The organism is Ruegeria sp. HKCCA5763 (genome assembly GCF_013034545.1).
Taxonomy (GTDB): domain Bacteria; phylum Pseudomonadota; class Alphaproteobacteria; order Rhodobacterales; family Rhodobacteraceae; genus Ruegeria.
In genome coordinates this window covers 114,316-171,986 of the sequence record NZ_WQGF01000004.1, presented here as the reverse complement: position 1 = coordinate 171,986, position 57,671 = coordinate 114,316, and the positions used below count along the sequence as shown (strand labels likewise).

Annotated in this window: 51 protein-coding genes (2 of these 51 only partly in view); 13 read left to right on the top strand and 38 right to left on the bottom strand. The window is 55.8% G+C overall.

What is annotated here, in order from left to right; all coding sequences use genetic code 11:
• Nucleotides 1-245, bottom strand: partial view of a haloacid dehalogenase type II gene (locus GOV89_RS09280; RefSeq protein WP_171176505.1) — the 5' end (the start) only. The gene continues 478 nt to the left of window position 1, outside the view; only the first 245 of its 723 coding nucleotides appear in the window; it begins with the start codon at nt 243-245; its stop codon lies off the left edge, out of view.
• 14 nt (nt 246-259) lie between these two features.
• On the opposite strand from GOV89_RS09280, the gene GOV89_RS09275 reads away from it, so the two are divergent.
• The gene (locus GOV89_RS09275; protein ID WP_348540083.1) at nt 260-1,573 is read left to right on the top strand and encodes an FAD-binding oxidoreductase; all 1,314 of its coding nucleotides are present in this window, start codon (nt 260-262) and stop codon (nt 1,571-1,573) included.
• A gap of 410 nt (nt 1,574-1,983) precedes the next feature.
• Here GOV89_RS09275 and GOV89_RS09270 read toward each other — a convergent pair whose 3' ends face one another.
• The 4 genes from GOV89_RS09270 to GOV89_RS09255 form a co-directional block, all read right to left on the bottom strand.
• Entirely contained in the window at nt 1,984-2,364 is a 381-nt protein-coding gene (locus GOV89_RS09270) for a carboxymuconolactone decarboxylase family protein (protein WP_171176503.1), read from the bottom strand.
• 261 nt (nt 2,365-2,625) lie between these two features.
• Nucleotides 2,626-4,080 (bottom strand): aldehyde dehydrogenase family protein, encoded by a 1,455-nt coding sequence (locus GOV89_RS09265; RefSeq protein ID WP_171176501.1) that lies wholly within the window; start codon nt 4,078-4,080, stop codon nt 2,626-2,628.
• Between the two features lie 68 nt (nt 4,081-4,148).
• Nucleotides 4,149-5,237, bottom strand: coding sequence for an SRPBCC family protein (locus GOV89_RS09260; RefSeq protein WP_171176499.1), 1,089 nt, complete (start codon nt 5,235-5,237; stop codon nt 4,149-4,151).
• Nucleotides 5,234-6,121 carry a MurR/RpiR family transcriptional regulator gene (locus tag GOV89_RS09255; RefSeq protein WP_171236318.1) on the bottom strand — a complete coding sequence of 296 codons (888 nt, stop codon included), beginning with the start codon at nt 6,119-6,121 and terminating at the stop codon, nt 5,234-5,236. The genes GOV89_RS09260 and GOV89_RS09255 overlap by 4 nt, the downstream gene beginning before the upstream one ends.
• A gap of 106 nt (nt 6,122-6,227) precedes the next feature.
• On the opposite strand from GOV89_RS09255, the gene GOV89_RS09250 reads away from it, so the two are divergent.
• The 6 genes from GOV89_RS09250 (at nt 6,228) to GOV89_RS09225 (ending at nt 14,665) form a co-directional block, all read left to right on the top strand.
• On the top strand, nt 6,228-8,705 hold the full coding sequence (locus GOV89_RS09250) for an FAD-dependent oxidoreductase (RefSeq protein WP_171238012.1): 2,478 nt from the start codon (nt 6,228-6,230) through the stop codon (nt 8,703-8,705).
• A 172-nt stretch (nt 8,706-8,877) separates the two neighbouring features.
• The gene (locus GOV89_RS09245) at nt 8,878-9,981 is read left to right on the top strand and encodes a mandelate racemase/muconate lactonizing enzyme family protein (protein ID WP_171238011.1); all 1,104 of its coding nucleotides are present in this window, start codon (nt 8,878-8,880) and stop codon (nt 9,979-9,981) included.
• Nucleotides 9,982-10,011: 30 nt separating this feature from the next.
• Complete coding sequence (locus GOV89_RS09240) at nt 10,012-11,373, top strand: aminotransferase class III-fold pyridoxal phosphate-dependent enzyme (protein WP_171176493.1); 1,362 nt, start codon at nt 10,012-10,014, stop codon at nt 11,371-11,373.
• 24 nt (nt 11,374-11,397) lie between these two features.
• Nucleotides 11,398-12,612 (top strand): NAD(P)/FAD-dependent oxidoreductase, encoded by a 1,215-nt coding sequence (locus tag GOV89_RS09235; RefSeq protein WP_171238010.1) that lies wholly within the window; start codon nt 11,398-11,400, stop codon nt 12,610-12,612.
• Nucleotides 12,613-12,630: 18 nt separating this feature from the next.
• Nucleotides 12,631-13,665 carry a GlxA family transcriptional regulator gene (locus GOV89_RS09230; protein ID WP_171176489.1) on the top strand — a complete coding sequence of 345 codons (1,035 nt, stop codon included), beginning with the start codon at nt 12,631-12,633 and terminating at the stop codon, nt 13,663-13,665.
• Between the two features lie 166 nt (nt 13,666-13,831).
• The gene (locus GOV89_RS09225) at nt 13,832-14,665 is read left to right on the top strand and encodes a MaoC family dehydratase N-terminal domain-containing protein (RefSeq protein WP_171238009.1); all 834 of its coding nucleotides are present in this window, start codon (nt 13,832-13,834) and stop codon (nt 14,663-14,665) included.
• 373 nt (nt 14,666-15,038) lie between these two features.
• On the opposite strand, the gene GOV89_RS09220 is transcribed toward GOV89_RS09225, so the two are convergent.
• The 7 genes from GOV89_RS09220 to GOV89_RS09190 all read right to left on the bottom strand — a co-directional run bounded on the left by GOV89_RS09220 (nt 15,039) and on the right by GOV89_RS09190 (nt 22,247).
• Entirely contained in the window at nt 15,039-15,941 is a 903-nt protein-coding gene (locus GOV89_RS09220; protein ID WP_171238008.1) for a LysR family transcriptional regulator, read from the bottom strand.
• Between the two features lie 251 nt (nt 15,942-16,192).
• Nucleotides 16,193-16,990, bottom strand: coding sequence for a pyrroline-5-carboxylate reductase (locus tag GOV89_RS09215; RefSeq protein ID WP_171176483.1), 798 nt, complete (start codon nt 16,988-16,990; stop codon nt 16,193-16,195).
• Nucleotides 16,991-17,140: 150 nt separating this feature from the next.
• Nucleotides 17,141-18,157, bottom strand: coding sequence for a proline racemase family protein (locus GOV89_RS09210; protein WP_171176481.1), 1,017 nt, complete (start codon nt 18,155-18,157; stop codon nt 17,141-17,143).
• 477 nt (nt 18,158-18,634) lie between these two features.
• Nucleotides 18,635-19,108 carry a hypothetical protein gene (locus GOV89_RS09205; protein ID WP_171176479.1) on the bottom strand — a complete coding sequence of 158 codons (474 nt, stop codon included), beginning with the start codon at nt 19,106-19,108 and terminating at the stop codon, nt 18,635-18,637.
• A gap of 194 nt (nt 19,109-19,302) precedes the next feature.
• Nucleotides 19,303-20,085, bottom strand: coding sequence for an ATP-binding cassette domain-containing protein (locus tag GOV89_RS09200; RefSeq protein WP_171176477.1), 783 nt, complete (start codon nt 20,083-20,085; stop codon nt 19,303-19,305).
• The gene (locus GOV89_RS09195) at nt 20,085-21,155 is read right to left on the bottom strand and encodes an ABC transporter permease (RefSeq protein WP_171176475.1); all 1,071 of its coding nucleotides are present in this window, start codon (nt 21,153-21,155) and stop codon (nt 20,085-20,087) included. Before GOV89_RS09195 ends, GOV89_RS09200 begins: the two co-directional genes overlap by 1 nt.
• A gap of 117 nt (nt 21,156-21,272) precedes the next feature.
• Nucleotides 21,273-22,247: a sugar ABC transporter substrate-binding protein gene (locus GOV89_RS09190; protein ID WP_245223183.1), complete on the bottom strand. Its 975-nt coding sequence runs from the start codon at nt 22,245-22,247 to the stop codon at nt 21,273-21,275.
• Nucleotides 22,248-22,478: 231 nt separating this feature from the next.
• Between GOV89_RS09190 and GOV89_RS09185 the strand changes: the two genes are divergently transcribed.
• Both GOV89_RS09185 and GOV89_RS09180 read left to right on the top strand, forming a co-directional pair.
• Nucleotides 22,479-23,678, top strand: a complete 1,200-nt coding sequence (locus GOV89_RS09185) for an ROK family transcriptional regulator (RefSeq protein ID WP_171177281.1) — start codon at nt 22,479-22,481, stop codon at nt 23,676-23,678.
• A 96-nt stretch (nt 23,679-23,774) separates the two neighbouring features.
• A complete protein-coding gene (locus GOV89_RS09180) occupies nt 23,775-24,059 on the top strand; it encodes a hypothetical protein (protein ID WP_171176471.1) in 285 nt (94 codons plus the stop codon).
• Here GOV89_RS09180 and GOV89_RS09175 read toward each other — a convergent pair whose 3' ends face one another.
• The 4 genes from GOV89_RS09175 to GOV89_RS09160 form a co-directional block, all read right to left on the bottom strand.
• A complete protein-coding gene (locus GOV89_RS09175) occupies nt 24,060-24,839 on the bottom strand; it encodes an IclR family transcriptional regulator (protein WP_171176469.1) in 780 nt (259 codons plus the stop codon).
• Between the two features lie 11 nt (nt 24,840-24,850).
• Entirely contained in the window at nt 24,851-26,209 is a 1,359-nt protein-coding gene (locus GOV89_RS09170; protein WP_171176467.1) for a TRAP transporter large permease, read from the bottom strand.
• Nucleotides 26,209-26,874, bottom strand: coding sequence for a TRAP transporter small permease (locus GOV89_RS09165; RefSeq protein WP_171238007.1), 666 nt, complete (start codon nt 26,872-26,874; stop codon nt 26,209-26,211). The genes GOV89_RS09170 and GOV89_RS09165 overlap by 1 nt, the downstream gene beginning before the upstream one ends.
• A gap of 66 nt (nt 26,875-26,940) precedes the next feature.
• The gene (locus tag GOV89_RS09160; RefSeq protein WP_171176463.1) at nt 26,941-28,179 is read right to left on the bottom strand and encodes a TRAP transporter substrate-binding protein; all 1,239 of its coding nucleotides are present in this window, start codon (nt 28,177-28,179) and stop codon (nt 26,941-26,943) included.
• A gap of 109 nt (nt 28,180-28,288) precedes the next feature.
• On the opposite strand from GOV89_RS09160, the gene GOV89_RS09155 reads away from it, so the two are divergent.
• Nucleotides 28,289-29,884, top strand: coding sequence for a GMC family oxidoreductase (locus GOV89_RS09155; RefSeq protein ID WP_171176461.1), 1,596 nt, complete (start codon nt 28,289-28,291; stop codon nt 29,882-29,884).
• 91 nt (nt 29,885-29,975) lie between these two features.
• Here the strand turns inward: GOV89_RS09155 and GOV89_RS09150 are convergent, their stop codons facing one another.
• From GOV89_RS09150 to GOV89_RS09100, 11 genes are all read right to left on the bottom strand, one after another.
• The gene (locus GOV89_RS09150; RefSeq protein ID WP_171176459.1) at nt 29,976-31,445 is read right to left on the bottom strand and encodes a M81 family metallopeptidase; all 1,470 of its coding nucleotides are present in this window, start codon (nt 31,443-31,445) and stop codon (nt 29,976-29,978) included.
• Between the two features lie 16 nt (nt 31,446-31,461).
• Complete coding sequence (locus GOV89_RS09145) at nt 31,462-32,316, bottom strand: alpha/beta fold hydrolase (protein WP_171238006.1); 855 nt, start codon at nt 32,314-32,316, stop codon at nt 31,462-31,464.
• Nucleotides 32,317-32,385: 69 nt separating this feature from the next.
• A complete protein-coding gene (locus tag GOV89_RS09140; RefSeq protein ID WP_171238005.1) occupies nt 32,386-34,404 on the bottom strand; it encodes a CocE/NonD family hydrolase in 2,019 nt (672 codons plus the stop codon).
• The gene (locus GOV89_RS09135) at nt 34,401-35,402 is read right to left on the bottom strand and encodes an ABC transporter ATP-binding protein (RefSeq protein ID WP_171176453.1); all 1,002 of its coding nucleotides are present in this window, start codon (nt 35,400-35,402) and stop codon (nt 34,401-34,403) included. Before GOV89_RS09135 ends, GOV89_RS09140 begins: the two co-directional genes overlap by 4 nt.
• On the bottom strand, nt 35,399-36,385 hold the full coding sequence (locus GOV89_RS09130; RefSeq protein WP_171176452.1) for an ABC transporter ATP-binding protein: 987 nt from the start codon (nt 36,383-36,385) through the stop codon (nt 35,399-35,401). Before GOV89_RS09130 ends, GOV89_RS09135 begins: the two co-directional genes overlap by 4 nt.
• Nucleotides 36,385-37,263, bottom strand: a complete 879-nt coding sequence (locus tag GOV89_RS09125) for an ABC transporter permease (RefSeq protein WP_348540080.1) — start codon at nt 37,261-37,263, stop codon at nt 36,385-36,387. The genes GOV89_RS09130 and GOV89_RS09125 overlap by 1 nt, the downstream gene beginning before the upstream one ends.
• The gene (locus GOV89_RS09120; RefSeq protein ID WP_171176448.1) at nt 37,244-38,188 is read right to left on the bottom strand and encodes an ABC transporter permease; all 945 of its coding nucleotides are present in this window, start codon (nt 38,186-38,188) and stop codon (nt 37,244-37,246) included. Before GOV89_RS09120 ends, GOV89_RS09125 begins: the two co-directional genes overlap by 20 nt.
• A 54-nt stretch (nt 38,189-38,242) precedes the next feature.
• Nucleotides 38,243-39,802, bottom strand: coding sequence for an ABC transporter substrate-binding protein (locus tag GOV89_RS09115; RefSeq protein ID WP_171176446.1), 1,560 nt, complete (start codon nt 39,800-39,802; stop codon nt 38,243-38,245).
• 90 nt (nt 39,803-39,892) lie between these two features.
• Nucleotides 39,893-40,585 carry an XRE family transcriptional regulator gene (locus GOV89_RS09110; RefSeq protein WP_170572598.1) on the bottom strand — a complete coding sequence of 231 codons (693 nt, stop codon included), beginning with the start codon at nt 40,583-40,585 and terminating at the stop codon, nt 39,893-39,895.
• Nucleotides 40,586-40,713: 128 nt separating this feature from the next.
• Nucleotides 40,714-42,753: an NADH:flavin oxidoreductase gene (locus GOV89_RS09105; RefSeq protein WP_171176444.1), complete on the bottom strand. Its 2,040-nt coding sequence runs from the start codon at nt 42,751-42,753 to the stop codon at nt 40,714-40,716.
• Complete coding sequence (locus tag GOV89_RS09100) at nt 42,750-43,412, bottom strand: helix-turn-helix domain-containing protein (protein ID WP_171176442.1); 663 nt, start codon at nt 43,410-43,412, stop codon at nt 42,750-42,752. The genes GOV89_RS09105 and GOV89_RS09100 overlap by 4 nt, the downstream gene beginning before the upstream one ends.
• 165 nt (nt 43,413-43,577) lie before the next feature.
• Here GOV89_RS09100 and GOV89_RS09095 point away from each other — a divergent pair, with 165 nt between their 5' ends.
• Nucleotides 43,578-45,584, top strand: coding sequence for a CocE/NonD family hydrolase (locus tag GOV89_RS09095; RefSeq protein ID WP_171176440.1), 2,007 nt, complete (start codon nt 43,578-43,580; stop codon nt 45,582-45,584).
• Between the two features lie 54 nt (nt 45,585-45,638).
• Here the strand turns inward: GOV89_RS09095 and GOV89_RS09090 are convergent, their stop codons facing one another.
• The 6 genes from GOV89_RS09090 to GOV89_RS09065 form a co-directional block, all read right to left on the bottom strand.
• Nucleotides 45,639-46,334, bottom strand: coding sequence for an ABC transporter ATP-binding protein (locus GOV89_RS09090; RefSeq protein WP_171176438.1), 696 nt, complete (start codon nt 46,332-46,334; stop codon nt 45,639-45,641).
• A complete protein-coding gene (locus GOV89_RS09085) occupies nt 46,327-47,058 on the bottom strand; it encodes an ABC transporter ATP-binding protein (RefSeq protein ID WP_171176436.1) in 732 nt (243 codons plus the stop codon). The genes GOV89_RS09090 and GOV89_RS09085 overlap by 8 nt, the downstream gene beginning before the upstream one ends.
• The gene (locus tag GOV89_RS09080) at nt 47,046-47,987 is read right to left on the bottom strand and encodes a branched-chain amino acid ABC transporter permease (protein WP_171176434.1); all 942 of its coding nucleotides are present in this window, start codon (nt 47,985-47,987) and stop codon (nt 47,046-47,048) included. The genes GOV89_RS09085 and GOV89_RS09080 overlap by 13 nt, the downstream gene beginning before the upstream one ends.
• Nucleotides 47,987-48,913: a branched-chain amino acid ABC transporter permease gene (locus GOV89_RS09075; protein WP_171176432.1), complete on the bottom strand. Its 927-nt coding sequence runs from the start codon at nt 48,911-48,913 to the stop codon at nt 47,987-47,989. Before GOV89_RS09075 ends, GOV89_RS09080 begins: the two co-directional genes overlap by 1 nt.
• 30 nt (nt 48,914-48,943) lie before the next feature.
• Nucleotides 48,944-50,236: an ABC transporter substrate-binding protein gene (locus GOV89_RS09070; protein WP_171238004.1), complete on the bottom strand. Its 1,293-nt coding sequence runs from the start codon at nt 50,234-50,236 to the stop codon at nt 48,944-48,946.
• A gap of 87 nt (nt 50,237-50,323) precedes the next feature.
• Nucleotides 50,324-51,697 carry a hypothetical protein gene (locus GOV89_RS09065; RefSeq protein ID WP_171238003.1) on the bottom strand — a complete coding sequence of 458 codons (1,374 nt, stop codon included), beginning with the start codon at nt 51,695-51,697 and terminating at the stop codon, nt 50,324-50,326.
• 54 nt (nt 51,698-51,751) lie between these two features.
• Here GOV89_RS09065 and GOV89_RS09060 point away from each other — a divergent pair, with 54 nt between their 5' ends.
• Together GOV89_RS09060 and GOV89_RS09055 are read left to right on the top strand one after the other, a co-directional pair.
• Nucleotides 51,752-52,519 carry a copper chaperone PCu(A)C gene (locus GOV89_RS09060; protein WP_171238002.1) on the top strand — a complete coding sequence of 256 codons (768 nt, stop codon included), beginning with the start codon at nt 51,752-51,754 and terminating at the stop codon, nt 52,517-52,519.
• A gap of 219 nt (nt 52,520-52,738) precedes the next feature.
• Nucleotides 52,739-53,905 carry an amidohydrolase family protein gene (locus tag GOV89_RS09055; protein ID WP_171176424.1) on the top strand — a complete coding sequence of 389 codons (1,167 nt, stop codon included), beginning with the start codon at nt 52,739-52,741 and terminating at the stop codon, nt 53,903-53,905.
• Between the two features lie 13 nt (nt 53,906-53,918).
• Here GOV89_RS09055 and GOV89_RS09050 read toward each other — a convergent pair whose 3' ends face one another.
• The 5 genes in view from GOV89_RS09050 to GOV89_RS09030 are tightly spaced (at most 8 nt apart) and all read right to left on the bottom strand, a layout consistent with a single transcriptional unit that may run on beyond the window.
• Nucleotides 53,919-54,344, bottom strand: a complete 426-nt coding sequence (locus tag GOV89_RS09050) for a MarR family winged helix-turn-helix transcriptional regulator (RefSeq protein WP_171176414.1) — start codon at nt 54,342-54,344, stop codon at nt 53,919-53,921.
• An 8-nt stretch (nt 54,345-54,352) separates the two neighbouring features.
• Complete coding sequence (locus tag GOV89_RS09045; protein WP_171176412.1) at nt 54,353-54,937, bottom strand: amino acid synthesis family protein; 585 nt, start codon at nt 54,935-54,937, stop codon at nt 54,353-54,355.
• Nucleotides 54,934-55,515 carry an amino acid synthesis family protein gene (locus GOV89_RS09040; RefSeq protein ID WP_171176409.1) on the bottom strand — a complete coding sequence of 194 codons (582 nt, stop codon included), beginning with the start codon at nt 55,513-55,515 and terminating at the stop codon, nt 54,934-54,936. Before GOV89_RS09040 ends, GOV89_RS09045 begins: the two co-directional genes overlap by 4 nt.
• Complete coding sequence (locus GOV89_RS09035; protein ID WP_171176407.1) at nt 55,502-56,365, bottom strand: UPF0280 family protein; 864 nt, start codon at nt 56,363-56,365, stop codon at nt 55,502-55,504. Before GOV89_RS09035 ends, GOV89_RS09040 begins: the two co-directional genes overlap by 14 nt.
• Nucleotides 56,362-57,671, bottom strand: partial view of a 6-hydroxynicotinate reductase gene (locus GOV89_RS09030; protein WP_171176405.1) — the 3' portion only. 175 nt of this gene lie beyond the right edge of the window; the window shows 1,310 of its 1,485 coding nt (coding positions 176-1,485); its start codon lies beyond the right edge, outside the window — the gene reads right to left on this strand; its stop codon occupies nt 56,362-56,364. Before GOV89_RS09030 ends, GOV89_RS09035 begins: the two co-directional genes overlap by 4 nt.

Here is a 57,671-nt window from a genome sequence, read left to right as displayed (position 1 = left end):
TCAACGCCCCACTCTTCGGCCAAACGGCGATAAACGGTTGGCAGCAATTCGTGATACTTCTTCGCGGGTGTATAGCGCTGCGAAGTGCTCTCGTAGAATGCATGAGCCTCAAGGATTTCGTCGCGCGTCAGGTTACGGCTCACAAGATCAGTAAGTGTTTTCAAACCGTCGATCATGCCGCCTTCCCAATCGAGAAGCGTTCCATACACATCGAATGTCAGGGCTTTGTAATCGCTAAGTTTCATCGGTTTATCCTTCCATATCCGATACTGCATCCAGAGTCGCGCGAAGCCGGTCAACCAAAGGTCTACTTCGCTCTCGGTTAGGGGGCAACACAAGCTACTGCGGAGGCGCGACGCCTAGTGCACAAGGCGATCAGTTGATCATCAGTATGCAAAGGATGAACGCAATTCGCGAGGTTGATGCCAATAACCTCTCGATGACAGTCGAAGCAGGATGTCTGCTTTCGGAAATACAATCGGCGGCGGCCTCTGAAAACTTATTCTTTCCGCTTTCACTCGGATCGCAAGAGTCCTGCCAAATCGGTGGAAATATCTCAACCAACGCTGGCGGTGTTTCAGCTGTACGCTATGGTATTACAAGAGATCTGGTCCTCGGGTTGGAAGCCGTTCTTCCTAATGGTGAGATCCTGAACAACCTGTCGCCACTACGCAAAGACAATCGTGGGTACGCGCTACATCACATGTTGATTGGGGCTGAGGGTTCACTGGGAATAATCACCGCGGCATCCCTGCGTTTGCTTCGTGCACCCTTGTCACAAGCGACCGCATTTTTGGCTGTACGCGACATCGGGGATCTGATGCCCTTGCTGGCGATGGCCCAAAGTGCCACAGGTGAGGCCGTCACGTCCTTCGAGTACATATCGAACTCGTCTCTACAACTTCTGCTGAACAAAGTGCCGGAACTACGGCGTCCGACAGAGGAGCCAGCGGAGCACTATGTACTGATCGAAGCTGCGACATCCTCAACTATTTTGTCCCTTGATCCCGCAATGGAAGCGTTTTTCGAAGCAGGGATGGAACAAGGTTTGATCCTTGACGGGGCAATTGCGTCCAGCGAACAGCAGCGCAAAGATTTTTGGAATCTCAGAGAACATATACCTGAGGGCGAGGTGCTCAATGGTAGCTCTGTCAAACACGATGTGTCTGTAAGAGTCTCGCATGTCGGGCGCTTCATTGAACTTGGGTCAGCATTGGTAAACCAGTATGGGCAAGGTGCTCGTCTCTCCATCTACGGACATGTTGGAGACGGAAACATACACTTTAATCTCTTGGCGCCAGAAGGTGCAGACAATGCAGCATTTCTTGAAATGCTCCAGACTGAGATATCTCCTCGGATTTATGACCTTGTCGCAAAAATGGATGGCTCATTTAGCGCAGAATACGGGTTGGGGCAGGACAAAATTCAACTCAACGAAGCTTTTGGGGACCCTGTTAAGCGTGCGCTCATGTCGACACTTAAAGAGGCGATTGACCCCAATAACATAATGAACCCAGGTAAAGTGGTTCGACCTGGCAAACTCGGTTCAGAGGCCGAGGCCTCAAGCGTGTAGAGGTCGAAAATAAGCTGCAAACAAAACCCTCGTGTTGAATCGTGAGCCGCACTCATAAATCAAGTTGGCCGAGAGAATCCTCGGCCGCTTGGTTGCGATGCGGAATTGTTGCTGATGCTGAAAAGCGTTGGTTGCCTGGCACCAGCCAAGTCGACAGGGTGGAAATACCTCAAGTTGTCGTTTTACAAAGCCACCGGTTCATCAAACGCCAGATTAGGCCGATCTTGGGTTTCAAGCCTTCTGATTCCGCGGCATCCGCTCTGGCCGGAATTGAACGGACTAATATGATCCGCTAGCATCAATTCAAGCAAGTGCTCGCGTCGTTTCAACAATTTGCGCAACGATTTATATCCGCAAACCGTTGAACCTATGTTCCAAGGATTCCTGCTGATTTCGCCCAATTGCGCGGATTATAGCATACCGCGTTCTTCCAGCACTTTACGTGCAACCCGAAAACATTCCAACGATTGCGGAACGCCGCAATATATGCCGATCACGTGAATGATCGAGCGGATTTCTTCTTTGGTTACGCCGTTGTTCAAAGCGCCATTGCAGTGAATTTCCCATTCATGCATTTTGCCCAGAGCGCCTATCATGGTGAGGTTCAGCATCGAACGAGTCTTGTGATCGATTGTGTCGTCACCCCAGCCAAAGCCCCAGCACCAAGCGGTCATGGCTTCCTGAAACGGGCGAGTAAAGTCGTCGGCGGCTGCCAGGTTCTTTTCGACATACTCGGCGCCCAGCGTCGATTTGCGCTGTTTCAAGCCGTGTTCGAATAGGTTGTCGTCCACGTTATTCTCCTTTGATGAAAAGGGCGGTCCTCCAGTTTGACCGACCCGATTGAGTTTTGTTGTTCCGACAGCGTCGTTGAGACATTGTTATCTTCGCAAATCGGAAAGTTCAGGTAACAAATGCGCCGACCAGCCGCTTGGTGGTATTAATTAGGTCCTTTGTGAAGCCACGACAGAACCCGACTTTTTTTGTGAGTTCGGTCACGCATGGCTTAATCGGCACTTGGTTTGCTCCTCATCGTCGATGGTTTTTTCCGCTGATCAACTCCGCAACCGGATGGCCACGTTTTTGGTCTGGACATAATTCCAAAGCGCTTCGCGTCCTTTTTCGCGCCCGTACCCGGATTTTCCATAGCCGCCGAATGGCGTTTCCACCCCGCCTGCATACCATTCGTTGACAAAGACCTGACCAGCACGGATCTGCCGTGCGGCCCGCGTTGCCCGGTCGATATCGCGTGTGAAAACACCGCCGACCAGCCCATAGGGTGTTCCGTTTGCAATCTCGATAGCCTGAGCATCATCACGGAATTTCAGAACCGAAAGGACCGGTGCAAAAGCTTCTTCATTCGCGATGTTCATCTCAGGTGTGACGTTGGTCAGAAGGGTTGGTTCCAGAAATGCGCCGGGGATATTCATTTTACGACCGCCGGTGGCTACCGTGGCCCCCGCCGCGATCGCATCAGACACCATACCAGCCGCACGATCACGCTGTGCCTCGCTGACCATCGGACCCATATTCGGGCCAAATTCACCACGTTCGATACCCGGACCGACGGAAAGGTTGCGTGCGACATTCGAAATGCGTTCGACCAGCTCGTCATGGCGACTTTCGTGTACGATCACGCGGCTCATGGCTGAACACACCTGACCCGCGTTGAAGTAGATCCCCCAGCGCACATCGCTTTCAAAGGCGTCCAGATCAGCGTCATCATGCACGATGGCTGCGGATTTTCCCCCAAGCTCCAATACACAGGGAACCACATTGCGCGCGGCTGCGCTGGCGATTGCGATACCGGTCGGTACAGAGCCTGTGAAGACGATTTGATTGACATGCGGATGCGCCGACAGCGCCGCACCAGCCTCGTGACCCAAACCGCACAGGATGTTTACGGCGCCTTTAGGCAAGCCAACAGCTTCGGCCGCGTGGGCGAACCAAGCATTGGTCAAAGGTGTCAATTCAGGCGTCTTGATCACTACGGTGTTGCCAGTCGCCAGCGCGGCCGAAAGGGAACGCGCGGTCATTTCAACCGGGTAGTTCCAAGGAATGATTTGAGCGGATACCCCAAATGGCTCATACGTGGTGAAATCGAAGTAGTTGGCGCCAAGCGGGATGGACCGCCCCTCGACCGTTTCAGCCTGATTTCCGTAATATTCGAAATACCGGGCCGCGCCTTCGATCTCAACGCGCGCTTCCCAGAGCGGCTTGCCCTGTTCAAAGGTCAGAACCGGGGCAATCTTGTTTATGTTATCCAGCAGGTACCGGCCCATAGCCTGTACCATGCGGCCACGTTCCACGGGGCGCAGTTCGCTGAGCGCACCTGAAAGATGCACGCGGCGGGCCGCCATTACAGCGCGATCCACATCCCCGGCATCAGCCAGCGCCTGTTCGGCCAGCTTTTTGCCTGTCCCGGGGTTGAAAACATCGATCCGACCTGCACCACCATCGATCCAGGTGCCGTCCACGTAATTCTGCCAATAGGGCTTCACGTCGTGCATTTCGCGCATCTCCAAAGCTTCGGAGGGCAAAACACCCTCCGAAAAAAGTTGTTTAACTGTGCTGGGCTTTATTCCACCGCCTCACGCATCCATTGCTGGAGCTTGGCGATGGAATGTTCACTCATGACGCCGCAGGCGGGGTCCAGAACCAGCGGGCCGGGAACGTAGCCTTTGGATTTCAGCCCGCGGTGAACGGATTCGACAAGGCGGATGTCTTCTTCGACCGTTGTTTGGCGGTCTTGTACCGCGAGCCCCCGGATAACATCGCTTTCATGACCGCCTTCGGTGTACCAGCCGCGCCATACGGTGCAGGTGTCCACAGTGTTGGCACGCCAGTGATAGGTGTTCAGCACGTTACCCGGATAGCACTGGAACGAGAACATCGGCCACAGGAACCACGACTGATAGTCGCCTGCATGCGGAACTGACATGTCGATCGGATAGGTCATCTTTTCCAACGCCTGACATTCAGTGGTGTGACGCAACACGTAACCGCCGCCCACGTCGGGTTGAATGTCGTAAGTTTCAGGCTTTACAACGCCTTCTGCAAAAGTGGGGTGGTTAGAGGGGCAGTGGTAGCATTCGGAGTAGTTTTCGATCGAAACTTTCCAGTTGCAGTTTTCCGGAATCTCGACCCATTCCAGCGGTGCCAGGTCGTTTATACCAGGCACGTATTCCGAAATCTCTTCCCTCACGCCGGGATACCATTCGTCCATGGGGGCGGCATCTTTGTCGAGGTTGACGAAGAGGAAGCCCAAAAAATCTTCGGTGCGAACCTCGGTCAGGCAGATTTTTTCGCGCTGAAAGCCGGGAACGTTCTTTACGTTAGGGCCTGCGCGCAATCCGCCGGTCAATTCATAAGACCACTGGTGGTAGGGGCACACCACTACGCGGGTATTGCCGGTGCCGGTAACCATTTCATGAGCCCGGTGCTGGCAGACATTATAGAATGTACGAATGACGTTGTCGCGCCCACGGATAGCAAACAGGTTCTGACCGGCAATCTCAAACGCGAAATAATCGCCGACATTGGGGATGTCGTTGGCGTGACCCGCAAATTGCCAGGTCCGCATCAGAAGACCATTCATCTCATTTTCAAAGACTTCCGGGGCGGTGTAGAATCTGGCGTCCAGCGAATGGGTCAGCGGGGCGTTCATGTGTGTTCCTCCTGGTAAAGGCCAAGCTGATGACGGCGTATGTGAAACTCTTCGACCCGCTCGACGATTTCATCACTCGACACAGCAACAACAAAGCTGAGCAGTGTTTCTAAAAGTGCAATGATAGACAGGGAAGAAGGATAGAATTGAGGGGTGTCTACCGAGACAATGAAACTATGCTGTGCCGACAAAATTATCGGGCTGGCGGGCGAGTCTGATATTCCAATGACAGTGACACCTTGCTTTCGCGCGATGTCCACTGCCTCGACGACTTCAGTACGATAGGGATGACACGTGATGGCAATCAGCACATCCTTCTCATCTGCCCAAGCCAGGTCATCAATAGCCGTTGATCCAGGCCGGGGGATCGCATGAAAGTCTGTCATCCCCGTGCGGGCCAGATATGTGAAGTTTGACGCACTCGAGTTGTTTATTCCAACGCCGAGGGTATAGACGGAACGTGCCGACCAAATAACTTCTGCTGCGGATTGGAGCTGTTCGGCATCAATTTCTGCAAAGGTTTCTTCTATGTTCCGAATGGCGGAATCCAACAGGTCGGCATAGAGTTCTCCAAGGTCACCAGTGCGCCTGATTCCCTGCAGCCAACGCGCCCGGTCCGGGAAAGAAACGTCACTTCGACGAATCTCATCACGAAATGGCTCGCGAAAGTCTCCATATCCTTCAAAACCGATTTGCCTGGCCATTCGCACAACCGTGTTTGGTTTTACTCTGGCAGCCTCGGCTATCTCACGCACGGTGGAAACACCAACTTCCCGTGGGTTTTCCAAAACATATCGCGCGGCTTTCTGAGCTTCGGGTGTCAAAAGCGTCAATTCCTCTGACAGGCGCCCCAGAACCCCAGTTGAAACATCTGTACCATTCATTGCGAGTCTCGGTATGTACATTTGTGCCGTTAGACATTGACACTGGTACATATGTGGCAATAGGAAGTCCATAGAAATCTGCGACTCTCGAACAGGAATTCTTGCGATGTCCACAAAAGAACTGCCCGAACGCGCCAAGGTCGTCATTGTTGGTGGCGGCGTTATGGGATGCGGCCTAGCGTACCACCTAGGTCATGAAGGCTGGGGGGCTGAGACCGTCCTGCTGGAAAAAGCTGAACTGACAAGCGGGTCGACTTGGCACGCCGCAGGTCAAATCACCCATTCCACCAGTTCTTATGGTTTGGGCCGCATGGTCGACTATAACATCGGCCTGTATTCAAAGACGCTTGAGGAAGAGACGGGGCAAGCCGTAACGTGGCACGGCTGCGGTTCCTTCCGTCTAGCCTACACCGAAGACGAAATGGATTGGCTGCGCCACACCCTGTCGGTGGGTCGTTCGCTCGGCTTCAACATTGAACTGGTGGGCCCGGACTTTATTGCCGCGAAGCACCCGTTCTATAACCTCGAAGGCGTTCTGGGCGCGCTTTACACTCCGGATGACGGCCACGTTGACCCGTCGAACGTGACCATGGCCATGGCCACAGGTGCCCGTCAGAAAGGCGTGAAAATCTTCCGTCACTGCCGCGCCACCAACATCACCCAAAACGATGCAGGTGATTGGGTGGTCGAGACCGAGAAGGGCACGATTATCTGCGAGCATGTGGTCAATGCTGGCGGCACTTACGCTCGTCAGATGGGCGAATGGTCGGGCCTGCAACTGCCGATGACCTCGATGACGCACCACTATTTCGTAACCGAGAACGTACCTGAGTTTCAGGATCTGGACACCGAACTGCCGGTGATCCGCGACGACAAACAGGTCTCAGGCTACATCCGGATGGAGCAGAAAAAGGGCCTGATCGGGATTTACGAAAAAGAAAACTCGAACTCGGTCTGGCATGACGAATGCCCATGGGAATACGAGAACTGGCTGTTCGAGGCCGATTATGACCGCGTGATGCCCTGGCTGGAAAACTCGCTGGAACGGATGCCGATCTTTGCTGAACTCGGCATCACCCGCGAAGTGCATGGCGCGATCAGCCATCCGCCGGATGGCAACCCGATGGTTGGCCCCGCTCCGGGCGTCAAGAATTACTGGTGCTGCTGTGGTACACAGATCGGTATCGGTTGGGGCCCTGGCCTGACCCGTGAACTGGCCAAGTGGATGGTTCATGGGGCCGCTGACATCTCGATGCGTGACTACGACCCGCGCCGCTTTGGCGCCTATGCAAAGAAAGACTGGCAGGTCATCAAAGCGCACGAAGATTACAAATTGCGCCATGAGATCCCCTTCCCGCACTTCAACCGTCTGGAAGGCCGCCCGATCAAGCCGTCGCCGCTATATGAACTCCTCAAGGACAAAGGCGCGGTCTACGAAGAAGTCTATGGTTTCGAACGTCCCCGTTGGTTTGCAACCGAAGGTGTCGAGCAGCACGATCACTACAGCTTCCGCCGCAACGTGGTGCATGATGTGGTCGGTGCCGAGGTCAAAGCCGTCCGCGAAAACGTCGGCATCATGGATGTGACCGCTTTCACCAAGGTCGAGGTTTCGGGACCGGACGCCTATGCGTTGTTGGACCGTCTGACCGCCAACAAGATGCCGCAGAAGACCGGCTCGATCACGCTGACCCATATGCTAAACCGCCGGGGCCGGATTGAGTTGGAAACCACTCTGGTGCGGATGGCGGATGACCGCTTCTATCTGGTCTGCGCGGCCTTCTTCGAGCAGCGCCTGCTGGACCACCTGAACCACAACCGTGCCGATGAGAATGTGACCATCACGCCACTGTCCGCTGGCTGGTCGGCCCTGTCGCTGAACGGTCCGAAATCGCGCGAAGTTCTGGCACAGTGCACCGATGCGGACCTGTCCAATGCCGGTTTCCGCTGGCTGTCGGCTCAGGAAATCACCGTGGCCGGTCACAAGGTCTGGGCGTTCCGCATGTCCTATGCCGGCGAGCTGGGTTGGGAATTCCACATGCCGGATGAGGCCTGTGTGGATGTCTATACGGCCCTGTGGGCTGCTGGCGAGCCGCATGGCATCGTCAACTATGGCTCTTTTGCCATGAACGTGATGCGGATGGAAAAAGCCTTCCCCGGCGCGGGCGAACTAACCAACGAGGTCACGCTGCCCGAGGCCAATGTGGGTCGCTTCTTCAAGCTGGACAAGGAGTATCTGGGTGTCGAAGCCACACGCGTAAGCGCCGAGCAGACCGAGAAAGGCGAAATGCCCTGGGTCTGCGCCTATCTGGAAATCGAACCAGACGGGATCGAAGACGGACATGGTGGCGAGGCGATCAAGTTAAACGGCGAGATTGTTGGCGCGACAGCATCTGTTGCTTACGGCCACACGGTCGGCAAGATTCTGGCCTTTGCCTATGTCAAGCCGCACGCCAACGTGCCGGGTCAGGAGATCGAAGTGATCGTCGCAGGTGAACCCCGTAAGGGTCGCATACTGGGCGAGCCTGCCTACGACCCACAGAGCAAGCTGCCTCGCACCGACGCACCCGTTGCGGTTCCAGCTTAAAACAAAACCGGCGGGCATAAGATCAGGTGCCCGCCACCCAATACCGACAACTCAGATCAGGACACTGACCGTTTGGCAACATCGTAGTAACGCCCTGAAGCATCCTGCGACCCCAATAGAAAGACCGAAAAACCTGCCATTTGCGCAACGGGTTAATGAAAGGAAACCTGACGTGAAGATCACCCGCATTGCTGCCTGGGAAGTCCCGCTGACCAGCCATGAAACATATTACATGGCAGATGGGAAAACCTGTGACACGACCATTTCGGTGGTTTTGCGTTTGGACACGGATACGGGCTTGTCCGGCTGGGGCGAAGTCTGCCCGATCCCGCATTACCTGCCCGCCTATGCCAAGGGCGTGATCCCGGCCATTGCCGAATTGGCTCCGGTGCTCATTGGTGCGGACCCGGTGGGGCCGGAAACCGTCATGGAGCAGGCCAACAGGTATCTTCACGGCCATGGTTACGCAAAATCCGCGCTCGATATGGCGCTGTGGGACCTGACCGGCCAAGCCGCCGATCTGCCGGTGCATCGCCTGCTGGGAGGTCGGCAGGTCAAGGACATGCCGCTTTATCACTCGATCACATGTGTGGCGCCGGACGAAATGGCGCGCATGGCACAAGATGCTTATGACAATGGGATGCGCCAGTTCCAGGTCAAGCTGGGCGCTGATGGCGACTGGCAAACGGATGTCGAGCGACTGGCCAAGGTGCGCGAAACCGTGGGTCCGGGCCCGCTGGTTTATGGCGATTGGAACTGCGGCACTGACGCGTTAACCGCGATCCGGGTTGGTCGTGCTGCGGCCCATCTGGATGTCATGCTGGAACAGCCCTGTGCCACGCTTGAGGAATGCGCCCACGTGCAGCGGACCACAGGCCTTCCGATGAAGATTGACGAGAACGCGCATGACATCGCCTCGATCTTCGCCGCGCATCAGGCCGGATGCATGCAGGCCGTGGCATTGAAACTATCCAAGATGAGCGGCCTGTCTGCCATGCGGCAAATCCGGGATTTGTGCCTGACGCTGGGCACCCAGATGTGTATCGAAGATACCTGGGGCAGCGACATCACCACCGCCGCGTTGCTGCATCTGGCCGCGTCCACACCTGCGCGTGGTATCATGAACACGTGCGACCTCAGCCACTATGTCGGCCCGCGTCTGGCCCCCGATGGCCCTGTACGCGAGAACGGCCGCATCACACCACCAGAAGGGCCGGGTCTGGGCGTCACACCTGATGCCGACGCTTTGGGCCAGCCCGTCACCATTATCGATTGATCCAAACCTCATCCCGCCGAGAGACCTGTTATGGAAGATTTCAGCAACGCCTTCCCCTCACATGATCCTGAATGGGTCAAGGACATGCATGCAGATCACTATCTGCAAAGCTGGTCGAAGCAAGGCAGCCGCCCACGTGTCATCACCGGCGCGCAAGGCAGCTGGTTCTGGGACAGCAACGGCAAACGCTATCTGGACTTTCAAAGTCAATTGGTGAACGCCAATATGGGTCACCAGCACCCCAAGATCGTACAGGCGATCAAGGATCAGGCGGACAAGCTGTGTTATATCGGCCCGGCGATGGGTTCGGATGTGCGCTCGGAAATGGCGGCGATCATGAACGAGATCACGCCTGAAAACATAACCTCGACCTTTTTCACTACCGGAGGTTCGGCGGCGAACGAGACTGCGATCCGTCTGGCGCGGCACTATACAGGCCGGACCAAGATCATCGCGCGCTATCGCTCGTATCATGGGGCAACCGGGGGCACACTGTCCCTGACAGGCGACCCACGCCACCACCTGACCCGCGCCGATATGCCGGGCGTGGTGAGGATGCTGGACCCTTACGTGTATCGCCTGCCGACAGGCCACACCGATCCGGCGAAATGCCCGGTGGCCCAGGGCGGTCCGCATCTGGAAGAGATCCTGATGTACGAAAATCCCAACACGGTGGCGGCCGTCATTCTGGAACCGATCGTGGGCACCAACGGCATCATCGTTCCCCCGGATGGTTATCTGCAATCGATCAAGGAAACATGTGAAAAATACGGCATCCTGCTGATCGCAGATGAGGTCATGGCCGGGTTCGGTCGTACCGGAAAATGGTTCGCCGTCGATCACTGGGGTGTACAGCCGGACATCATCACCAGCGCCAAGGGCATCAACTCGGGCTATGTACCACTTGGTACCATGTCGGTCTCAACCAAACTGCATGACTGGCTGCGCGACTACCCGATGCCAGGAGGTCTGACCTACGCTGGGCATCCGCTGGCCTGCGCCTCAGGCATCGCTGCAATCCGCGCCATGCAGGACGAAGGCGCTCTGGAAAACGCAACCCTCATGGGTGAAAAGATGCGGGCCGAGCTGGCCAAAATGGCAGAAAAGCACCCCAGCATCGGGGATATTCGCGGTAAGGGCATGTTCAACGGCATCGAACTGGTCAAGAACCGCGACACGCGCGAACCATTGGTGCCGTTTGCAGCGAAGGGCCCGGATGCCAAGCCAATGTCGGATATGATGAGCTTTGCGATGAACGAAGGGCTGTACCTGTCCTTCTATTCCAATGTCGTCCGCCTGACCCCACCGCTGAACATCAGCGAAGAGGATCTGATGACGGGTCTGGAGATCCTGGATCGAGCCCTCGATATCGCGGACCGCGAATGTGTTTGAGCGTGACTTTGCGAGGTCAATGAAATGACCAACTATGGTGTCATCATTGTCGGGGCGGGGCAAGCGGGTTGCTCCGCCGCAGTCAAACTGCGCAATCTTGGCTATGACAAGCCAATCGCCCTGATCGGAGAGGAGGCGCACCCACCCTATCAGCGCCCGCCCCTATCCAAAGCGTATCTGTTGGGCAAGCTGCCTCGGGACCGCTTGTTCTTGAGGCCCGAGAGTTTCTTTGATGAGCATCAGGTTGACTTGCACCTGAATCAGCGGGTGACGGACATTTCTGTGGACGATCAGACACTTGTCTGTGACGATCAAACACTGGCCTTTGAACACCTAGTCCTCGCGACAGGCTCAACCCCCAATCGTTTGCCCGAGAGCATAGGTGGAAGCCTGACTGGCACCTATACGATCCGAGGGATTGCCGATATCGATGCAATCGCACCGGAATTCAAGCAAGGTCGAAAGGTTGCCATCATAGGCGGAGGCTACATTGGCCTCGAAGTCGCTGCCGTTGCGGCAAAGCTGGATCTGGATGTGACTCTGATCGAAGCTGCACCGCGCATTTTGCAGCGTGTCGCGTCACCGGAAACCGCCAAGTATTTCCGCGAGCTGCACGATGCCAACAACGTCCGAATTCTTGAAGGTACCAAGATCGCACGCGTCACGGGAGAGGGCCGCGCAGACGGTGTCGAACTCGCCAACGGGGACGTTGTCCCTGCCGATTTTGTTGTTTTAGGGATTGGCATTACCCCGAACACGGCACTTGCCGAGACAGCCGGAGTTACCGTCGAAAACGGCATCAAAACCGATGCGTTGGGCCGCACCTCGCATCCTTGTATCTGGGCTGCGGGGGATTGTGCGACGTTTCCCCATGGGAACGCCCAGATCCGATTGGAGAGCGTTGGCAATGCCATTGATCAGGCCGAAACGGTAGCCGAAAACATCTTGGGTGCCACCAAACCCTATAAGGCGAAGCCCTGGTTCTGGTCGGATCAGTATCACGTCAAGCTTCAAATCGCCGGATTGAATGCCGGCTATGATCAGGTCGTCTCACGCGAAGGTGACGATGGGTCGTACTCGGTATGGAACTATTGTGAAGGGAAACTCATTGCGACCGACGCAATGAACGACCCGCGCGCCTACATGGTTGCAAAACGGCTGATCGAATCCGGCAAGTCCCCGCATCCCGAGATGGTTGCAGACAGGGGTACTGATCTCAAATCCATTCTAAAGGTCTGAGGAAAGGCAAGGCAGCGTATGTATATTGAGTCCAAACCCATCACCCGTTGCCGGGGGGGTGAAAACCCAAGCGCTGTCGGGCATTCAGAAATCATTGCCCAAAAGCGCCACTTTTACTTTCTGCTGCTTCCAGGCACCAACATGTTGGATTTCGCGGCGGCAATCGAACCTCTGCGGGCGGCCAATTTAGTGACAGGTGAAACAGAATACACCTGGTCGGTCATGACCGAAACAGGCAGCAACGTAATGTGCTCGAACGGGATCGAAATCCCGACAGAGACCGGCCTTTCTATGACGCGGCATGCAGACTACGTGATCGTGTGCTCGGGGTACTCCGGCTATCTCGACGCTCTCCCTGAAACTCTGCAATGGTTGCGCAGACATTCCAGATTTGGCGGTCGGGTCGCGGCGATCGGAACCGGTGCATTTACCTTGGCGCGCGCCGGGTTGGCAACCGAAGCGCAACTGACGCTCCACTGGTCTCTGGCGCCGGTTTTTGAAGAGATGTTTCCAAAACTTGACTGCTTGTTGGTGCGTGTTGTGGCTGATGACAGTTTGGCGTCAAGCGCCGGGGGCACTGCCAGCCTGGACTTGACGCTTTCCATCATTGAATCGGACTTCGATAGTGGCACTGCCCAGAAAGTGGCGGACCATTGCCTCCATAACTTTGACAATCACAGCAACCGATCGCAACGCCAGACAATGTCAAAAATGGCTGGATCCCGAAACCCCGCTTTTCTGAGCATTCTCAAGAAAATGGAAGACTCACTTCAGGATCCGATCCCGGTTGATGAATTGATTCGAGAAGAAAAAATCTCGAGGCGGCAGATCGAACGGTTGTTCAACAAACACTTGAAGACCAGCCCGTCACGACACTATCGCAATCTGCGTCTGGACCGTGCGCGCGTGTTGCTGCATGGAACGGATTTGTCCATCATTGATGTTGCCGTCGCAACTGGGTTTGCCAGTATCGTCAATTTCTCAAAAGCCTACAAAGCGCGCTTTGGTGAGCGCCCAACCGCCGACCGGTCGATAGCACTGGCGTACAGCTGACCTGAGATGACAGCTCAAGGAAGCGAAACCAACGCGAAACCCGATATGCTGATCCGTTGGCTGGACGTTAAAGAGGGCAAGCGTTGTCATCCGCCCCCTCAATCGATCAGTATGGCGCGGCGTTGCACCCTGCATTCGCGTGACCAACGAAGAAGGATCCGTATTGATGCCGCACGACGTCGACTCTTGGATCGGACGCTCAGAAACGCGTACGGACACTTTGCGCACCGAACCTGCCCGGTTTATGCAGGCCACAATTGGCCGCGAACCGACATTGCAATGCGGCGACGCACTTCCACCTTTGTGGCATTGGCTTTACTTTCTCGAAGCAAAACCGCTGGGCGAACTGGGTCGTGATGGTCACCAAAAGAAAGGTGGTTTTCTGCCTCCGGTCGCTCTACCTCGCCGAATGTGGGCTGGCGGACGGTTCAAGTTCAAGGCAGCTGTCCCACTGGGCTCCCAGGCTAAGAAACGCTCTACGATAAAAAAGATAACCGAAAAGATCGGTCGCAGCGGGCAACTGTGTTTTGTGACGGTTCTACACGAGCTTTTTTTGAACGACGGAACGCTGGCCATAACTGAAGAACACGACATCGTTTATCGGGAAGACCCGCATCCCAATGCTCAAAAATCCTTGCCTATTCCTGCTCCGATCAATGCCGAAGTCTCTGAAATAATATCGCCGTCGCAAGTTATGCTTTTTCGCTATTCGGCCCTGACCTTCAACGGGCACCGGGTCCATTATGACGTAGACTATGCGCGCTCAGTCGAGGGGTATGACGGGTTGGTCTTTCATGGGCCGCTTACGGCAACGCTACTGGTTGATCTTGCGCAACGTACCATGGGAGCGACACCAAGAATCTTTGAATTCCGTGGAACTGCTCCTCTGGCGGGGATGACTCCGTTCCATATCGAAGGAACGCGTGAAGACAACACGATGCAGCTATGGGCTCGCCGCTTCGACGGGGCCAAAGCCATGCAGGCAAAAGCTACTTTCTAAGTTCCAGGACACTTGGCCAACAAACAATGTGGGCTGCGATAGCGCCTGCAGACTGGAACACCTTCGGGCAACTGTCATACTTTGGCTGTCGCAGATGGCGTGCAGTTTCCTGTTCCTTGATCATTTGGGTGATCTTTTTCTGGGTGCATCTGGTCTTAATTTGCCCATCCCTCAGTTGAGCGGACTAAACACTAATTTGGAGGAGATTCTGGGGCTCAGGCCAGGTGACTTGAACACACAACTTTGACGACAAAATATTGCCTGATGGCTCGATACGATTTGTAGCATGACCGAGTCTGAATTCTGAGCCTCAATGATCCGAACATAAGTTTACCCATGGTGGCGTACCGCCACAGTCACCAACTAGGCTTACTCAATCTGCTAACTGTGATCCCTTCAAAAGCAAAAGACACTTTTGCGCCATTGGGTTCCTTTGCCCAAATCGCGTTAACCGAGCATATACCTTGGTGGATGTTGAATGCCAGTCAACTGGCATCTCAACCAGATCACCACGCGCTAGGTAAGGGTCAATGAAACTGAGCCAACCCAAACCCAAACCCTGACCGGATGCCGCCGCTTCTAACAGATAGACATAGCTATCGAATTCTCCACAGATCGGCCAATCCGCATACTCGGGGTGCGCATCCCACCAGTCAATCCAATCCAACCAACCATAGTTCTCTTTCTGCAATCTCAGTAGCGGCGGTGCTTCGCATTCTCCCGACAGGGCGCTGACAGCGCGCCTAACCATTTCGGGCGTCCCAACCGGTTTGACCTTCTCTTCACATACCACAACATGTTCTGTGTCAGGCGCTGTTGCAGAGTATTCAAAAACAATATCACCGCCCGAATCGACTGCAGCTTGAACCAAATTATATTCAGCAGTCATGACACGCAGTTCGGCCTCATTTCCCAAAGCGTTCCGAAGGTATCCAAATCGCGGCATCAGCAACAAGTGCGAAACTGAATGAGAACATACCAGGGTGACCCTGTTATCGACTTGCTTCAAATCCTGAACCGCATTTTGCAATGCATCGAAACCTTGAACCACGCCGGCGTAAAACTGACTGCCTTTGGATGTAAGCGCTATCGGGTTTTTGTCGCGATCAAAGAACTCAACACCATATCGGATCTCCAAGTTTCGAATGTGGCGACTGATAGCGGGCTGTGACGTGTTCAGCTCTTCGGCGGCACGTGCGAACCCCTGCAGTCGCGCCACCGCCTCAAAGGCAACCAGCGAGCTTAGAGAAGGGATGTTGTATCTGCGATTAGCCATATCAATTCAGTTATGGCCGTGAGCACTTCAAAGCAATGCAAAACACAAGCGCCCGCAATCAATCCGGTCAACCGAGTTCGAAACCGGATTCAGTTGGGCAGACAATGAAAGGCTGTATAAAGCCTCTGTAATGCACAAACCCTAAGTTTCAGATTGTCCGGGTTTGCTTCACTTGTCCTTCGCATGAATTTGGCGCGGGGCTTGCTTGCTGGCACCCGTCAAAACACTGACCGTTCCGACTGGAATGCGCCTCACTCCTCACCCCGCTCAGACCTTTCGCGGGCGTTGCATAAACGCTGCATTACGCTGTCCAGCCCTGTCTTTACGGCCTCTGTACCTCCTGCTTCAACAAAGACCTGAAACAATTGTGCGTTCAGCCCAGCCGGGGTCGAATGCTCGATCCGCTGCGCGTCATAGGATTTTTCACAATCCTTCATCGCGGTCTGCGCCAGCGCTGCAAAAACGCCATTCAGGTAGCGTTGCGAATCCACCTGCTTAATTCCGTTTGATTGCATCCAGGCCGAAGCGATATCCAAAATACCAAAGTACGTTCCCATCAGCGCACTTGCGGCGGCAAAGGCATCGAATTCTTCCACTGTCTGGGCACTGACCACAGTTCCCAAGGGGTTAAAAAGCGCCTCGCCTATCGGGTCATGTGGAAACAGGACAGTCACTCCGCGGTGCTGTGCGACTGCGGGCAATGGGATTGCTCGGAACAGTCGTACAGGTGCGCCAATCCAGTCTTGCAAAGCATCATGCGTCAACGTGGCGATCAGGCTGCAGACGTGCTGACCCTCGGAAAACGTGAGCGGGCGCAACACCGCTTGGGCATCCTGCGGGCGGACAGCCAAAAACACCAGATCCGAATTATCAACAACCGATTGCGCGGAATCGCAGATCTGCACAAGATCGCTAGTTGCAGCCAGCCGCGCGGACGCTCGGCGATTGCGTTTGGTCACATGAACCTCAGCAATCTCCAGGTCGGTCGCCAAAAGGCCGCTTACCACCGCCTCGGTGATCACGCCCGTTCCGATAAATCCTAGTCGCATATGCGTTGCCCTATTTCTTTTAGATCGCCACGAGGGGGCTGGATCTTTCAAATAATGTGAACAGATTGACCCCAAGCCACCTGTTCAAGCCACAAACTCTCAAAATCTCGCCGGATATCACCTTCAAACCCACCAGAAGAAGGGCGGCAGCTAGCCTCCCCAAGTGTCCGATAGTGTGAACCCATTCTGAAACGGGTCGGTAGGATCAAGACCAATTTGGCTCAGGCCATAAATCCAACATTGACCGGAAACGCGGTTTTGCGTTGCAGGGTAGCTTCCAATGACTGCATCGGAGATAAATTCCGTGGTGAATTCCCCGCCAATTATGGAGCGCGAAACCAGTTTGTCGCCCGGTTCCACAAATCCGCCGGCATGTCGGGCAGCCATGTTTGCATTTGACCCGGTGCCACAAGGAGACCGATCCACACGCCCGGGACGCATCGTCGTGCAGGTTCGAATGGCCCCGTCATCGTCTTCGCCACGGAACATGACATAAGCCAGCCCATCCAGAGCTGGCGTCGTTGGGTGTTTCACCTCGATGCTGGACGCGATCCGTTCCCTCAAAGATACGCCGTTCATGGCTAATGCGCGTGCATTCTCAGGTGATATGGTAAGCCCCATTTGTTCCACATCTACCAACGCATAAAACACGCCGCCAAAGCAGATATCATACGTGATCTGCCCCCGATCGGGTGTGTCGATGACAGCAGCTTTGGTCAAAACGAAGGAAGGCGGCATGTCCAGCGCCACGTTGATGACCTTGCCATTCTCGCATCGGGCGATGGCACGCACTAACCCGGCTGCGGTATCCAGCACGACCTCGGTCTCAGGGTCAACCATCTGTTTCATGCCGGTTTCCAGAATGGCCGTCACGGCGCACATTGCATTGGAACCTGACATCGCGTGTGCCTGATCGGGCTGCAAGACGATAAAGCCTGTATCGGCCTCCGGTTTAGTGGCTGGAAGCAACAGAACCACAGAGCCCGCAGGGCCTGAACGCGGCTCAGAACACAACAGTCGGCGCAAGTCGTCATCCACCTTGTTGATATAGTCAAGCTTGTCAGCCATCGTCGCGCCGGGGATGTCCAGCATGCCTCCTGTTACCACACGGCCAATCTCACCGGCGCAGTGCACGTCGACCAATTGCAATGTTCGTGTCCAACGCATCGGGTCCTCCTTTCAAGCTACGGCCTGAGCGCCCGGAATCTCGAAAACGGATCCGCACAAATACCCTGCCCCTTCGGACCACACAGATCAGAAAACTGCGCAGCAGTACACATGCGCCTGTGCCCACCAGTTCGTGGGTGGTTGCCGATCCAACGAACTCTATTGTCGCCGACAAACGCAAGGCTCGAGCGCGTCTGAATGCCATGCCTCGACCTTTCAGATAACGGCGCGATGGTTTGGAACGACCATATGTCGTGACCTGCTCTGTCTCGAGGCAATTATTTAACCGCCACTCTTCCAACAATCCGTCAACACCAGACTGCTTGTATCTGCCTCAGGGTGCCTGGGTGAAGGTTGGTCGCGAGGCTCCTTAAGAAAAGAAGCGGTCACGCAGTACTGGTTGCCAGTTCCATTTCAAGCACAAGGCTTCGTTCAGCGAAACACCCGGCAGACTAACTTGGTGCCTGGAAAACCGGGTCAAAAAGCGTAGCGTGTGCCGGTTTCCGTATAATTCTGGTTTAAGTTTAGGTCTGCTTTCCTGCTGTTGCGAATAACAAGCTGGGCATTGGGCAGATCGTTAGATTTAGCACGTCGAAGCGCGGATTTTGGGTCAAATCCATGCTTTATCCATCGCTGTTGCAGCCTGCTTTCGAGTTCTTCCAAAGTTGGGCTTATGAAAACCGTTGCAGCATACGCATCCGCCACTGTCCTCCACGGGTCGCTGTCCATCAGAAGGTAGTTTCCTTCTACAACAACAACTGGCGTTTCAGGGTGAACAGCAATCGCGTTTGCGATGGCAATATCCATATGGCGGTCGAATTTTGGGTAAAAGAGCTCATGCCGTGCAGACTGAAGCCGTCTGATTGCATCGCAAAACCCAATACCGTCGAAGGTTTCTGGCGCGCCTTTTCTCGGCAGCAGACCGCGCGGTTCGAGTACACCGTTGTCCAAATGGTAGCCGTCCATCGGGATCAGAGTCGCAAACGGAACCACCGAGTTTTGCTGAGTGTTCAGCGATTTTACAACGGTTTCTGCCAAGGTCGATTTACCGGACGCAGGAGGGCCGGCAATTGCAACAATCGTCCGGACCTCAACCTGCCTCCGGGAGGAAATCAAATCGCAAACGCGCTCTACGTCCTGCTTGATCACGCGGCGTCCTCTTTCGGGGGCTCTTTGGCGCCGGTCATGAAGGCGACGGCGTCGGACATCGTATAGTCCTTGGGATCGATCGTGCAGAGCCGTTTGCCTAGTCGGTGCACATGGATGCGATCTGCAACTTCAAAGACATGCGGCATGTTGTGGCTGATTAGGATGATCGGAATGCCACGCGCGCGTACATCCTGAATAAGTTCAAGCACCTTGCGGCTTTCCTTGACCCCCAAAGCAGCCGTCGGTTCGTCCATGATAATGAACTTGGTCGCGAAGGCGGCTGCGCGGGCAACGGCAACACCCTGGCGCTGTCCACCCGAAAGCGTCTCAACCGCTTGGTTGATGGATTGAACGGTCATCAGCCCAAGCTCGGTCAGTTTCTCACGAGCGAACTTTTCCATTGCAGGTCGGTCAAGCTGACGCAGGTATTTGCCCATGAAGCCCTGTTTGCGGATCTCGCGACCCATGAACATGTTGTCCGCAATGGATAACGCCGGGGACATCGCAAGCTGCTGATAGACGATCTCAATCCCCATGTTGCGAGCGTCGATCGGTGAGGTGAAGTTGACTCTCTTCCCTTCGATCAAGATCTCACCCTCATCCGGGATCGTAGCGCCGCAAATCGCCTTGACGATAGACGACTTGCCCGCACCGTTGTCTCCGATGACCGCAAGGATTTCACCTTGGCGCAGCTCAAAGTCGGAATGGTCGATGGCGGTGACGTGGCCATAGCGCTTCACGATCCCGCGCCCTTGGACGACTGGAGTTGTGTCTGACATCAGCCCGATACCTTTCTGATCCACTGGTCGACTGCGACTGCTGCGATGATGAGAAGCCCGATAAGCAAGAAGGTCCACTGCGCATCTGCGCCAAGCAACCTCAGCCCGAGGGTGAAGACACCCACGATCAGCGCCCCGAACAGGGACCCCAGAATGGAGCCACGGCCGCCGAACAAAGAAATACCTCCGATCACGACAGCGGTGATGCTTTCAATGTTGGCCAATTGGCCGGAGGTTGGTGAGACCGATCCGATGCGCCCGATCAAAGCCCAGCCCGCAAAAGCGCAGATCAGACCGGACAGCATGTAGACGGACATTAGGGTTCTGTGGACGTTGACACCGGACAGCTCGGCGGCCTCGGGGTCATCCCCTACGGCATATACGTGTCGGCCCCACGCTGTGTGTTTGAGCGCATAAGCCAGCACAAAGATAAGCGTGAGCATGAATATGACGCCAACGGTAAAAGTCGCCCCGCCAATGCTGAACTTTGTTCCGAAGAACTGAAGGAAGGGGGCGTTGGCTTCGATATCCTGACTGCGAATGGTTTCGTTCGCAGAGTACAAAAAGTTGGTCGCAAGAACGATCTGCCACATCCCGAGTGTGACAATGAAGGGGGGCAGCTTGACGCGACTGACAAGCCAACCGTTCAAAGCTCCGATCATCGTGCCAACGGCCAGACCGCACATGACGGCAATTGGTACCGGAATACCGTAGCGGAAGGTGAATTGCCCCATAATGACAGAAGAAAACACCATGATCGCCCCGACGCTTAGGTCAATGCCGGCGGTCAGAATGACCAAACTTTGCGCTGCGGCGACGATACCTACAATCTGAACCTGTTGCAGGATCAGGGTCATTGCGAAGGGCGAGAAGAATTTTGAACCCAATAGCAAGCCAAAGATCAATATTGCTCCGACCAATACGATCAAAGGCACAAAAGATGGGTTGACGTGGAGAAGGTGCTGTAACTTCCCCAACATGCCGCGCCGGTGGCTCTCAAATTCAGCCACGGTCTCTTTCGGACTGGCAGCAGTCTCAAACTCCTGGGCGCCTCGTTTTGCTTCAGACATCTCTCTCCCTTCCCTAGCGCGCATCGCAGCCACGAGATCAGTTTAAAGGAAGTTTCGGTTTTTCGGTGAACAGAAAGGATGAGGCGCTGCGACGCGCCTCATCCAATTGGTGCTTGCTTAGCCCCAGCAGAGATCCAGGCCTTCGGCGACCGAAATAGACTCGACGCCGTCAACTGGTTGGTCGGTAATCAGTGCAACGCCGGTATCGTAGAAGTCTTTCCCGGGCGTATTTTCGGGCTTCACACCTTCGTCCGCCCATTTCTTGATGGCTTCGACACCCAGCGAGGCCATTAACAGCGGGTACTGCTGACTGGTGGCACCAATGACACCTGCCTCTACGTTTTGGACACCGGGGCAGCCGCCATCAACCGAGACGATCAGCACGTCGTTCTCACGTCCGATAGACTTCAGAGCTTCGTAAGCACCTGCCGCTGCTGGTTCATTGATCGTGTGAACGACATTGATTGTTGGATCTTTTGCCAGAAGGTTTTCCATTGCACGTCGGCCACCTTCCTCGTTGCCGTCGGTTACATCGCTGCCAACCAGGCGCGCATCGGTTTCGTCACCGATCACGTTGGGGTCGGCCAAGTCTACACCGAAGCCATCCAGGAAACCTTGGTTGCGAAGAACATCCACTGTTGGCTGGCTGACGTTCAGATCAAGTGTCGCAATTTTGGCGTCGGCAGCTGCATCACCCATTTTGGCCTTTGCCCATTGTCCGATCAGTAAACCAGCTTTGTAGTTGTCCGTGGCAAATGTAGCATCCGCCGAGTCAATTGGGCTCAGCGGTGTGTCCAGCGCAATCACCAGAAGTCCAGCGTCGCGCGCCTGCTGAACAGCCGGTACAATCGAGCTTGTGTCAGACGCCGTGAGCAGAATTCCCTTTGCGCCATCAAGAATGCAGGTTTCGATCGCCTGAACCTGAGTTTCGTGGTCGCCGTCGACCTTACCTGCAAAAGCCTTAAGCGTCATGCCAAGCTCTTCGGCTTTGGCTGTGGCACCTTCCTTCATCTTTACAAAAAATGGATTGGTATCCGTCTTGGTAATCAGGCAAACGGTTTCACCAGCCGCTTGGGCGGATGCTGCGGCCATCGTAAGCGCAGTCGCTGATGCGGCAATCTTGAATAGATTTCTCATGTTGTCCTCCCAGAAAATTGTTGTTGCCTCGCACGGCATGCCAGCAAGACCCGACCTCATCCTCCAATGAAGGTCTCAATCAGAGAACAGTGATTCTGGCCTCTCTGTCAATAAATAAATAAAGTTTATTTATTAATTTGCGCGGATGTCTTTTCATAAGAAAATAAGGCGTTTATGTTCAAACTTATGGAGAAAGAGGCTCTTAAATCACTGACCGGCGGGGTAAGTCAAAGCGGGGTTCGCGATCACAACGAACGTCTGATTTTGACGGTTTTACAGCGACATGGGCCCACCGCTGGCGCGGACGTTGCGCGGTTAACAGGCCTGTCTCCGCAAACTGTATCAATAATTTTGCGCAAACTTGAAAAGGACGGGATTCTCAAACGTGGAACCCCGTTGCGCGGCAAAGTGGGGAAGCCCTCAATCCCCATGGAATTGAACCCGGAAGGCATCTTGTCGGTGGGGATGAAGATTGGACGGCGTAGTGCCGATCTGCTGTTGATCGACTTTTTGGGCACGCCGCGCCGCCAACTCTCCACCACGTATGACTATCCGCTACCAGAGGTCATTTTCGGCTTTCTGGAGTCTGGGCTGGAGACGCTCCTCTCACACGAACCTCGGACTCTTCGGGACCGAGTGTGCGGTATCGGAATCGGTACTCCGTTCGAACTTTGGAAGTGGCATGACCTGTCAGGGCTTGCAGCCAAGAAATTCAGGTCGTGGAAAAACGTGAATTTCTTTTCCGAAGTTGCCAAATTCAGCGATCTTCCGGTCTTTGTCGTTAACGACGCTACTGCCGCGTGTCACGCAGAGCATCTCTATGGTCGCGGGGCCGAGTATCGCGACTATTTCTATTTCTTCATCGGCTCGATGATCGGCGGTGGCGTCGCGTTGAACGGCACGGTGTTCGAGGGCAACCAAGGCAATGCAGGTGCCTTAGGCGCGATGCGCACAACAGGCCCATTGGGTGAAAGCCAGCAACTGATCGACACTGCATCACTGTTTCTGCTCGAGGACAGGCTGATCGAAGCAGGTGTCGACCCTGGGGTTCTTTGGAGAAAGCCGCAGGATTGGAGCAGCATTTCCCGATATGTGGATCCATGGATCGGCACCACTGCGCAGGAATTGGCAAAAGCGGCATTGTCCATCTGCGCTGTCATCGACTTCGAAGCAATATTCATCGATGGCGCATTCCCACCCGAAGTGCGGGATGAACTGGTCGCCCGGGTTCGCCGGTATCTGGTCAATCAGGATAAACGGGGGTTGATCCCTCCGGTCGTCGAAGCTGCGGCGGTCGGAGAGAACGCGCGCGGAATTGGCGCGGCAAGCAGCCCGATTTTCCGCCAATTTCTTTTGAACACCAATGCTGGGCTTTCAAGGATGTAGCGAGCTCATCTCGCGATCATGCTTCGTGGCCCTTCAAGATACCCGGAAGCTGTCAAAGGCGATTTGGAGTTACTTATTGCTACCGACAATTAACGCGTGTCCGACGGCAGGTTCTTATCTGGTACGCCGGGAGACACGCTCGCATTCAAGGCCCTGGACACCAGCCGCGACGAGATCGTGCGCTATATCGTCGAGCAAGGCATAACCAACCCCAAAGCACTCGCAAACTGGTCCTTTGCGCCGCTCGGCAACACGACAGTGTTGTTTGAAATCGGACCAAAGGCACAAGATTATCAAAACGATGTCACAGGGGGCACGATCGAGGATGCCGGAGACGGCACGGAAGGAAATTTGCATCCTAACTGTCATCTTAGGTACTGATCATTCCGCTAACATCGCCGAAAGCTCTTTCGCCCCTTTTTGCAGCGTGCCCAGAAACGACATCAGGCTTTTGACATCGTGACGTTGTGTCGGGGCATGAACCGAAAGCGTTCCAGCCAACCTGCCCTGCCCATCTTGAATCGGCACAGCAAGAGCTGTCATTCCGGCCATGAACTCCTCGTCATCTGTGGAAAAATTGTTTTCGGATATACGCCGGATTTCCGCTTGCAAAGCTTTGGGATCCGTCAACGAGTGTTCGGTCTGCGGCCGTAAGTTTCCTGCTGAAAGAAACCCATCCAGCGTTTTCTGCCGCAGTGTGGACAGATACATCTTGCCGCTTGCGGTGCAATGGAAGGGTACTTGCGTACCGACAGGCAACTGAATGCGCAAAGGCCACTTCGTTTCGACCCGGTCAAGATATATCATTCCCTCGCGGTCCGGGATAGCCAGATTGCAGGTCTCGCCCACTTCTTCCGCGACACTGCGCAAGATTGCCAAACGTGCTGTTCGCAGATGCTCTGACGACATCGTATTGACCGAAAGCAACCGTAACCGGCGACCTGGCCCATAAGAGCGACCGTCCAGATCGCGTTGCAGGAAACCTTCGGCTTCTGCTGTTTGCAACAAACGATGAATGGTTGGCTTGGCCAGCCCAAGTGTTTCGATCAAGTCCGATGGTTTGACGGCCACACCGCGCCGCGCCACCTCCTCAAGTATGAGAAGAAGGCGCAAGTTGGTCGGGATCTGAGTTTCTTTCTCTTGTGTTTCCGTTTCAGCCATCCCGTAACAGTCTAGCTATTTGGAAGTAGGATCAAGGCCAGATCGGGCACAAGCGACACCAAAATCCAAACCGACAGCAACGCCACCAGATACGGCACCGTGTATCGCAACAACCGGAAATAGGGTACGCCTGTCACGCCCGAAGCTACATAGAGATTTAGACCGTAAGGTGGTGTGATGAACCCGATAGATGCCCCAACCAGGAAGATCACCGAAAAATGAACCGGATCGATTCCAACCGAAGCTGCAATCGGGGCAAGGATCGGGGCAAGGATGATTGTGACTGGCAAACTCTCCAGCACCATGCCCGAAAAGAAGACGATGACCATCGAAGTGAACAGAACCGCATAATAGCCACCCATTGAAGTCACGAAATCGCCAATGGTTTGCTGCGCCCCTAGCAAGGACAGGATCTGTTGCATCACCACAGAAACAGCGATCAGCGGCGCAAGAATGCCGGTGATCTGCGCCGAACGGATCACGATCGACGGGATCTCGGGGATTGTGAAACCTTCAACCACGAACATTTCGGCAAAGCTTTTCTCGGTTGGTGGAATGTCATTCCGTGCGCCCATGATCCGATTGATCGGATAGCTGACCAGACCGGCAATGACGCAGAAGCCAACAGTTACACCTGCGGCCTCGGTCGGGGAAAACTTGCCTGTGTAAATGCCCCATAGCACCAAACCAATGGCGAAGAAACCAAGCCAAGCGCCAAACGCCGTTTTCAGGACACGGTTCAGCTGCAACGGGATCAGGTAGCCCCACCCGTTCATGCGGCAGATAATCCAGCAAGCAAATTGCATCCCGATAACCATCAGTGCGCCGGGTAGAATCCCTGCCACAAAAAGTTCGGAAATTGGCAGATTCATCAAAAACCCATAGACGATGAAGATGATTGATGGGGGAATGATGATCCCCACCGTGCCACCCGCTGCCGCAGTGGCCGCACTGAAACGTTCATCATAGCCGCCCTTGACCATCTCTGGATGCAGCATCGAGCCGATTGTCGCCGTCGTCGCCGAGTTCGACCCCGAGATCGCCGCAAACAACCCGCATGCCCCAAGCGAAGCCATTGCCAACCCGCCGCGTATCCAGCCCAGACAGGCGTAGGCAAAGTCACTGAGCCTTCGGGCAATGCCGGATTTGTTGATGAGGTCACCGGTCAGAATGAACAGGGGCATCGCCAAAAGAGCAAAGCCCTTGTTGAAGACATTGAGAAGCTCGGCACCCATGTTGTCCAGGGTGAGACCCAGCACAAAGGAGCAACCGATCACCCAATATCCAATGACCAGAAAAACGGGCACGCCCAGCATGAACAGAAAGGTCACGCCCAGCGAGATTAATGTCACCAAAGTTCCGTCAGCCATCAGTCTGCCCCAATCACGGCCTGCTTGATAAGCGGCTCACCCGTTTTCCAATTGTGAAGATCATCTGCCAGGTTCTGAAAGACCCGCCCAACCATCAGAAAGAAAGACAGCGGCGCAGCCAGAAGGAACCACCACTGCATGATGTTGTCCGTGCCCAGAACGATCTGGAAATTTGACGCCGACAACGCCACCAGACGCGTGGTGGTCACGATCACGATTACCGCAAAGCCAAACCACAAAATCGCATCAAGGATCAGACAGGTCAGCTGTCCGCCACGGGGCATAGCGGTTCGAAATTCGCTAAAGCTCAGATGAGTGCGCAGACGGACATTATAGGACGCGCCAAACCACGCCATGACCATGAACAAGAGCGGCGGGATGGTCGTCGACCACGGCTCCTGATCGTTAAAGACGAACCGATCAATAACACCCCAGAAGATGATCAGCGCGATAGCGAGATAGGAATACACCATCACCGACCGCTCCAGATGGCGTTCGACAAAGGGCACTGCCCGATAAATCAGCATGATCGCGACCCCGCCCAGGGCCGCGACGACCGCGCCCAATACCCAGGTCGCGTTCGATTCCAGCGCAGATTGAATCTCGAAGGAATCCTGGCTGAGAAAGGCGCTGAATATCGCGCCTGTTTCTGCCCAAAACGACATGTACCCCGTCCTCCCAGTCGGTTTTGCATCGAACCGGCCCGCTATGGGCCGGTTCGCAGAAGCTTATCAGGCCTGGCCCATCCACCAACGGCGTGGCTCGACATTCTCCGGCAGCATGTCTGCTGGAATCTCACGCGCGATGTCGTAGATTTCCTGATAGGTGTCGATGCCACCGGCCCATTTGTTCAGACGCTCACGCCACTGCGCCCAAGGTTCAGGGTTATAGTTGGGGGCACACATCTCTTCGGCCAGTTTGATCTGATCGTCGGGCAGGAAGGCCGGACGCACACCGTTCTCAGCAAAGATCGTGTTGGGCAATTGCGGCTCTGAGAACCCAACTGTGTTCAGCAGCGCGGCCTCGTTCGCACCCTGAATCAAAGCCTGAGTGAAGTAAGAGGACTCCATCACTGCATCCTGCAACTCGCCGCCCAAACCGTCAAAGACCTTGGCCGACATCGATGTATGCTCGGTTCCGCAGAAGAACTTCAGGTTGACCGACTGAGATACGACCGGCGCCATATTGGCGTAGGCTACAGCCGAGGCCCAAGTTTCGGCGCCGTCGATCAGACCGGTTTTCAAAGCGTCCAGCGTTTCTTCCCATGCCACCGGCACCGGATTCAGATTCAAGAGCTGCATGGCGATGCGGCCAAGCTGCGTGCCCGTCACGCGGTTCTTTGTGCCAAACAGCTCTTCCAGCTTGGTCACGGTCGGCTTGTCCGCAAAGGTCGAACCCATTTGCAGACCGCGTAGTTCGCAATGGGTGAACAGGAACTTTAACCCGTGCCGTTTTTCCAGGGGATCCCGCAGGATGCGCTGGCTCGCGGGGCTGTAGAAAAAGTGATACTGCGCCGCGCGGCTCGGGAACATGTAAGCATAATCCAACACGTTCAGGTAAGGTGCGCCACCGGCCGAGTTCTGGGTCGAGGCCGCGTAAATGTCGACGATCCCCTGCTGGGTCTTCTCGACACAGCTCAGCTGTCCGCAGATCTGATTGTCGCCGATGAACTCAATCCGGATCTCTCCGTCAGTGCGTTCCTCAAGATCACGCGCGAACTCGATCGCACCGGCGCGTTCGATCAGCAGGTTGCGAGTGTTGAATCCAGAAGCACCAAACTTCAGCGTGTGTTTCGGCTCTTTAGAAAAGCGCTTTTCATAGGTTGATTCGGCGGCCTGAGCCAGATTCGCCAAACTCATCGCTCCACCGAACCCGCCTGCTGCCAACAGTGTCGAGCTCATGCCGTAACGGCCCGCCACACGGAAGAAATCCCGCCGCGAAATACCACTCAGTTTCTTACCGATCTCCATTGCTTACCTCCCTGATTGCAATTATTGAGACGTTTTGTATCAAAAAAGGCTAGTATAATTCCTCTATCTTGCATAGAGTTTTTTTCAGCGGCATTGGGAGGAGGCGATAATGGAAGTGGATTATGCGATTGTCGGGGCCGGTTCCGCAGGCTGCGTGATTGCCAATCGGCTCAGCGCCGACCCCAACACGAGTGTTGCATTGCTTGAGGCTGGTGGCCGCGACAGCAACCCGTGGATTCACATCCCCGTTGGCTATTTCAAAACCATGCATAACCCCACGGTCGACTGGTGTTATCGCACCGAACCTGATCCGGGGTTGAACGGGCGCTCGATCGACTGGCCACGCGGCAAAGTGTTGGGCGGCTCATCCTCGTTGAACGGGTTGCTATACGTACGCGGTCAAAAGGAAGACTATGACCGCTGGCGGCAAATGGGCAATGAAGGATGGGGCTGGGATGACGTCCTGCCTCTGTTCAAACGCTGTGAAGATCAAGAGCGGGGCGCAGACGAATATCACGGTGTTGGCGGGCCTTTGTCCGTGTCCAACATGCGTATCCAACGTCCTATCTGCGACGCGTGGGTCGCCGCTGCACAAGCGGCAGGCTACCCGTTTAACCCCGATTACAACGGTGCCAAACAAGAGGGTGTTGGGTATTTTCAGCTGACTACGCGCAACGGCCGCCGATGCAGTGCCGCCGTGGCCTATCTAAAGCCCATAAAAGGCCGCCAAAACTTGAACATCATCACAAACGCGTTGGTGTCACGCGTGGTCATAGACAAGAAAAAGGCGACCGGTCTGGTATATCGGGATCGCTCTGGGGTCGAGCAAACGCTGAAAGTCCGTCGCGAAATCATTCTGTCAGGCGGCGCGATAAACTCACCACAGATTCTAATGCTTTCAGGGATCGGAGACCCGGACCACCTGAAAGAAAACGGTATTGAACCGCTGCACGCCTTGCCGGGTGTCGGCAAGGGCCTGCAGGATCACTTGCAGGCACGGCTGGTATTCAAATGCAATGAACCGACATTGAATGACGAAGTCCGCAGCCTCATCAATCAGGCGCGCATTGCCCTGAAATACGCGTTGTTCCGCGCAGGGCCAATGACCATGGCCGCAAGCCTCGCAACCGGATTCATGAAGACCCGCCCGGATGTTGAGACCCCCGATATTCAATTCCACGTTCAGCCCTGGTCCGCCGACAGCCCCGGCGAGGGCGTGCATCCGTTTTCCGCCTTTACAATGTCGGTTTGTCAATTACGCCCGGAAAGTCGGGGGGAATTGCGCCTTAACGGCCCGGATCCGTCTAAACATGTCAAAATAATTCCAAACTACCTGTCTACAGAAACGGATTGCCGCACAATTGTGGATGGTGTGAACATCGCGCGTAGGATCGCTAAACAGAACCCTCTGGCGTCAAAAATTTCAGAGGAGTTTCGACCAACGGCAGAGTTAAGCCACGATGACTATGAAGGCACGCTGGATTGGGCCAGATCGAACACTGCATCAATCTATCACCCAACCGGCACCTGCGCGATGGGCAGCACCAAGACATCGGTTGTTGATGCAAAGCTAAAGGTGCACGGGATACAAAACCTGCGGGTGGCCGATTGCTCGATCATGCCGGAAATCGTCAGTGGCAACACAAATGCACCAGCGATCATGATCGGAGAAAAGGCCAGTGATTTGATAAAGGCGGATGCATAACAACTGATCCTCCAGCCCCATAGTTCGGCTTGGCAACGGTGTGGGACAACAACGTTGTATTAAGTTGAGAGGCAGGAGTTGGGGATTTGAATTATCCTCCGAGTATTCGAACCCCTGATCGCAGCTTTGTATAGTTTACATCTTTGAGTTCACAGGGAAACTGCCCCGGCGCGGCGCATAACAGGACGTCTTGCGCGATGGGTTCAAAATCAGCTCGGAAGTGGGCTGTGCTTTTGACGCAAATAATCCGTGCCTGTTCAGGTTCGAGATTGAACAGCCGAATTTGCGCCAGATCCAGACATTGATTTCGAATGCTGGTTACTATGACATGAATTTGCGTTCCAATCAGCTGCAATGCCGTCGAGGGGCCCAGCGTTGCAATCCCGCCGCCATACATTTCGCCCGTGTAACGACATTGGCCATCGCTCAGATGATGCACACGCACATTTGCTAAATATGGCGTGTCACCGGGGCCGCGACCGCCAATTTCTGCCTCAAATTCTGCACCTGGACCCCTGGCATGGGCTTTTGCTGCCAATTGCGGATCATGCAACAGCCCAAGAATGGAAAGTGGGGTATTCTGAATAACAAGTTCACGCAGCAGCCCAGTGGTGTCCGCCGACGCACCGGCACCTGGATTGTCCTGTACATCCGCAATCACAACAGGCCCAGCGCCAGTTGCCTTTTGGGCGGTTTCGACTGCGTCCTCTGGCGTTAGCAAAGCTGTTTCAAACTGTGTTTCAGCAGCCTGCAACTTTGCAAAAACATGCCCGGCCATTGCCTCGGCGTCGGGCTGAGAGGAACTATACGCCAGCACGGATGGACCACAATCAGCTGTGTCCGCTGCGGTAAATCCCATGGCAAGTTCAACCAGTCGCGTGCCGGGTCCGTCGAACGCCTTCAGAGTTCCATACAGCGTTTGGGCTGGCGCCACTTCTGTATACTGGATGTGCAGCGGGATCAGATACTCCCCTTGTCTCCACGATTTCGCGGGTCGGCCATTTGCATGGATTTCGCGTATCATCCGATACGCCCGTGCGCCTGTGGCAGCCATATCAAGATGCGGGTAGGTGCGGAAAATGGTCATTGCATCCGAGTAATTCACCATTTGTTGCGAGATATTGGCATGCATATCAAGGCTTGCAACAAGCGGAAGATCCGGCCCAATGATCTGTCTGATCCGCGCCAAAAGCTCACCCTCGCCATCATCCCATGACTCTGTCACCATGGCACCATGCAGGTCCAGGTAAACACCGTCGAGCGGTGTCATTCCCTGAAGTTTGTCAGTTATGAGCCTCGCGATGGTGTCAAAGGCGCGGTCTGTTACCTTGCCGCCCGGTTCTGCTGCGCACCACAGAATGGGTAGTAATTCCACGCCTTCCGCCAACGCCGCCTTTGCGAATCCGGCGATGGGCAGATTCATACCATCGGTCACGCCCAAAACGTCCCGCCCCCGCAACAATTCTGGCCAGCTATCTGCCCGTTCAAAATCACTCAGTCGCGTTGGGCTTTCCACGAAGGTGTTGGTTTCGTGCTGAAATCCTGCAATTGCAATTCTCATCTAACTGGTCAGCCGTTTACTGCTGCACCAATTCGGCGCTTAAAATCTCGCGTAGTTTTTTCGCTACGACGTCAGGTTTGTGGCGTGTCATGGAAACATGTCCCAGCCCTGGGATCTCGTGGAATGTTCCGTTCTGCGCCAGGTCCGAAACAACCTTGCACATGACTGGAGCGGTCTGAACATCCTCAGAGAAAGCGACTACATGCATAGGGACCGGGCAGGTTTTCAGATCTTCGCGGCAATCGAAGTTCAGGCACGCTTCCCATTGATCGATTGTGGCTTGCGGATCGCGGTCGCGGAAGCGTTCGGTGTAAGATGCCTTGAGCTGTTCCCACAGTTCTGGTTCGTGCAGCGCTTTGGCTGGAAAGGCATAGACCGCATAGTGGGGGGCAAGAAAGTAGTCGGGTAGGGTTATGCCATCTTTTCGAAGGTCAATCTCGGCTTGCATCCAGTCGCGCGTGAACCCATCGATATAGGCGGAAGTTCCCATGGGAATGGCAAGTTGAACCTTGTCAGGAAAGTCGATCGCAGTTTGCTGTGTAACGAGGCCACCCAACGACAAGCCACATACAGTTGCGCGGCCACCCGCAAACGCATCGATCACCGCCGCACAGTCGGCAGCATAGTCGTTCATCGCCCAGGGAGGCGGGGGTGATTGGGTCTCGCCCGCACCGCGAGGATCATAGGTGATGCAACGAAAGCTGTCGGATAAGCGCGAGAACTGTTCTGAATAGGCTTCAGCAGTTTGGTCCCCACCAGGAACAAATACGATAGCAGGCCCCTCACCTTCGGTAACAACGCGCATGGTCACACCCCCGACCGATAGTTGATGAGTCTCGGCCCGCGGTCCAAACTGCAAGAATACCGACATCCTTCGTCTCCTGTTATTATACTGCTGACAGCAGCCTGTTTGGCCCGATACTTGGTTGGGTTTTAGTGGCTACATCCCGTTACGAGGGATGACGTGCACATTCTCTTCCTCATAGACAAGTTCGGTTCCGGCCCAAGCCTTGAGGCGTGAAGTTAAATGAAACTCCGTCGGTGTCGCTGTCTGTTCCGAATAGGTCCAAATCTTGGCCGACCAGCCTTCGCGGTCGAAACCGGCCGTCTGCTCCATCGTTGCGGTGGCCGAAAGTGGATCGCTGGGATGGATTGTGTAACGCCGATCTGAAACGTCGCTTAACACCGTTCCAATATCGTCGAGGCGGAAATCGCCCACTGGCCCGAAAACGCCACCATCAAGGAAAAACCTGTGAATGGTTTCTCCGTTGGTCAGATCAGTGCGGATAGAGCGTTCCATTGAACCTGACCGCACTTTCGTTTTTCGGGGCGCCGTTTGAGGCTTGCTTGGCTCGGGCAGCGCGCGTGGTTCCGATGCTTGCCCCTTTTGCGTGCGAACAGGCAGATGCAAACACGATGACCCTGAGCGGATCGTCAGCGTTACGGGTGCAGGTGCGGGCCAAAGCACGGGCCAATAAGCCGAGGCGATCTGCACTACGATGCGATGACCGGGCATGACACGGTAACCGCTGCCGTAAAGCGGTATGGTCACGGTCATGTCCTCGCCCGGCACAATTGCGGTCGGGTTGGTGTCACCAATCCGATGATTCAGATTGCAGAACCCCCGAGAAATCAGGGTTTGCGCACCGTTGGGGGCTTCGTCGACCAACAAAGCAGCAACGAAACCTTGCTCCTGATCCGCAGAAACTGTGATTTCGACAGAGGGCTGGCCCAGAACGTCAACCGCTGCTTCCAGAGGATCACCTTTGAATTGCAGTGCCCCTGCCGCATCGATCCGGCAATCTTCAGCCATGTCGCCCGGTATGGCAAACGAACACATATCGCCTGCAGCGGCCCCAAAGTTCTGTGGCGAGCAAATGGACATTGTAGAGCCAGTACGCGGCTTAATGTCCAGAGTACCGTCGTTTAACCACATCGAATAATCTTTGACGTTTGGCGAGGGCCAGCTTGGTTCTTCGACCCAGCGTCCTTCACGTTGCAGATGAGTTCCACTTGGTGCCGCGCTTTCCTGCATGAAGAACCGCAAGAGTGGTTCATCCATTAATCCGGTGTCGATACCCTTTAACCAATGGTCCCAGAACCTAAGGACTTCCCCTACAAAATCGGCCTTGGGGCCCGGCACCCCTTCATGTGGATACAGGTGGGCCCAGGGCCCCATCAGGATTTTCACAGGACCGCTGAGATGTTGAGCGATACGGAACGGGGTGTCGCGATAAAGGTCCATCCACCCGCCGAAAAAGTAAACCGGAACCTCGACGTCGGCGTAGTTTTCGCAAATCGAGCCGCGTCGCCACATCTCATCATGGGTTTGGTGTTCCAGCCACATGGCAGGCCAGAAACTGGCCCCCTCCATACGTTCGCGCCACATGTCGATCCAGCGGTCTTCACCTACGATCTCGGGATCGGGCGGCATCGCATTGTAGAGCTGCATGATGGAGCCCCACCAGAAATTATCGTTGGCCAGACAACCGCCGTAGAAATGGATATCCTCGCGCCATCGATCATCCGTTCCCATCACCGGCGCGATAGCCTTCAAGGCCGGGGGTCGTGTTGCCGCGACTTGGAACGCATTATATGCCCCCCAACTTTTTCCGAACATTCCCACATTTCCATCACACCAGTCCTGATCTGCGATCCACTGGATGACGTCGTGTCCGTCTTGGGTTTCCTGATGTGAATACTCGTCTTCAGCAATGCCGTCGCTATCCCCATAGCCCCGAATATCCACCCGAATCGAAGCATACCCAGCGGCTGCAAAATGCGGGTGCAAACTTTCGTCGCGCATTCGCGTGCGGTCTCGACGACGGTAGGGTATGTATTCAAGGATGCAGGGCAGCGGAGTGGTTTTCGCCGCTTCGGGCAACCACAGTCTTGCTGCCAACTGCGTTCCGTCAGGCATTGGTATCCAGACGGTTTCGATGACCTCAACATTACTCATGACAAGACGCTTTCTTTTTGCTCAGGCGGGCGGGCCCCAGGTGCCAGCGGGAAGTGGCATGCGATTACCCGCTCATCCGTAACATGTCTTTCAGGAGCATCAAAACTGCACTGCGATTGAGCCCAGGGACAACGGGTGTGGAACTCACAACCCGACGGTCGAGCCAACAGCGAAGGGACTTCAGCCGGCAAGGTGATCCGGTCGTGGGTCTTGTCCGGATCAGGCTCGGGGTTGGCCGAGAGCAGTGCTGCGGTATAGGGATGCTGCGGCGCGCTGAATACCTCTTCGGTTTCACCAGCTTCTACAAATCGACCCAGATACATTACGGCAGTTCGATCCGCCACATGATGCACCACGTGCAGATTGTGCGTGATAATCACCATTGCCAGCCCAAGACGTTCCCGCAAATCGTTCAGCAGGTTCAGCACCTCACCCTGAACCGAAACATCCAGTCCCGCAGTCGGTTCGTCTGCGATAATCAACGCCGGGTCCAATGCGATGGCTCGTGCCACTCCAACCCGCCGAGCCTGCCCTCCTGACAACTGATGCGGGAAGCGCGAGTCAAAGCTTGTGGGCAAACCGACCAGCGTCAGCAGACGCTCGGCTTCATCCCGCAGATTACGCCCTTCGATGCCGTGAATGCGGAATGGTTCCGTCACCAGATCACCCACGGTCATACGAGGTGAAAGGGATCCTACTGGGTCTTGAAACATCATCGACATGCGTTTGCGGACAGGCTTCATCGCCCTTGGGTCTAACTCGTCGATACGTTGATCTTCGAACGTTATGGATCCTGCGCTAATTTCCTGCAGACCATTCACAGCCCGCGCGAGGGTCGTTTTACCCGACCCGCTTTCTCCAACGAGTGCAAAGGTTTCGCCTCGGTTAACTTCAAAACTCACCCCGGCCACGCCCAGGATCGAGTTTCGACGCCCGAACCCACCGACTGGGAAAGAAACCTGGACGTCTTCAACCTTGAGAATGGGATCGCTACTCATGCAGTCACTCCGGTTTCCTCGGGACAATCTGCAATAATGCAGCGCGCGACATGACCGTCTCCGATGTCTTTGTCGGGCGGAGGGGCCGAGCAGGCGTCGCTCACGAGATCGCACCGATTGGCAAAGATACAGCCTGCGGGCCGCGCGCGCAGATCAGGGATTTCTCCGGGGATTGTCGGCAGATGCCGGGTGCGTTCGCTTTGCCGCGCCGGGTCGCATTCAAGCAATCGCGCTGTGTAAGGGTGGCGAGGGTCTTGGAATATCTGGCGGACGGTGCCGCGCTCCACCACTTCACCCGCATACATGACCACAACGTCATCACACAGTTCGGCGATGACACCCAGATGGTGCGAAATGAACATGACCGAACAGCCGATTTTCTGCTGCAAATCCTTGAGCAACTCGATCGTGGTCACCTCAAGTGTCGCATCCAACGCCGTTGTGGGTTCATCCGCGATTAGAAGGGCGGGTTCCATCATCAGCGCCATGGCGATGGCAATCCGCTGTTTCATCCCGCCCGAGAACTGATGCGGATACCGCGCCAGCGCCGCGCGGGCATCAGGAATGCGGACCAGTTCCAGCATCTCGACAGCGCGGTTCATCTTTTCGTCTTTCGACAAGGTCGAGCGATACTGGATATTCAGCATCTGCTTTCCGACCGAGATGACCGGGTTCAACGCGCCCATCGGGTCCTGAAACACGGTGGCTATGCGCGGGCCGCGCAGGTCGCGCATCCGCGACGAGGGCAGGCTTGTCAGTTCATCCTGCCCTTCGAACAGGATCGAGCCACCGTCGATGCTACCATTGTCTGCCAGCAGGCCCAAAATGGCGTTGATCAACGTGGATTTCCCGCAGCCGGATTCGCCCACGATGCCGACGATCCGGTTTTCCGGTACATCGAAGCTGACGTTTTTCAACGCATGCAGCGGCCCGGCTTCGGTCGAGAAGCTGACGTTCAGGTTGTCTATGCGCAGCGTGGTCATCAGCGTCCTTTCAGCCGGGGATCAAACACGTCCCGCAGCGTCTCACCCAGGAAGGTAAAGCCCAGCGTTGTGATGATGATCGGCACACCGCCGGCAATCGCGATCCAGGCGGTGTCGCGGATATTGGTGAACCCGTCATTCAGGATCGAGCCCCAGCTTGGGGTTGGCGGGCGAACACCAAGGCCCAGAAAGCTCATGCCCGCCTCAATCCCGATGACGACCGGAATGTCCATCGACGCGAGGATAACCAGCGGCCCGATCACGTTGGGCAGAATATGTACCCGCAGGATACGCGCCGATGACGCGCCCATACTTTGCGCTGCCGTGACGTATTCCGAGGTTTTCAATGCAATGGTCTGGGTTCGGATGATCCGCGCATATCCAGGCACGGTGACCAGAACGACAACAACCATCACGGCGGTCAGTGACGGCCCCATCAGCGTCACCAGCGCAAGGGCCAGCATGACGGTTGGAAAGCTCTTCATTGCGTCGAACAGCAGGATCATCAGGTTATCCAGCCAACGCGGCCCGTAACCTGCGATCAGACCGAGAACGATGCCGATCACCAGCGAAACCGCCGTCGAGACCAGCGCGACAAACAAGGCAATCCGTCCGCCGTGTAGCACGCGTGCAAACAGGTCCCGGCCCAACTGATCCGTACCCATCAGGTGATTTGCGCTTGGTCCCTGAAATCGGTCCCGCGGATTAATCTTGGTCGGGTCCCAACTGGTTAACAGATCGGCGAAAACGGCGCCGAAGATGACAAACAGGACAAGGAACAATCCCAGCGCGCCCAAAGGTTCTCGCAGGATTTTGCGGATCGGGCGCCACAGTTCGGCCATGCGCCCGGGGGCGGGATTAGAAACTGCTTCTGACACGGGGATCCAAAGCTCCGATAATGAGATCTGCCAACAGGTTGAGCAGAACGAAAAGGACGGTGGTGATCAGCACAGTGCCTGTCACGATGGGGAAGTTGCGCGTCAGGATGGCGTCATAGACCAGCTTGCCGACGCCGGGGCGGGCAAAGACGATCTCGGCAAAGACGGCCGAGGACAGCATCTGGCCGATGCCCACGCCCAGCAAGGTGACCGTGGGCAGGATCGCAATCGACAGGGCATAGCGAAAGGTGATCGTCCTGTCTGGCAGGCCAAAGGCGCGCGCGGTACGGATATGACTGGCCTCTAGCACTTCGAGCATCGAGGCGCGGACCATGCGGGCGATATAGCCAACCCAGCCCAGACCAACCGCCAGCGAAGGCAGGATCAGGTGGGTCAATTGATCGCCCAGATCGCCGGGTTCGCCCGCGCCGATGGCAGGCAGCCAGCGCAATTCAACAGCAAAGATCAGCAGGGCATAGATCGCAATGACAAAGGATGGCACCGCGATTACCGCCACAGAGAGGATACCTACAACCCGGTCAGCCCAGCTGCCGCGGCTGACTGCTGCCCAGCAGCCCAGCGGGATACCAAGCGCCACCGACCACGTGATGCCGCCAACGATCAGGGCCAGAGTGTAGGGCAGTTGTTCGAAGACAACCGTGGTGACGGGGCGGCCTGATAGAACCTCATCCCCAAGATCACCGGTCCAGGCGCCGATGTAGAAATTCCAGAACTGAACCAGAACCGGCTGGTTCAGCCCCATCTTTTCGCGCAGGGCGGCGCGCATTTCCTCGGTTGCCCGAGGGCCCAGTGCTACCGAGGCCGGATCGCCTGGGATCAGGTAGATCATGCAAAACAGCAGGAACATGGCGACCGAGACAATCGCAGCAGCCAGTCCAAGCCGTTTGAAAAAATAGCTTAGCATACGTGCCCCCTATTGGCGGACGGGCGGCATTTGGATGCCGCCCGTTTGCGTGGATCAGGCGGGTTTGAACAGCGGCAACAACGGCTCGCCATTCGGCTTGAGGCCCGGATCGACCGTATCCTTGTGGATCAGGCCAACTACCTCATGCGTCAGGAAGACGTAGCAGCCGCTTTCATCCATGAGACCCTGCATCTTCTTGTAGATCTCATCACGCTTGGCCGCATCGCTTTCGACCAGACCTTCTTCGTGCAGCGCTTTGTATTCCTCGTTGTTGAACCGTTCCCAGTTCCAGACGCCGACTTGTTCCGGCGTGAACCAGACGGTCGCCCAGCTTGGGTCAGGGTTCATCGAGAACCGGCTGAGCACCAGCTGCAGGTTCATGAAGTAATCGCCATCCTTGGACCCCAGCGTCCAGAACGTACCGCTGTCATTCTGTTTGATCTCGCAGGTGATCCCAACATCGGCCAGATTGGCCTGAATGACCTGCGCTGCCGTCAGACGTTCCGACTGGTTCAGGATGTCCAGGGTAACGGTCATGCCCTCGGCGCCTGCCTCGGCCAGCAACTCGCGCGCCTTGTTCGGGTCATAGTCATAGGTGACACTGTCGCGGCTGCCCGGCAAACCCGGTGCGATAATGCCGTTGCCCACGGCGGCAGCGCCGAAATAGGCCGCATCGACAACCGTTTGCCGGTCAATCGCGTGCTGGATAGCCCGGCGGATACGAACGTCTTTCAACGCTTCGTTGTCCTGATTCATGCCCAGCCAGACATAGGCCAACGAGGGTTTTTCTTCGACGACCGACCCCGCAGGTGGGTTTTCCTTGAGCCGCGGCAGCGAGGAAACCGAAGTCCAAGTGTAATCCAGATCACCAGCTTCGAAACCCAGCTCGGCGGTCGAGGGGTCTTCGATCGGCAGGATGTGAATTTCCTCGTATCCGCCCGGCTCATACGCCCAGTCCGGGTTGCGTTTCAGAACGGTTTTCTGTTTGGGCACCCATTCGGTCAGAATATACTGGCCGGATTGCGCCACCGGCTCAGACCCGATCTTGCCGCCGATTTCCCCGACAGCCTTGCGCGACACGATGCAGGACGCAGGTGTTGGCAAGGTTGTCGTCCAAAGCGGAACGAATTTGTTTTTCAGATGGATCAGGCCTGAGAGGTTGTCCTTGACCTCAACCTCTTTCAGCGCGCTCCAGTCGCCAGCGTATGGACTTTCATTGGCTGGATCAGCAATCCGCTCGATCGAGAACTTCACGTCGTCAGCCGTCATTTGGCCAAAGCCGTCCGTAAAGCCGATATTGTCGCGCAGCTTGAAGGCGATGGTCAGGTCGTCCAGCTGTTCGATGCTTTCGACCGCAACGGGGCGCCAGTTCCAATCGTCGCCTTGCTGGTTCGACACCAGTGGGGCATAGATCGACCGCATGATATCGGCTTCGGGCAGCGCCAGCCAAAATGCGGGGTCCAACACTTGCAGGTCACTATAAGACCGGATGGTCAGAACCGTCCCATCGGCGCTGACGGCCATATGCGGAAAGGCAAGGCTGGCTGCGCCCAATGCGCCAGCTCCGGCCAAAACGGAGCGTCGGGAAACGTCCCCTTTGAAAATCGAACTCATTTGCTTACTCCCTGTTTGTCTTCGTATCCGGGCATCTGTCCGGCGTGGTTGCTTGCGGGCAGAGCCCGCGACTTCAGGTGCCAGCAGGCGTTATCCGTTCTTTTTCTTGTGTGACTGTGGCAGTTGCTCGTCAGCGCCAAGCGCTGAGAATCTTGGAATGATCACGGGTGAGTTCACCCAGATCATACGCGCAGGTTGGTCAGTTACGTTGCGCAGGACGTGCAGGATTTCACCGGGAAAGCTAAAGCTGTCACCCGTGCGCAAGGTGACGGTTTCATCTTCCATCACCAATTCCAATTCACCATCCAGAATGACCCCGTGCATCTCGCCATCGCGCGAGAAGTACTGGTCAACAACCTGCTCGGAATAGGGGCGATAGTCCGACACGCCCAGACAGAACCCGCCACCGATAGAGCTGGACAGCAACTGATCTGCATAGCCCGACTGCTCGATGGGCTCATCATACAGCAGGTTCAGATTGCGGCGGTTGGACTGCCGCACAACATAGGCGCGCTCTAACGGGCCGGATCCGGGGCGGTGATTGAAAAACCATTCCTCTGGCACGCCCAGAGCGTCCGCAATTCGCGAGATTTTGTTGAGCGAGGCGCTGACCGTTCCGCGCTCGATTGCGCTGAGATGGCTGATCGAAACACCGCTGCTGGTCGCAAGCTCGGCCAGTGTCATCTGACGTGCTTTGCGCAGCTGACGTACCTCGGCCCCAAAGGCCGCCAGGCCCTCTTCGCTCGCAGTACGGCTGTATTTTCTTGATGCGCCCTGGCTCACGAATCCTCCCTTCGGTTACTAGGTGCTTCAGGAATGCTACGACAACTTTTCTTTTTCGCAAGAATTTTTGCTAATTTTTCCTTTATTGCTTTTCAAACTCGTCTACAAAACTTGGTTTTGCACGCATGTCACCACCGAATTCCAATCCGCAGCGCGTCATAGATTGCAGCGTGAATGTTGCGTGCCGATACGGCGTCTCCGATACGATAGAGGTCAAATTCCGCCTCGGGGTTTGACTGTGGAAACAATTGGCCTGCGCCCGAGACAAGTGCGCCTTGATCTACGGCACCCCTATTGCGCGAAAGCGGTTTGAGATCAAAGTAAAGGTCGCCCAGCGGTAGGGTGCCCTGATTGACAACTATCTGATCGTAATACTGTTTCTCTCTCAGGTCCGAGTAATCGGTACCGACATGGGCCAATAGCTGATTGCCGGATTTCTCGATCGCGTTCAGTGTACGTGTCACCGTGAAAACGGCGCCGGTCTTTTGCAGCGCACGCATATACGGCACCAGGTTCATCGCCATCACTTCCGGCGCGAAACTGCGATCACGTGTCATGATTTCGACACGCGCGCCGGTGGCGGCGATAACTTCGGCCGCCATCAGCGCAGGATGGTCCCCCGCATCATCATAGATCAGCACGTTTTCACCCGGCTGCACATCGCCAGACAGAATGTCCCAAGCAGAAATCGCCAGTTCATTGCCCGAATCGAGGATCGTCGTCTCGGGCAAACCACCCGTTGCGATCACAACCATGTCCGGCGACAGCGCGGTTACGTCCGCGACATCGGCGAAGGTGTTAAAATGAAATTTCACGTCCCGCGCCGCACATTGGGCCATGCGCCAGTCGATGATCCCGATCATTTCGGCCCGGCGTTTGGATTGCGCGGTCAGGCGCACCTGTCCGCCGGGTTCAGGTGCGGCCTCTAGAACGGTGACTTCATGCCCGCGCTCTGCTGCAACGCGCGCTGCTTCAAGCCCACCCGGACCTGCGCCCACAATGACCGCGCGACGACGTGTTTCAGCCACCGGTATGATATGTGGCATGGTCAATTCGCGCCCGGTTGCCGGGTTGTGAATACATAATGCTTCACCAGCCTGATAGATGCGATCCAAGCAATAGGTCGCCCCTACGCAAGGTCGGATGTCATCCTCCTGCCCGGCTTGTATCTTGGACACAATCAACGGATCTGCCATGTGGGCACGGGTCATCCCGACCATATCCAATAGGCCCGAGGCCACGGCATGGCGCGCCGTCGCCACATCTGGGATGCGCGAAGCATGAAAAGTTGGCATTCCAATCTCGGCTCGCACGCGCCCGGCAAAATCCAGATGTGGCGCACTTTTCATGCCCTGCACGGGGATCACATCCGTCATGGCGGGGTCGGTATGAATGCGCCCGCGAATAACGTTCAGAAAGTCAACCTGACCGCTATCGCGCAGCCTGCGCGCGATTTCCAACCCCTCCTCCTGAGTAATGCCGCCCTTTTGGACCTCGTCGGCGGTGTAGCGCACCCCTACGATAAACTCTGGACCCACACGGTCGCGAATTGCATCCAAAACCATGAAACCAAAGCGCAATCGATTGTCGAGATTGCCCCCAAACGGCGCCTCCATCGTGTTGGTCAGCGGCGACCAGAACTGATCCAGCAGGTGCCCGTAGGCCTGCAACTCGATCCCGTCCAACCCAGCAGCCTGCATCCGTTCGGCGGCGTCGGCATAATCGGTCACAATCCGCTCAATGTCGAAGTCTTCCATCTTTTTCGGAAAGGCCCGATGCGCAGGTTCACGATAATGCGACGGCGACAGAGACGGCAGCCAATCGCCCTTGTTCCAACCGGTGCGCCGCCCCAGATGGGTCAGCTGGATCATCACGGCACAGCCATGGACATGGCAGGCGTCGGTCAGTTCACCCATCCAGCGCACGACCTCGTCCTTGTAGGCAAGGATGTTGTTGAAGACTGGCGGGCTGTCCCGGCTGACAGTGGCAGAACCTGCGGTCATCGTCATGGCAACACCCGCTTTCGCACGCATTTCGTGATAGGCGCGGTAACGTTCCTTGGGCATTCCATCTTCGGGATATGCTGGCTCATGACTGGTAGTCATGATCCTGTTTTTCAAGGTCAGGTGCTTCAATTGGTAGGGCTGTAACAGAACATCGCGGGTCATTGCCGCGTCTCCTGTTCCGCAGCATTGGTCACCGCGACATCCTTTGGAATGACCACTGGTGAGACTGCCCAGATCAGGCGGCAGACCCGGTCTGTTCGATTGCGGGCATGGTGCGGAATACGTGCGTCAAAACTGTAGCTGTCCCCGGCGCGCAGAGTAATGAATTCATCACCGATCCGCATTTCCAACTCGCCCTCAAGAACCAACCCGTGTTCTTCACCTTCGTGTTCCTGCAAAGGATCCTCGGGGCGTTCTGAATGCGGCGCATAGACCGCCATACCCATGTAAAACTGCCCACCAATCGAGCTGGACAACAATTGGTCGGTATAGCCAAGCTCTGCCGCATCCTGACCGTAAAGTGTATTAAGGGCACGGCGGTTCTGAGCACGCACAACAAACGCTTGCTCCATCGGTCCAGCACCGGCGCGTCGGGCAAAAAACCAGTCAGGCGTGACGCCTAAGGCGCTCGCAATGTCTTGCAGGACGTCAACCGAAGGTTTGGATACACCGCGTTCAATCGCCGACACATGGCTGAGCGAAATACCCGCCTCTTCGCTCAACTGTTTGAGAGTGAGTTGGCGAGCCTTGCGCAACTGTCGAACCTCACTGCCCAGCGAAGAAATTGCAGATGGCAAAGCGACGACATTGTCAGATGGCATTTGGCTCTCCGGATTTAGGTCAAGCGATCTATTTTCTCCAAAATTGAAATCAGACTGGAATTTTAAAGTCAAATTCTATTTTCAAATGAATGAATGTACTGTATTGCAAATATTCTTGGGATTTGCAGAACTGGCTCGAACACAAAACGCATGTGGCGGATCACTATGGCGGACCAAACCGAACATCCTTTTGACGTTACAGAGACGGACCATCTGTGGATCAGAATGCCGGATGGAGTGCGACTGGCCGCCCGGTTGTGGCGCCCTGTGACGCAAAGGCCTGTCCCCGCCATCTTAGAATACATCCCCTATCGCAAGACAGACATGGTGCGCGCGCGCGATGAACGGAACCACCCTTTTTTTGCTGCCCATGGGTATGCATGCATTCGGGTGGACATGCGTGGGTCTGGCGACAGCGAAGGACATATGTCGGATATGTACGCGCCAGAAGAACTGGATGACGCGCGACAGGTCATCGATTGGCTGGCCGCGCAGCCCTGGTGCAACGGCCGCGTCGGGATGTTTGGTACGTCGTGGGGTGGCACGGCCTCGCTGCAGGCCAGCGCAAATGCGCCAGACGCTTTGAAGGCGACAATCGCTGTTTGCGCCACACATGACCGGTTCGAGGACGACATCCACTATATGGGTGGATGCGTTTTAACGGATACGTTCGAATGGGGTGCAACCTTGCCATCCATTCTGGCCTCACCTCCGACACAAAACGTTGGGGCAGGCTGGAAAACCTTGTGGCAAGAGCGCATTGAAAACCTCTCCTTTCCTTTGGAAAACTGGCTACGCGAGGACGCACGCGGTGCATACTGGCGACATGGGTCTGTAATTCACGAGACAGATGCGTTTTCCGTACCGATCCTGTCCGTAGGGGGTTGGAGCGATCGGTATTCAAACTCTGTCATGACAATGGTCGATGCGCGCCCTGACCTGGTGTGGGGGGTGGTGGGCCCTTGGGGGCACCACTATCCCGATCACGGCGCACCGGGACCGGCGATTGGGTTTCAGCGTTTGGCACTGGATTGGTGGGATCATTGGCTGAAACCAGACACTCCGAAAACACCGGATTGGCCGCGGTTGCGAGTCTGGCTGCGCGAATTCGATACGCCGGGCGATACGCTGGTTGAACGGCAAGGCAACTGGATCGAAAGCGGCCCGACGATCGAGCATGTTGACCCTCAGACAGTCTCTTTGACCAGCCTCGAGTCGTCTGCAGGTCACGAGCCTTGGGTGCTACCAAACTCGCGAAACGTTGGGCAGATGTCCGGGGACACGGGCTATTTCGGACGCGCAGGTGGTTTGCCTCTGGACCAGTCCGACGACGACGCACGGTCTTTGGTTTTTGAAACAGCCCCGCTGTCCGAAGATCTTGTGCTGTGCGGCGCAGTGGACTTGACCCTTTCAGTTGACGTAAAGGGCTATCCTGCGGTTGTCGCAGCCCGGCTAAGCGACGTCAACGCAAGCGATGAGGTGGCACGGATCAGTTATGGCGTGCGCAATCTGGCCCTTGATGAAAACCTGGACAGTCGATCGCATCCCGATCAAACGGGCCGGGTGGATTTTTCGATGCGCCTGCACACGACAGCTTATCGCGTTCGAAAAGGGCACCGTCTGCGGCTTGCCTTATCTTCGGGCCTGTGGCCGCATTTACATTTGCACGCACCACCGCAAGATATTGTAATACAAGATGGTGCGCTGAAATTGCCTGTTTTTAATGGTGCCACCATGGACTTGTCAGCGCAATTGCCGCCGCCTGAACCGCTGCCAAAAAAGCCTTCGCACAAGGTTGTTACGTCAAACAATCTGGTGCGTTGGAATAAACAAATAGCCGGCAGTCACGAGATTGGATGGCATCAGCCGATGATGCTGGTTTTCTATCCAGACATCGGGACAACATTTGGGTATGAGACGCGCATGTCCCACACAACGTCGCTGGATTCGCACGAACACCAGCGAACCCAAGTCGATCATCGGATGGTGTTTGAGCGCACGGACGGAACTGCCGATGTTCGCGTGTCCCTTCTTGCAAGCGCATCACGTGGCGTTACTACTGTTCATGCCAACCTTACGGCAACTTGGAATGGCGCTCCATTCGCGGCACGGACCTGGACTATTCGCCACCCTGCCAAGGGGGGCATTCCAGAACGAGACGATGACAGTTGAGCAAACACTTTTGTCCGCGTGAAGCACGGATCAAGCACTAGCGGTCACCATCATTCAAACACCAAGGTACTTGGTGAGGATCGTTCCATCCTGAGCGACATTCGCAGGTGCAACGGTTTCGCGATCCTGACCGTTTTCAATGAACGTGATACGGTCTGCTATCGACAAAACCGCATCAATCCGCTGCTCTACCAGAATGATGGCATAGCCTTGCGCCTTCATTTTGACGACCACTTGTCGGATCTGTTCGATTATCGAAGGTTGCAGACCTTCGGTCGGTTCATCCAGTAGCAGGACTTTAGGGCGCAGGCACAGCGCGCGGGCTGTTGCCAGCATTTGCTGTTCGCCCCCCGAAAGCGTGGTAGCGACTTGGTCCAGGCGCTCTTTCAGCCGAGGGAAAAGTTCCAGAACCCAGTCTCGAGTGTTCGCGCCTTCGCCGCGTGCCATCAGACCCATTTCGATGTTCTCTGAAACAGTCAGCTCAGGGAAAAGCCGCCGACCCTGCGGGATGTAGCCTATGCCGCGTTTGGGCACGAGGTGCGCCGGCAAGCCACTGAGACGTTCCCCATCCAGCGTGACTTCACCTTGGTTCAAGGGTAGTTGGCCCATAATGGCCTTGAGCAGAGTCGTTTTCCCGGCCCCGTTGCGGCCCATGAGACAGTGTATTTCCCCGGCCTTGACCGACAAAGACACACCGAAAAGAACTTTTACCTGACCATAGCCGGTGTGAATATCAGTGACCTCAAGCATTGGCAGTTGTCCCGAGATATGCGGCTTGCACCGCCGCATTCGCGTGGATTTCGTCAACAGTTCCCGAGGCTAAAAGGCGACCTTGATCCAGCACAGCTACATGGTCGGCGGTCTCGGTGACTACACGCATATTGTGTTCGATCAGTAGGATTGTTGTCTCTTTGGCCATTGTCCGCATCAGCGTCACAAATGCATCCACTTCGCCTTCGGCCAAACCCTGTGTCGGTTCGTCAAGGATGAACAGCTTTGGGTCTTGCGCCAGACCCATAGCAATTTCCAGCACCCGTTGATGGCCATAGCTGAGATCCGAGGCAACCTGATCAGCCCGGTCCCCCAATCCAATCTTGTCCAGAACGGCGGCGGTCTTTTGAGCATGGGCCGTCTTGTCGTGTGCCAGCTTCCGGCCTGCCGCTAGGGCGACGTTGTCTTCGACCGTCAGCCCGGGAAAGATCGATGTAATCTGAAACGTGTAAGCCATGCCCAGTTGTATACGTTTATGTGCAGGCAAACGGCTGATGTCCTGGCCCTCAAAATAAACGCTGCCACTTGTCGGTTTCGTGCGCCCGCTGACCATACCAACGAAGGTCGATTTGCCAGCCCCGTTGGGACCGATCAACGCAGTTATCGCATTCCGCCGCAGGGAAAAATCTATGTCGGTGTTGGCCTGAAGCCCGCCATAAATCTTTGTCAGGCCTTTGGTTTCGAGGATACTTACGGCAGCCATGACACAGCTCTCTTGCGCAATGTGCCCGCAATGCCTTGCGGGGCGAACAGGGTAAGAAGAACCAAAGCAATGCCGGCAACCAGCATATAGGCATTGGTAAAGCTGCTAGAGACATCGATCAGGTAGAACATGAAGATCACCCCGATAAGAGGGCCGACCGTAGTTCCAGCGCCACCAAGCAGGACCCAAAGCAGCGGAAAGATCGAGTAATGGACCGCTGCAAAGCTGGCCCCGACATAGCCGAACAGCATCGCATAGGCAGCGCCTGCCACGCCCGAGAACAATCCCGATACAACCAGCGCGGCAAGCTTCAGCCGCCCCACGTCATAGCCCAGCATCCGGGCACGTTCCTCATTTTCCCGAATGGCGACGAGGCGCTTGCCAAAAGGGCTTTGCACCAAACGCGCCATGGCGAGAAAACAGATCGCGAACAGGATAAATGCCGTGAAATAGCGCGCCGTTTCCGTGGTCAGGTCAATTCCAGCGATGCTGCGTTGCGCCTGTTGGATGATAAAGCCCTCGTCGCCGCGAGTATATTCTCCAAAATAAAGGATCACGAGATAGAAGGTTTGAGCAAACATCAGCGTCACGATCATGAACGCCACACCAATGGTGCGCAACGCCAAAAAGCCAACAGCGACGGACAACAGCCCTGCGGCGGTAACTCCGACAGCAAAGGCGGGCAGAACAGTCAAACCGCCAAAATTCATGCTCAGCCCAAAGCCGTACATTCCGGCGGCAAAAAACATGGCGTGGCCAAGGCTCAGCAGGCCGGTATAGCCAAAAAGCAGGTTGTATCCGATGGCATAAATCGCCAGCACCATGATCCGCGAGAATGCACCCACGTGATAGGCGGGAAGCACGAAGAAAAGCGCCACAAGCGCAAGCAAAACGCAAGAATGCAAAGCGGCTGATCTGAACACCACCATCAGGCCGCCACCCGCCCCATCAGGCCCTGCGGCCTGAATACAAGCACCATTGCCACAAGGAAAGTTGCGATGATTTTAGCCAGGGTCGGCGAGAAAAAGACCGAGATGATGCCGTCACTCATTCCGATCAGAACAGCTGCAATCACCGTGCCGGGCAAACTGCCAAGACCGCCGATGATCACCACGATAAACGCCAACAACAACGGATCTCCGCCCATTAAATAGTGGGCCTGTTGGATTGGAACGACCAGCACCGCGCCCAGCGCGGCAAGCCCTGCTCCCAATCCAAAGACCCAGGAGTAAACGCGATTGACAGGCACTCCAAAGGCCTGCGCCATTCCGCGGTCCTGCTGGGTTGCGCGCATGATCAATCCGATCTTGGTGCGCGTCAGTACGAACCAAAGCACCCCCAGCACCGAAATTGCGGCAAATATCACGAACAACTTGTATGTCGTAACGCTCAGCCCCCAGGGCCAGATCATCTGGAACCCGTCCGCGCCAAACTCGAACCACGGAAGAGCCAGGCGGGTATTGAAGGGCGGCTCAACCGGCCGCGCCTCTGGACCGTACAGCATCAGCGTCGATTGTTGCACGATGTACAAAATGCCGATCGTGGCCACGATGGTCCGATCCACGTCATAGTCGATCCGTTTGAGGATCAACTGATCCACCCCCGATGCAATACATCCGACCAGTACCGGCACGATAAGCAAAGCAGCCACGAAGCCAAAAGCCGCATGTCCACCGATCATCGTGCTGACTGCCCAGGCGAAAACCGCACCCAACATGAAGAATTCGCCATGGGCGACGTTTACAACGCGCATGACGCCAAACACGATGCTGAGCCCCATCGCCGTCAGCACAAGAATAGCCGAGATGACCGCCCCCTCGATGGAGGCGAGCATCAGGTGAGGGCCGAAGTCCATACCCTGCCTCGCTTTTGCCTGTTGATGGGATCAGAAGGATCGCGTGGTGTAATCCACCTCATCCTCATACAACCCGTCCTCGATCGACGCCGTATGCACCACATCCAGCCGGCCGTCACCGACCTTTGAGATAAACTGTTTGCCAAAGGCCTGATGTGTCTTGCCGTTGAAGACTTTATCGCCCTGCGGGTGTTCGATGGATTCAGGCATGTCGCTCATTGCCTCGACCGCTTCGATCAGTTTGGCGCGATCTGCAGGGCCCTGATAATCCGCCGCTTCCATACCGGCTTTGATGACATGCAGCGTTTCCCAACACCCGAACATATGGGCGTAAGTGGCGACGTTAGAAGGGTCATCTATTGCTGCACCACTGTCATTGACACCAACGGCGGCACGATAAGCCGAGGCCGCCTCGGATTCGTTGGCCTGCTTGTAACGAGGCATACCTTCCCAGAAATATGTACCTTCAAGGAACTCCAAACCCGGGCTTTGGATATCAACCGCTTCAAGACTGTCGATAAACCCAAAAATCTCGGGTCGGCTGGGCCCAAAGAACTCGCCCATTTCCTTGACGAAGGTCAGCACGGCCGGTCCTACCATCACGTGATAAATCACCTCGGTCTCGCGAGGGATGTTTGGAAAGTAACGCGTGAAGGTCGTCTCGGTGGGTGGGATCGCAATCTTCGCAACAACCTCACCACCCTGCGCTTCGATCGCTTCCGAGAAAAAGTCGCGGTGATCGTGGCCAAAAGCAAAGTCAGGATAAATCATCGTGACCTTCTTGCCCAGATTGTCAGCCACAAAAGGCGCCATCGAAATGACCTGGCTTTTTACATCTGTAATACCGGGTTGCAGCGTATACCGGTTTAGCATGCCGCTGGCCACGTGGTGACCTTCGGAGACAACAAAATAGGGCAGTTTCAACTCGCCCGCGCGGGGTGCAGACCCGATCACGACGTGGCTGAACAGAGTGCCGAAGGCAACGTCAACTTCGTGCTGGTTGGCGAATTTTTCTAACACTTCGGCACCGCGACCGGGGTCGGTCGCGTCGTCTTCGGTGATGATCTCGACAGGACGCCCATTGATACCACCCATCTCGTTGATGCGCGCAGCAGCGGCGGTCGTCGCAACGTCATACCATCGTCCATATGCCGCACCGATGCCGGTCGCGTGCTTCTGGAACCCAATCTTGATCGGAGCCGAGCTTTGCGCTTGCGCAAAACCAAGCGAACCGGGCAGCACACCGCCTGCCGCCAAAGCTCCTGCACCGGCCCCCAGACCCAGCAATGTCTTGCGGCGACTGATATTTGAAGTCTTTGTCATGACGTTCATCTCCTCTGTTGTTTATAGGGCGGTGCTTCGCCTCTTTTGTGATCAGTTTGTATGTATGCTAACGAGTTGTCTACTTTTTTAAGCGCCGCGTGGACTTGCTAGTAGCCACAACCCGAAAATCGTATAGCAAATCATCAGGATAGACAGGCCCAATTGCAACACAAGTATGTCCCGGCGCGTGTGGCAAAAGGTTTCAGCCGTCCGGTGGCTGAGTATGACCGCCAGCACATGGGACATCACCACGACCCCGGCCTGAGTGAGCCAAATGGCCTTCACAGTGCCGGGGACCGTCAAAAACCCAACCATGACCCGACGGCTACCAAGCCCGAACAGGTTCCAGCCAAGCGCAAAAGGGTCCGCCAATGTTGCGATCACAACCTGTATTTGCACAAGGAACGTCACGAAGTAGTGGGCAAAATGATAACCAATCGCAATCGGCAGCAAAGTGATGGAAAAGTGAATGAACGCGTTTTTGAAGGGTATTTTCTCGCGCACCAGTACGGTTCCTGAAAACACGGCAAATCCAAACACGCAACTCAGCAGCAGGACGCTGCCATAAAGGCCCACCGTTGTCGGCCAGATCAATGCCGTCCGGCCCGGGTACTCCAACGGGTTGACCCCAATCTGCGCCAACCACCAAAAGGTCTCGTACAGGCCGTCAAAGCTGCCTGCTGCCAAGGTTACCAGAACCAAAGCTGCATGGCTCAGATCGAACCTACTGCCTTGAAACACCTGCCACCCCGGCAGACCAAACGCTCCGGCGCGCGCGATCCTCATAGTGCCGATCAAGTTGAACAAAACCGAAAAGCACTCGACTTGCTCCAGCCAAGGTCTGCGCCCAAACAGGGTCATTCCCGCCAAGGTGAACATCCAATACCCGAACGCGAAACGCGCAAGTCGACCGGGGTCATTTGGTGCCGCATCGGCCAGAACAAATCCTTGAAACGCCGCCATCAGAATAACCGCCGGCCAGATCGAAACCTCTTTGGGCAGCCTAAAAAGCGCTTTGTGATCCGGGGCCAGAAGGCGATGCAAACCCGGCCAGGGATTGACCCATTTCCAGACATCAAAAACCAGCGCCTGCACAACAAACAACAGCATCCACCATACTGTCCACAAAACCAAAGGCATCAGGTTCGCTTGTGGATCCGTCGGCCCTCGCAAGCCAATCAGGATCAACCCCGCCAGGCACAGGGACGCGGCAATCTGACCCCAATGGTGCCATGTGCTGTCTCCTCGCCCACGGTTCAGAACAATAGGCCTGAGCACAGTTGCAAGCTGGCCGGGCCTGAGGCAAACAAGAAGCAGGATCGTGATTGTTACGGTCAATGCTCCGCCGGTAATGTAGGCGGTAGTAGGCAACAAAAGAACAAAGCCCTGATCCGCCGCATGGGCAAAAGCCGGTTCCACGCTCGATACTGCAATGAGAAACGCGGCGAGAAGGGGCTTCAAAATCGGCGCCATTTTGTTAGCATACACACAACTTCGTTCAAGGAGGCAGATTAAATGAGAAAACGCTGGTTCGCCGTGGCAGGCATCGCGGCTGCGTTGGGTCTCGTTTACATGTTCACTGGTACGCCGCAAACCACAATGAAGGTCAGCGACGGACGGGCCATCCCGATGGGAGCCTCGGGATCGATGTTCATGGTTACGCTGAACCTGCAAAACGATGGTGAACCTCGCACTCTTCTAGCTGTCACGTCGCCTTCCGGAGGCCAAACATCCATAATGAATCCCGGACGTGACGGACCACTTGTAGTGCCCGGAAGTGATACGGCGCAACTGGCAATGGATGGCGCTCATGTCATGTTGCAAGTCCCGGAGGGCGCGTTCCCCGAAGGTACGTACCATGCGCTTGCGCTGGAATTTGATGACGGCACCGAAGTTGTCACCCGCATCTTGCACCCCGAAGCGACCGGTGGCGCGAGAGGAATGGATCACAGTATGTCCAACGGGATCGCTGTTTCACCCAGTCCAACCATCGAGCTGGCGCAAGATCCAGATGTCAGCACAGACGGGTTCGCCATTGAAATCAGTGTTGAGAATTTCGAGTTTGTCCTCATTGAGGATAGCGCACCACATGTCGATGGTCAGGGGCACGCGCATATCTATCTGAACGGTTTTAAGTTGGGCCGCCTTTATGAAGAGCGCTTTGAGATCGGCGCTCTTGCGCCCGGCGACTATATTCTTACCGTCGCACTGAACTCCAACGACCACCGCCCTTATGTTTTCGAAGCAGCACCTGTTGCTCTGACCTACAGCTTCGGCCTTTAAGAACTTGGTATGAGATAGGGGCTGTCCCTGATCGACACACAGCGCTCCGTTTTTTTCAGATGCACTTCAGACTGGTCGGCTTATTATTCGCATACTAATGACTGAGTTTCGATACACCGCTCTGCCAATTGCTTTGCGATGTTTAAGGCTCGTTCCAGAATTTTCTTGACGCGCGCTTACATCCTATATTCGTATACTAATGAATATCGGGAGGATCTTATGGAAAAACTGGTCATCAAGAACATCGGTATGATCCTGTCCGGCAAGATGGAAGACCCAATCTTTGACGGCGATTGTTTGATTGCGATCGACGGCAAGATCGATGCGTGGGGTTATGAAAAGGACCTTGATACAGACGACCCGACCTCTGTTGTTGACGCGCATGGAGTGACGCTGGCCCCCGGTTTGATCGACAGTCATGTGCATCCGGTTGTCGGCGATTACACCCCGCGACAACAGCAACTCCACTGGATTGACTCCACCCTGAATGGAGGCGTGACCACGATGATCTCGGCCGGGGAGGTCCACATGCCCGGCCGACCCAAAGATGTGATCGGCCTCAAAGCGATGTCGATTGCAGCACAGCGTTGGTACGAGAATTTTCGCCCCTCAGGCGTCAAGGTTCACGCAGGTGCCCCAGTGATCGAACATGGTATGGTCGAAGAGGATTTTGCAGAGCTGGCGAATGCTGGCGTGAAATACCTGGGCGAAGTTGGCCTGGGGTCGGTCAAAGATGGCAAAACCGCGAACCAGATGGTCGAATGGGCCCGCAAATACGGCATTCAGTCAACAATCCATACCGGGGGGCCGTCCATCCCCGGGTCTGGTCTCATTGACGCAGATATGGTGATCGAAACGGGTACGGATGTGATCGGCCACATCAACGGCGGTCACTCGGCGCTGCCAGATGACCAGATCATCTGCCTGTGTGAAACCTGCACCAAGCAAGCCTTTGAAATCGTGCATAACGGTAATGAACGCGCTGCTGTGCTGACCGTGAACACAGCGCGTGAACTTGGCAAGCTGGATCAGGTGATCCTGGGCACTGACGGGCCAGCAGGGTCAGGTGTACAGCCCCTTGGCATCCTGCGCATGATCGCGATGCTGTCAGCCTTTGGAAATGTCCCGGCCGAGATCGCCTTTTGCTTTGGCAACGGCAATACCGCACGACAGCGGGATCTGAATGTGGGCCTGATCGAAAAAGGCCTGTGCGCCGATTTTGTTCTTATGGACCAGGCCCAGCACGCACCGGGGAAAACCATGCTGGAAAGCGTTGCGCAAGGGAACCTGCCCGGTGTCGGCATGACGATCATCGACGGTGTGATCCGCTCGGAACGTTCACGCAACACACCTCCAGCGCAACGCCTGCCGGAACGCATCCTCTAAGCACGACGGAAGGTCAGGTGATCTTTCTGAGCAATGTCAAAAGCGTTTTTTGTTCAGATTTCTTGAGCGGCGCCAGAGTTTCCTGTGAGATCCCTAACCCATCTGCATAAAGCTGGTCTATCAATTGCGCACCCGCATCGGTCAATGAAATGATCGAGCGTCTTTTGTCTCCGGGATCGGCAGTCGCTTGCAACAGACCCTTGGCCTTCAGCCGGTCGACCACCCCTTTGATCGTCGCGATATCCATTGCCGCAAGTCGGCCCAGCTGATTTTGCGAAACCTCTTTCTTCTCGGCCACGCGGATCAGCGTGGAAAACTGAGTGGGCGTCAAATCTCTGGAGATACGGTTCTGAAAGATGATCGAATGGCGTTGGCTGGCCAACCGCAAAAGATATCCGACCTGATCTTCTAGACGGTAGGGATCGACGCTGTCTGACATAAGTGCTCCTAACGAAGCCCGTCTTTGCCTTCTGCGTCGTCATGGGTCAAGCCACCAACTCGCGGTAGCGGCCGCCCGCTGTCAGTCACTGCCACAGCTACCATAATCTCGTTTGCGCGCGGCGCATCATTCAGGCGCACTTCAATCCCGTCGAAATGGCTGCGCACATAGGCCGCATCCTTGTGTCCAAGAGGCACATCCAGCACCTGACCCGGAGATCCCATCTTTTTCGAGGACGGCACCAAGGCCGCTCCTTTCTCTACTTCTTTCCGCAGTGGTGCGCCGAGTTTAGGATGCAGAATTGCAGCGGCGTGTTCCAACTCGCCATTCTCTCCCACCATGGCCGACTTACCATAGCTTTCAGCTTGTTCGGGCGCGATACCAAGGGCTTCGACGCATTTGCGACCCAACAACGCACCCAATTCCGCGCCTATCTCCATCAGCGCACTCAGGTCTTCCTGATAAGCACCTGCAAACGGGTTCTCGATCACGGCCACTGCAACTGCTTTGCGCGTGGCCGGGTCGATCTTGCGCCCGATTTCGGTATGGGTTTCTTCGATGTTCACGGCAATTTTGCGGATCTTGGCATTCATCTCAGCCCATCCTCTCCTTTGATGTCTTTTGCAGCCAGGCCACCAGCCCGGTCGTGGATGCGGGGCCCAGTGCTCATGACAAGAATAACGGCCATCTCGCCCGCCTTGGGTGCGTCATTCAAGCCAACTTCCATGCTGTCAAAATGGCTGCGCACGTATGAAGCATTGATATGGGTGATCGGCACATCCAGCCGCCCACCCACACCGGCGACCTTTTTGGATGAGGGCACAATCGCATTCGAGTTGTCCAGAAGCTCGCGCATCGCGTATCCGCCGGGCGCGTGCCACAGTGCACCATGCTCCAACTCACCGGCCTCTCCAATCATTGCGCCTTTGCCATACCCTTCGATTTTGTCAGCGCCTCCCAGCATCTCGACCAGACGCTTTGCCATTTTCAATCCCAGCGGCTTGAGGTCCTCCATGAACCACTGAATGTCGGGCTCGTACCGCCCTGCAAACGGGTTCTCGATGATCGCGATCGCCGCCGCCCGGCGCAAGGGTGTTGCAGGGACAGGGCCACCTTCGTGGAAAATCTCCTCAACGGAATAGGCGGTCTTTCGGACGTTAAGTTGGGACATTTTGGATCTCGTGTTGAATGGGTAAAATATGTGCGCCGGTCGTGACGGCGTGGCCTTGAAGGAACAGTGCCGCAGTTCTAAGGCAACCGTGGGTCTTTAACGATGTTGCGCGACGGACGCCGAAGGCCAATGCTTGCTGGCACTCGCTGGCCGATAAAGCGCCACAACCGACAACCACAGGCAAGCCCCCAAGATCGCTGTTCTCGTCAACCCCGCTGGCTGCGCGACGGCTGACCGAAGGGTGCCCTGGCACATCCACTGCATTGGCAACAAGTGTTGCTGCGGCATCAGCCTCGGCGGCAGAGTTAGCAAGAACTGTCACGCTGTCTGCTATACCCAACGACAGGCTACGCCCGTGGCGGCCCGACGTCGCGATACCGCCAATTCGATCCGCACCTGTGACCTCGATCCGGCCCAAATCGCTACCGTCATGGGCCTTGATCGCTGTTTTGAACGAGGTCCCCGGCGTCAGATGTAAGGCAATGTCGCCACCGTTATTGACATAAGCGCGGGTGATATCCGCGTTTTTGGTCATGGCCGCAAGAACCTCGTCTGCTATGCTTCCCGCCACGGCGGCCATCCGGGTTAGATAGCCTACATTCATCAAAGGCAGACACGCATCATGCATTCGGCGTGCCACCGCGCCCATGGGGCGGTTGGTAAATGGTGACAACATCGCACGAAGGTCAGGCAGCTCCTCGACCACCTCGGCAATAATGGTTTCGAACCGACGCATTGCGGCCCGATACGCGTGATCCCGCGCGCCATCCGCCCATACGATCAGATCGCTGGGGCCATGCTGCAAATGCAAGCGCTGGCCATCGGGCAACAGGCGCGCGTGCGGTTTCATTCCGCGTCTGCCTTCCAGCGGTAGTTGCCAAGGTCCATTGGATTCCCCGCTTTGGGATTTTGCCGCACATGACGGGCCTGATCAGAGTTTATGTCACTCACCTGCCGCATATGGTCGACGTGCCCGCCCAACGCGGCATAGTCGCTCACGCGCAGGGTGAACTCGATAGGCGCGACCAGAGCAGGCGTTGGAACGTAGCCAAAAGAACTGGTTGGCATGTCCAGAACGTCCACCATCACAGTGATACCGCCGCCGGGCCAAACATAAGCATCCGCCCCACCGCAGGACACATGCGTCAGCGCCTCCTTAACCGATTTGGTCAGACGCACTGGGTTTTCTGTGACACCCGCCCGCAGCGATCCCCCTGCCCCGCCCATGAACAGGACCGAGCAAACCGATGGTTCGCAGTTCTCCGCGATCAACGCCGCCGAGGACGCAAGTTTCGCGGGCACCTCTCGCTGTTGCGGAACAAGATCAGCATCAAGCTCGTAATATGAGAATTGCTCACCGGTGGTCGACACCATGAACAACCGCAACCCTTCCCAGGCTGTTTTGGGATTGAACGGGCCGAGGATCGCCAGAGGATCTTCAATATCCGTGCCGCCCCACCCTGTTCCGGGTTCTGCCACCTGAAAATACCGCCCCGGCGTCGAGCGGCGCCCCTTGATCTTGATCCCCGTCGCCGGCACGTCTAGCTGCTTGCCTGTTTCGTGCTCACTGAGAACACCGGTTATGTGATCGTCCACCACCACAACGTCGTCCACATGGCCGATCCACTGTTTCGGAAACATGCCAATGGTGGCCGAGCCGCAGCCCACGCGCATTAGGCTTTCGGTAACGCCATTTATGATCGGGGGTTGACCTGCCTGCACCACAACTTCTGTCGCGTGATCCTCTTCGCCGATTATCATGGTCACTGGTTCTCGGTTGCACAGCCGCAGCAGCGCGTCACAAGTCACACGGCCTTCTTTCTTACTGCCACCCGTCAGGTGCTCGACACCACCCAAAGACAACATCTTTGACCCGTATTCCGATGTCATTACATGGCCGATCGGCTCGCCATCCACGCGCACAACATCGCGTTCGTGGCCAATATGGCGGTCGGTGTCGATTTTTACCTTCACACCGCAATAGCTAAAGATCCCCTCGGTCACGACCGTGACCATATCGACACCTTCAACCTTCTGACTGGCGATGAAGGGGGCGGGCTTGTAATCGGGATAGGTTGTTCCTGCGCCAACGGCAGTAACAAACTGACGCTCTCCTTTGAAGATGTCACCATCCCAATCCGCGGACGCGCCCTCTC

Excerpts from the sequence above, each read along its gene's own strand:
- GOV89_RS09145 (WP_171238006.1), bottom strand. The coding sequence starts at position 32,316 with ATGTCGGTATTCTTGCAGTTTGGACCGCGGGCCGAGACTCATCAACTA.
- GOV89_RS09105 (WP_171176444.1), bottom strand. The coding sequence starts at position 42,753 with ATGACCCGCGATGTTCTGTTACAGCCCTACCAATTGAAGCACCTGACC.
- GOV89_RS09200 (WP_171176477.1), bottom strand. The coding sequence starts at position 20,085 with ATGTCAGACACAACTCCAGTCGTCCAAGGGCGCGGGATCGTGAAGCGC.
- GOV89_RS09175 (WP_171176469.1), bottom strand. The coding sequence starts at position 24,839 with ATGGCTGAAACGGAAACACAAGAGAAAGAAACTCAGATCCCGACCAAC.
- GOV89_RS09255 (WP_171236318.1), bottom strand. The coding sequence starts at position 6,121 with ATGAATGGTACAGATGTTTCAACTGGGGTTCTGGGGCGCCTGTCAGAG.
- GOV89_RS09100 (WP_171176442.1), bottom strand. The coding sequence starts at position 43,412 with ATGCCATCTGACAATGTCGTCGCTTTGCCATCTGCAATTTCTTCGCTG.
- GOV89_RS09170 (WP_171176467.1), bottom strand. The coding sequence starts at position 26,209 with ATGGCTGACGGAACTTTGGTGACATTAATCTCGCTGGGCGTGACCTTT.
- GOV89_RS09055 (WP_171176424.1), top strand. The coding sequence starts at position 52,739 with ATGGAAAAACTGGTCATCAAGAACATCGGTATGATCCTGTCCGGCAAG.
- GOV89_RS09150 (WP_171176459.1), bottom strand. The coding sequence starts at position 31,445 with ATGAGAATTGCAATTGCAGGATTTCAGCACGAAACCAACACCTTCGTG.
- GOV89_RS09115 (WP_171176446.1), bottom strand. The coding sequence starts at position 39,802 with ATGAGTTCGATTTTCAAAGGGGACGTTTCCCGACGCTCCGTTTTGGCC.
- GOV89_RS09075 (WP_171176432.1), bottom strand. The coding sequence starts at position 48,913 with ATGGACTTCGGCCCTCACCTGATGCTCGCCTCCATCGAGGGGGCGGTC.
- GOV89_RS09130 (WP_171176452.1), bottom strand. The coding sequence starts at position 36,385 with ATGACCACGCTGCGCATAGACAACCTGAACGTCAGCTTCTCGACCGAA.
- GOV89_RS09085 (WP_171176436.1), bottom strand. The coding sequence starts at position 47,058 with ATGGCTGCCGTAAGTATCCTCGAAACCAAAGGCCTGACAAAGATTTAT.
- GOV89_RS09095 (WP_171176440.1), top strand. The coding sequence starts at position 43,578 with ATGGCGGACCAAACCGAACATCCTTTTGACGTTACAGAGACGGACCAT.
- GOV89_RS09045 (WP_171176412.1), bottom strand. The coding sequence starts at position 54,937 with ATGAATGCCAAGATCCGCAAAATTGCCGTGAACATCGAAGAAACCCAT.
- GOV89_RS09070 (WP_171238004.1), bottom strand. The coding sequence starts at position 50,236 with ATGACAAAGACTTCAAATATCAGTCGCCGCAAGACATTGCTGGGTCTG.
- GOV89_RS09155 (WP_171176461.1), top strand. The coding sequence starts at position 28,289 with ATGGAAGTGGATTATGCGATTGTCGGGGCCGGTTCCGCAGGCTGCGTG.
- GOV89_RS09050 (WP_171176414.1), bottom strand. The coding sequence starts at position 54,344 with ATGTCAGACAGCGTCGATCCCTACCGTCTAGAAGATCAGGTCGGATAT.
- GOV89_RS09165 (WP_171238007.1), bottom strand. The coding sequence starts at position 26,874 with ATGTCGTTTTGGGCAGAAACAGGCGCGATATTCAGCGCCTTTCTCAGC.
- GOV89_RS09260 (WP_171176499.1), bottom strand. The coding sequence starts at position 5,237 with ATGAACGCCCCGCTGACCCATTCGCTGGACGCCAGATTCTACACCGCC.
- GOV89_RS09240 (WP_171176493.1), top strand. The coding sequence starts at position 10,012 with ATGGAAGATTTCAGCAACGCCTTCCCCTCACATGATCCTGAATGGGTC.
- GOV89_RS09060 (WP_171238002.1), top strand. The coding sequence starts at position 51,752 with ATGAGAAAACGCTGGTTCGCCGTGGCAGGCATCGCGGCTGCGTTGGGT.
- GOV89_RS09135 (WP_171176453.1), bottom strand. The coding sequence starts at position 35,402 with ATGAGTAGCGATCCCATTCTCAAGGTTGAAGACGTCCAGGTTTCTTTC.
- GOV89_RS09035 (WP_171176407.1), bottom strand. The coding sequence starts at position 56,365 with ATGAAACCGCACGCGCGCCTGTTGCCCGATGGCCAGCGCTTGCATTTG.
- GOV89_RS09195 (WP_171176475.1), bottom strand. The coding sequence starts at position 21,155 with ATGTCTGAAGCAAAACGAGGCGCCCAGGAGTTTGAGACTGCTGCCAGT.
- GOV89_RS09040 (WP_171176409.1), bottom strand. The coding sequence starts at position 55,515 with ATGTCCCAACTTAACGTCCGAAAGACCGCCTATTCCGTTGAGGAGATT.
- GOV89_RS09120 (WP_171176448.1), bottom strand. The coding sequence starts at position 38,188 with ATGCTAAGCTATTTTTTCAAACGGCTTGGACTGGCTGCTGCGATTGTC.
- GOV89_RS09210 (WP_171176481.1), bottom strand. The coding sequence starts at position 18,157 with ATGCGTTGGACACGAACATTGCAATTGGTCGACGTGCACTGCGCCGGT.
- GOV89_RS09220 (WP_171238008.1), bottom strand. The coding sequence starts at position 15,941 with ATGGCTAATCGCAGATACAACATCCCTTCTCTAAGCTCGCTGGTTGCC.
- GOV89_RS09215 (WP_171176483.1), bottom strand. The coding sequence starts at position 16,990 with ATGCGACTAGGATTTATCGGAACGGGCGTGATCACCGAGGCGGTGGTA.
- GOV89_RS09160 (WP_171176463.1), bottom strand. The coding sequence starts at position 28,179 with ATGGAGATCGGTAAGAAACTGAGTGGTATTTCGCGGCGGGATTTCTTC.
- GOV89_RS09140 (WP_171238005.1), bottom strand. The coding sequence starts at position 34,404 with ATGAGTAATGTTGAGGTCATCGAAACCGTCTGGATACCAATGCCTGAC.
- GOV89_RS09265 (WP_171176501.1), bottom strand. The coding sequence starts at position 4,080 with ATGCACGACGTGAAGCCCTATTGGCAGAATTACGTGGACGGCACCTGG.
- GOV89_RS09090 (WP_171176438.1), bottom strand. The coding sequence starts at position 46,334 with ATGCTTGAGGTCACTGATATTCACACCGGCTATGGTCAGGTAAAAGTT.
- GOV89_RS09080 (WP_171176434.1), bottom strand. The coding sequence starts at position 47,987 with ATGGTGGTGTTCAGATCAGCCGCTTTGCATTCTTGCGTTTTGCTTGCG.
- GOV89_RS09235 (WP_171238010.1), top strand. The coding sequence starts at position 11,398 with ATGACCAACTATGGTGTCATCATTGTCGGGGCGGGGCAAGCGGGTTGC.
- GOV89_RS09250 (WP_171238012.1), top strand. The coding sequence starts at position 6,228 with ATGTCCACAAAAGAACTGCCCGAACGCGCCAAGGTCGTCATTGTTGGT.
- GOV89_RS09185 (WP_171177281.1), top strand. The coding sequence starts at position 22,479 with ATGGAGAAAGAGGCTCTTAAATCACTGACCGGCGGGGTAAGTCAAAGC.
- GOV89_RS09230 (WP_171176489.1), top strand. The coding sequence starts at position 12,631 with ATGTATATTGAGTCCAAACCCATCACCCGTTGCCGGGGGGGTGAAAAC.
- GOV89_RS09225 (WP_171238009.1), top strand. The coding sequence starts at position 13,832 with ATGCCGCACGACGTCGACTCTTGGATCGGACGCTCAGAAACGCGTACG.
- GOV89_RS09190 (WP_245223183.1), bottom strand. The coding sequence starts at position 22,247 with ATGGCCGCAGCATCCGCCCAAGCGGCTGGTGAAACCGTTTGCCTGATT.